The organism is Amycolatopsis sp. lyj-108 (assembly GCF_046549005.1).
Classification (GTDB): Bacteria; Actinomycetota; Actinomycetes; order Mycobacteriales; family Pseudonocardiaceae; genus Amycolatopsis.
Genome location: NZ_JAJPWQ010000007.1, coordinates 228648 through 284547 on the forward strand (window position 1 = coordinate 228648; position 55900 = coordinate 284547).

A 55900-nucleotide genomic window follows, 5' to 3' on the forward strand; every position below is an offset into this window, starting at 1 on the left:
ACATCCTGGACTTGGCGATCGCCTGCCCGGACCAACCCGGCACCAGCGGCTACCGCACCCTGCTGCATGTCACGATCGGCCTCGACGAGTTGAAATCCGGTCTCGGGACCGCCTGCTTGGACTTTGTCGGGACCATGACCGCCCACGAGGCCCGGCTCGCCGCCTGCGACTGCCTGATGCTGCCGGTCGTGATGAACGCCGCCGGAGAACCTCTCGACGTGGGACGGCTGCGACGGTTCGTCACCCCCGGCCAACGCCGCGCCTTGAACATCCGCGATGGCGGCTGCGCGTTCCCCGGCTGTCACCGGCAGCCGAAGAATTGTCACGCACACCACATTCATCACTGGGCAGACGGAGGCCCCACCGATCTCCGGAATCTCGTGCTGCTGTGCGGATTCCACCACCGCTTGATCCACCACGGTGATTGGGAAGTCCGGATGGCGGGCGATGGGTTACCGGAGTTCATCCCGCCCCAATACCGAGATCCGCTCCGACAACCCCGGCGCAACACCCTCCACCACATGTGACCCGAGGAGCCCGCCAGCCACACCGGCGACGGGCCCCTCGCCGTGCCCGGGCCAAGGGAGCGTGTTCTCAGGAGCGGATGCGGACTTGGAGAAAGCCCGCGAGCGCCACGCTGGAGATGGCGAGCCCCGAGCGAGGCCCACCTTTGCCCGCTTGAAGTACGTGAAGGACCCCTTCCTTGCGCCTAGGTACAGGAAGGGGTCCTTCACGGAACGACGATCCCGCATTCAACCGCAAGTAGGCACCTAAATGCGAAGGCCCCTAAGCCTGGTGCCGCCGCGCGAGCGCCTCCGAACCTTGAGCGAGCAGAGACACATCGGCACCGACCAGCACGAACGAAGCGCCGGCATCAAGGTAACGCTGAGCCTGCGCAGGGTCGAACGCGTTGACCCCCACTGGTTTCCCCTGAGCACGGACGGCCTCGAAGGTGCTCAGCACGGCTGCTGTGACGTCGGGGTGCGTCTGCTTCCCGAGCAGGCCCATCGAGGCGGCCAGATCGGACGGACCGACGAACACCCCGTCGACGCCGTCGACAGCGGCGATCTCGGCGGCTGCCGCGACACCTGCCGTCGACTCGATCTGGACGAACAGTGACGTGAACTCCTCGGCCTTCGCGAGGTAGTCCTCGACCCGGTTCCAGCGCGCCGACCGCGACAAAGCGCTGCCGACACCGCGTACGCCACGCGGCGGGTAGCGGACGGCCCGCACGACGGCCTCCGCCTCCTCCGCGCTGTCGACCATGGGCACCAGCAGGTTCTGCGCGCCCAGGTCGAGCAACTGTTTCAGCGCGACCGCGTCACCGGACGGGGCGCGCACCATCGGCGCGATGGGATACGCGGCGATCGTCTGCAGCAACGCTTGCACCGTTTCGAGCCCGGCGGGGGAGTGCTCGGTGTCGATGAGCAGCCAGTCGAGTCCGGAGCCCGCGCAGATCTCCGCGACGACCGGGCTGCCCGACGTGACCCACATGCCGATCCGCGGTCGCCCGGCCAACTGATCCCGGAACGGCGGGTCTAGACGAAGCGGCATGTGATCGCCCCCAGGTCCCGGTAGTCGGCGGTCACGGTGTCGCCGGGGTGCACCCACATCGGCCGCGTGAACGAGCCTGCCAGCACGATGTCGCCCGGATCCAGTTTGTCGCCGTGCTGCGCGAGTTTGTTCGCCAGCCAGGCGACGCCGTTCGCGGGATGGTTCAGCACCGCGGCGGCGACGCCGGATTCCTCGATGGTTTCGTTGCGGTACAACAGCGCCGAAACCCACCGCAGGTCGACGGCGTCCACGGCGACCGGGTTGCCGCCGTAGACCATCGCGCCCATGGCCGCGTTGTCGCTGATCGTGTCCACGATGGTCCGTCCCGCCATTTCGATGCGCGACGACAGGATCTCCAGCGCGGGCACGACGTACTCGGTCGCGCGCAGCACGTCGAACACCGTGGTGTCCGGTCCGGCGAGGGAATCACGCAGTACGAAGGCCAGCTCGACCTCGATGCGCACGTTCGAGAACCGGCTGTGCTCGATCACGGAACCGTTCTCGAACACCATGTCCGCGAAGATGGCGCCGTAGTCGGGTTCGGTGATCCCGGTGGCGGCCTGCATGACCTTCGACGTGAGCCCGATCTTTCGCCCGACCGGACGACGCCCCGCCGCGATGCCCCGCCGCCGCCATTCGTTCTGCACGGCGTACGAGTCCTCGACGGTCATGTCCGGATAGCGTGCCGTCAGCAGCGGGATCGTCTCCCGGGCCTCCTCCGCGGCCGCCAGTTCGTCGGCGATCGCGGTGATCGTTTCCTGTTCGAGCATGTTCCCGCCTCAGAGCTGGTTGCCGAGTTTGTACTCGCCCTGTTTCCAGGCCGGCAGTTCGCCTTCGTCGTCACCCTTGCGGGTGTAGGAGAAGCCGTCGGCGCCGATGGTGACTTCCAGTTCGGTTTCCTCGGTCCTCGCGGCCACCGGCTGCGGTTTGCCGTCGAGGTCGAGCACGAGGGAGGCGTCGGTGTACCAGGACGGGACCACCGGCGTGCCCCACCAGTCGCGGCGTTGGTTGTCGTGCACGTCCCAGGTGACGACCGGGTTGTCGGGATCACCGGTGTAGTAGTCCTGGGTGTAGATCTCGACGCGGTGCCCGTCCGGGTCGCGCAGGTACAGGTAGAACGCGTTCGAGACGCCGTGTCTGCCGGGGCCGCGTTCGATGTGGTCCGACATCCGCAGTGAGCCGAGTTTGTCGCAAATGGACAGAATGTTGTGCTTCTCGTGCGTGGCGAAGGCGACGTGGTGCATCCGCGGCCCGTCGCCGCCGGTCATCGCGGTGTCGTGCACGGTGGGCTTGCGGCGCATCCAAGCCGCGTACGTGACGCCCTGGTCGTCCTGGATGTCTTCGGTGACACGGAAGTTGAGGTCTTCCATGTGCTTGACCGCGAGCGGCACGTCCGGCGTGACCTGGTTGAAGTGGTCGAGCCGGACCAGCGCGCCCGGGACGTGCAGGTCGTAGCGCCAGCTGAGCCTGTCGACGTGCTGGACGTCGTGGAAGAACTCAAGCGGGAAGCCGAGCGGGTCCTGCACCCGCACCGAATCGCCGATGCCTGTGGTGAACCCGTTTTCGTTGCGCTCGACCCGGCAGCCCAGTTCCGTGTAGAACGCGACGGCCTTGTCCAGGTCCTCCGGCGACCGCACCCGATAGGAGAACGCCGCGACCGCGGCGACCGGACCCTCGCGCAGCACGAGGTTGTGATGGATGAACTCGTCGATCGTGCGGAGGCTGACCGTCGTGTCGTCCTCTTCGGTCACGGTCAGTCCGAGGACGTCGGCGTAGAAGGCGCGCGAACGCGCCAGATCGGTGACGACGAGTTCCATGTACGCGCAGCGCAGGACGTCCGGCGGCGGCGATTTGGGAGTGGGGATCGGCTTCATTGCGTCATCCTTTGTGGACGGGGACCGGGGTCAGCCCTTGCCGAAGGCGGGGTTGTGCACCTCGCCGAGATTGATGTGCACCGCCTGCTGGTCGGTGTAGAAGTCGATCGAGCGGTAACCGCCCTCGTGCCCCAGTCCGGACGCCTTGACCCCGCCGAAGGGGGTGCGCAGGTCACGGACGTTGTTCGAGTTGAGCCACACCATGCCCGCCTCGACGGACTGCGCGAAGTTGTGCGCCCGCTTGAGGTCGTTGGTCCAGACGTAGGCCGCGAGCCCGTATTTCGTGTTGTTCGCGAGCTCCAGCGCCTCTTCCTCGGTGTCGAACGGCGTGATCGCGACGACCGGGCCGAAGATCTCCTCCTGGAAGATCCGGGCGTCCGGTTTGACGTCGGCGAACACCGTGGGAGCCACGTAGTTCCCGGTCGGGAAGCCGTCGGGGCGGCCGCCGCCGGCGACCAGCCTGGCCTCGGCCTTCCCGATCTCGATGTACTTCATGACCTTTTCGTAGTGCTCGGGATGCACCAGCGCGCCGACCTCGGTCTCGGGCTCGCTCGGGTGGCCCACCACGACACGTTCGGCCTGCGCGGCGTAGCGCTCGACGAACTCGTCGTAGATCGCGCGCTCGACCAGGATCCGGCTGCCCGCCGTGCAGCGTTCGCCGTTGAGGGAGAACACGCCGAAGATCGTCGCGTCGATCGCGGTCTCCAGATCGGCGTCCGCGAAGACGATGGCCGGCGACTTGCCGCCCAGTTCCATCGACAGTCCTTTGAGGAACGGCGCCGCGTTCCCGAAGATCAGGCTGCCCGTGCGGCTCTCGCCGGTGAACGAGATGAGCGGGACGTCCGGGTGCTTCACCAGCGCGTCGCCCGCGTCTTCGCCGAAGCCGTTGACGAGGTTGAACACGCCCTGAGGCAGCCCGGCCTCCTCGAAGATCTCCGCCCACAGCGACGCGGAGAGCGGCGTGAATTCGGCGGGTTTGAGCACGACGGTGTTGCCGGTCGCCAGCGCGGGGGCGAGTTTCCACGACTCCAGCATGAACGGCGTGTTCCAGGGCGTGATCAGCCCGGCGACACCGATCGGCTTGCGGTTGACGTAGTTGACCTGGCGGCCGGGCACCTTGTAGGTGTCGTCGGCCTGCGCGACGATCAGATCCGCGAAGAACCGGAAGTTCTCCGCGGCCCGGCGGGCCTGCCCCAGCGCCTGCGAGATCGGCAGCCCCGAGTCGAAACTCTCCAGTGCCGCGAGCCGCTTGTCCCTCGACTCGACGAGATCCGCGATGCGGTTCAGCACGCGCGAACGCTCGCGCGGCAGCAGCTTCGGCCACGGGCCCTCGGTGAACGCCTTCCGCGCGGCGGCGACGGCGCGGTCGATGTCGGCCTTCTTGCCGGCGGCGGCCCGGACGTAGACCTCGTTGGTCACCGGGTCGAGTACGTCGAAAACGGCACCGTCGGCCGAGTCGGTGAGTTCGCCGCCGATGTAGTGCCGGATCCGCTCCGGGACGCCGTCCGGAATAGGCCGGGGAGTCGTGCTGGTCAAGATTCCTCCTCAGTCAGCGTTTCGCGCGCTCTCGCGCGTCCAAAAAGGCCTGCATGGTGGCCCAGCGGTGATTGCGCGCGGCGAATTCGATGTCGAGCGGGTCGGCTTTCTCGGAGATCAGCCGGAGGATCTGTTCGTGTTCCTCGACCGACCGGTGCGCGCGGTCGGGGACGAACGCGAAGGTCGAGTCGCGCAGTCCGGACAACCGTGTCCAGCCCTGGTGCACGAGCTCGAGGATCTGCGGATTGGGACAGCATTCGAACAGCAGCGAGTGGAACTGCTGGTTCAACGCGGTGAACTCGTGCGCGTCGAAGTGGTCCAGCAGCGCGATCATGCGCTCGTTCACCCGGCGGGCCCGCGCGATGTTCTCTTCGGACAGCTGCGGCGCGGACAGCGCGGTGGCGACCCCTTCGACCACGCCGAGGGTCTGCATCGCGTGGACGTACTCGTTCTGGTCCACCATCGCCACGCGTGCGCCGACGTTGCGCTCGAAGGTCACCAGCCGTTCGGCCTCCAGCCGCCGGATCGCCTCGCGCACCGGGACGACGCTCATGTCGAGCGCGCCGGCGATCTCCGCGAGGACGAGCCGGTAGCCGGGTCCGTACTCGTGCCGGGCGATCCGCTCACGCAGCCACTCGTAGGCGAGTTCGGACTTGCTGGTCGTCTTCACTGCTTCTTCTGCCATGCCTCATACCTTTCCCGCCACAACAGGTTCAGCGGGAAGAGCCCCTCGATCGGGCGGCCCTGGCCGACCTGCTCGGCGATCCACGCGTCTTCGTCCTCCTGGAGGAGCGTCGCGTCGACGACCTCCTCGGCCAGCGCCGGGGGGATGACGACCACGCCGTCGTCGTCGCCGACGATGATGTCGCCGGGCAGCACGGTGGCGCCGCCGCAGGCGACCGCGACGTCGGTGTCCCACGGCACGTGCTTGCGGCCGAGGACCGCCGGATGCGGGCCCTGCGAGAACACCGGGAGCCCGGTCGCGGCGACGGCTTCGAAGTCGCGGACCCCGCCGTCGGTGATCACCCCGGCCGCTCCGAGGTGGCGCGCCCGCAACGCCAGGATGTCCCCGAGCGTCCCGGAACCCTTGTCACCGCGGGCTTCGATGACGATCACCTCGCCGGCGCCGACCGAGTCGAAGAGGCGTTTCTGTGCGTTGTAGCCGCCACCGTGGGATTTGAACAGGTCCTCGCGGTTCGGGACGAAACGCAACGTCCTCGCCGTGCCGACGACCTTCGAACCGGGCAGATTGGGGTGCACGCCGTCGATCGCGACGTTGTTCAGCCCCCGTTTGCGCAGCTGGGCGGACAAGCCCGCGACAGGTGCGCGCAGCAGTTTGGCGCGCAGAGCTTCGCTGAGCGCCGGCGCTTCCTGTTCCGGTGACTCGTCTGCGGGAGCGCCCCAAGCCTCGGCGCGCTGCTTGTCGTCGACCTCGGGCAGGCTGCCGATGTCCGAAAAGGACCGGATCCCCTGGGTGACCGTGGTGTGCAGCCGACCGCTGCTGGCGGAGGTGCCGGGAACGTCCACTTCGACCACGACGACGTCACCGGGGGAGACCACCGTCGATCCCGCGGGAGTGCCGGTGAGGATGACGTCGCCCGGTTCGAGCGTGAAGTGCTGGGAGAGGTCGGAAACGAACTGCCGCAACGGGAACAGCAGTCCGGCCGTGGTGTCCTCCTGCACCAGGTCGCCGTTCACCCAGGTGCGGATGCGCAGCGACGAGGGATCGATGTCGCGCGCGTCGATGAGGCCGGGGCCGAGCGGGGTGTAGCCGTCACCGCCCTTGGACCGGACGTTGGAGCCCTTGTCCGCCGCACGCAGGTCGTAGAGGCCGAAGTCGTTCGCGGCGGTGACGGCAGCGACGTGCTCCCAGGCCTTGTCGGGCTTGACCCACCGGGCCGTGGAGCCGATGACCAGCGCGATCTCGCCCTCGAAGGCCAGCAGTTCGGTCCCCGCGGGACGTTCGACCGTGCCGCCTGACGTACCGATCGAACTCGACGGCTTGAAGAAGTACGACGGGGTCGCCGGACGCCGCCCGCGCTGCGCGGCGCGTGACGCGTAGCTGAGGTGGACGGCGATGATCTTGCCCGGCCGGGTGGCGTGCGGACCGGACGTGCGGCCGGAAGGCGCTGATGCCTCGTAAGTGCCCATGTTCCCCTGAATCCTCGACCCTTGCTTCGTATCTAATAACGTATATGATTCCGTGCCACAGTGGCAAGGCGGCCGACGACAAAGGAGTCCACGTGTCGAACCCAGTACAGGATGAACGCGCGCCCGGCCGGACCGCCCCGCCGTCGTCCGATCGACGTCGGGTCGCCTTCGCGACCGTCGTCGGCACCACGGTCGAGTGGTACGACTTCTTCGTTTACGCGTCCGCCGCCGGTCTCGTCTTCGGCAAGCTGTTCTTCTCCGGCCTCGGCGCGAACAGCACCCTCGTTTCCTTCGCCACGGTGGGCGTGAGCTTCCTGTTCCGCCCGCTCGGCGCCTTCCTCGCCGGGCACTTCGGCGACAAGTACGGCCGTCGCGTGGTCCTGGTGCTCACCCTGATCCTGATGGGCGTCGCGACCACGTTGATCGGCGTGCTCCCGACCTTCGACCAGATCGGTGTGGCCGCGCCGGTGCTGCTGATCCTGCTGCGGATCCTGCAGGGTGTTTCGGCGGGCGGTGAATGGGGCGGCGCCGTCCTGATGGCCGTCGAGCACGCGCCGCCGAAGCGCCGGGGACTTTTCGGTGCGTCGCCGCAGATCGGCGTCCCGCTCGGCCTGCTGCTGGCTTCCGGCGTCCTGGCGCTGACCAGTCTGCTCGTCCCCGGCCAGGCGTTCCTCGACTGGGGCTGGCGGATCCCGTTCCTGCTCAGCGTCGGGCTGATCCTGGTCGGCCACTACGTGCGGCGCCGCGTAGAGGAGAGCCCGGTCTTCCGTGAGATCGCCGAACGCCGCGAGCAGACCCGGACCCCGATCATCCAGCTGTTCCGCAAGCACTCCGTGCTCGTTCTGGTCGCCGCACTGGTGTTCGCGGGCAACAACGCCGTCGGCTACATGACCACCGGCGGCTACATCCAGAACTACGCGACCAATCCGAAGGGCCCGATCGGCCTCGACCGCGGGCCGGTGCTGTGGGCGGTGACCGCGTCGGCGGCGACCTGGCTGCTCTCGACGTGGGCGGCGGGCGCGGTCTCCGACCGAATCGGCAGGCGGCGCACGTATGTGCTGGGCTGGATCGCGCAGCTTGCCGGCGTCGCGGCGCTCTTTCCCTTGGTGGACACCGGGAACATCGTGTTGCTGGCGCTCGGGTTGATCATCCTCAGTGTCGGGCTCGGGTTCACCTACGGCCAGCAGGCGGCGTTCTACGCGGAGCTGTTCCCCGCCTCGATCCGGTTCTCTGGCGTTTCGATCTCCTACGCGCTCGGCGCGATCCTCGGTGGCGCTTTCGCGCCGACGATCGCCACCGCCCTGGTCGGCGCGACCGGAACGTCGGTGTCCGTGGCCGTCTACCTGGCCGGGATGACCGTCGTCGGCCTCATCGCCACCTTGCTGCTACGGGACCGGTCGGGGATCCCGCTCGGACCGGACCATGAGGCCGAGCAGTCGGTGAGCCCGCTCCGATTCGGTAAGTAATCACGCCGTCCGTGACGCTCACCCGCCGAGAGCGTCACGGACAGCCTTCGCCGCCGCTTTGAGCCGCTCCGCGAGCTCGGCGGGGGCCCGTGTGCTCGACAGATAGACGACGGCGAGTGCCGCCGGGTTGTGGCCGCGAAGGGGGAGCGGCACCGCCACCGAGCTGAGGTTCTCGATCACTTCGCCATGGCTGTCCGCGTAGCCGCGGGCGGCCACTTCCCGCACTTCCTCGGGCCACTCTTCCGACGGCAGCTGGGAAAGGATCGCGCGCCCGGGGGCGCCCGCGGTGAACGGATGCCTGGACCCCGGGCGCTGCGCGACGGACGCGACGGCGTGCCGGGGTTCCACGCTGACCAGGGTCACGCATTCCTCGCGGTCCATCACCGCCACGAAACACGTCATGCCGAGTTCGTTCGCGACCGCGGTCAATTCGGGTAGCGCGGCGGCCTGCAGGTCGTGCTTGATCCCCGCCGCGAGCGCGGCCAGACGTGTGCCGAGTTCGAATTTCCCCGCGGGCTCCCGCGTGAGAAGCCCGTGGTCTTCGAGCGTGCGGATGAGCCGGTACGCGATCGACCGATGAACGCCGAGGCGTTCGGCGATCTGGTCGACGCTGAGCGCTTCTTGGGCGTCGGCAAGGACTTCGAGCACGCGGATGCCTCGGCTGAGCGTCTGGGACGTGCTCGCGGTCTTGCGGGAGTCCGAAACCATCGTATACGATCCATTTCGATAGTTGAACTGTCTGTTCGATTATAGAACAGGAACCGACAGGGTGGTCACGATGTCACGCGAAACCAGCTTTTCGCCGGGTTCGAGCCTCTATCGGCCGCCCGCGCAGTTCTTCCGAGGCTGCCTCGGCCGCTTCGCGACGGGTGTCGCGGTGGTGACCTTCGACGCCGCGACGAAACGGCACGGCCTGACGGTGAACTCCTTCACCGCGGTCTCGATGGATCCGCCGCTCGTGCTCGTCTCGATCCAGCGCACCGTGAAAAGCCACGACCTGCTCGCGGGCCGCCCGTTCGCGGTCAACGTCTTGGGCGCGGAACAGGAGGCGCTCGCGATGAACTTCGCCGGCCGTCCGACTCCCGAAGGCGCGCCGGCGTGGGTCGAAGGCGGACACGCGCCGCGGCTCGGCGGCGTCCTCAGCTGGTTCGATTGCACGCCGTGGGCGGCCTACGACGGCGGCGACCACACTCTGTTCCTCGGTGAAGTGCAGGAGTTCGACTATCGCTCCGGCGACGCGCTCGGCTTCGTCAACGGGCAGTTCTCGACCATCCACGAATCCGCGCAAGGCCACGAATCCCTTTTCTGACAACGACGTCCACCCCGAGAAGGAGCACGACATGGGAGCCCGTACCGGTCAGCAGTACCTCGACAAGCTCAACGGGATGACGCCGGAGTTGTACGTCGACGGCGAGAAGGTGACCTCGAAGGTCGCCGAGCACCCGGCGTTCCGCAACAACGCGCTGACCTACGCGAAGCTGTTCGACCTCCAGCACGACCCGGCGCACCGTGACGTCCTGACCTACGAGTCGCCGACGACGGGGGAGCGCGTCGGAACGTCGTTCCTGGTGCCGCGCAACGAAGAGGACCTCAAGCGACGTCGCGCGGCCTTTTCCGTGTGGGCGCAGCACTCCAACGGTTTCCTCGGCCGCACCGGCGACTACATGAACTCGTCGCTCACCGCGCTGTCGACCGCGAAGAAGTTCTTCTCCCAGGCCGATCCCGTCTTCGGTGAGCGCATCGAGAAGTACTACGAGATGGCGCGCGAGAACGACCTCCTCGCGACGCACACCCTGATCCCGCCGCAGGTCAACCGTTCGGTGTCGGGGAGCCGGCAGGGCGGCGGCAACCTGTCGGCGAAGGTGGTCGAGGAGCGGGAGGACGGCATCGTCGTCCGCGGCGCCCGGATGCTCGCCACCATTGCTCCGATCGCGGATGAACTCCTGGTGTTCCCGTCGACAGTCCTGCGCGGCACCCCGGAGGACGCGCCGTACTCCTACGCTTTCGCCGTCCCGAACGACGCGCCCGGGCTGAAGTACTTCTGCCGCGCCGGACTCGACCACGGCCGGTCGCGTTTCGACGAGCCGCTCGCCTCGCGGTTCGAGGAGATGGACGCGGTCGTGGTGTTCGACGACGTCTTCGTCCCGAACGAGCGGGTGTTCCTGCTGGGGCATCCGGAACTGTGCAACGCCTGGTACTCCGAGACCGGCGCCGGCGCGCTCATGACCCACCAGGTCGTCACGCGCACGCTGGCCAAGACGGAGTTCTACCTCGGCCTCGCCAGTGAGATCGCCGCCGCGATCGGCATCGGCGGCTTCCAGCACATCCAGCAGGACCTGTCGGAGCTGATCTCCTACGTCGAAATCGAGAAAGCGGTGCTGCGCGCGGCGGAAGCCGACGGGAAACTGAGCGAGGACGGCGTCTTCCTGCCCAAATGGGAAGTCCTCAACGCCGCCCGGAACTGGTACCCCACCAAGGTCTCGCCGCGGCTGACCGAGATCATCCGCAAGTTCTCCGCGTCCGGCCTCATGGCGCTGCCGGGTGAAGCGGACTTCGAGGCCGAAGGCCGCCCCGACATCGACACGTACCTCCAGTCGGCCACGCTGCCCGCCAAGGACCGCGCGCGGCTGTTCAAGCTCGCGTTCGACGCGTCGGTCTCGAGCTTCGCCGGGCGTGAGTCGCTGTACGAGTACTTCTTCTTCGGCGACCCGGTGCGGATGGCGGGGGCGCAGGTGAACGCGTACCCGCGGGAGGCGCTGCAGGAACGGGTCCGGGAACTGCTGGCGCGGGACGAGTGACCTGAGCCGAAGGGCGCTTTCCCCGCATGCGACGCGGGGAAAGCGCCCTTCGCTGCGTCTGGGCCTGGATGGACGTCACCCGTGATTGGGCGCCGATCTCACGTGTCACGCGAGTTCCGGCTCTAATCACGCGAGTTCCGCCTTCAATCACGCGTGATCGCCATCCAGTCACGCGTGTCGTCCGTAAGATCACGCGACACGGGGAAAGTCCCCCTCGGCTCGTCGTGGACGAGACACGCCCGGGATCCAAGAACTTGATTCATTCCAGAAAATGGGCCAGACTGCGCTCGTGCCCACGACCCCGGAGTTCGAGCGGATGCTGCGCGGGGCCGCCCTGCGCGTGACGCGTCCGAGGGTGGCCGTGCTGACAGCCGTCCGCGACCACCCGCACGCCGACACCGATTCGATCATCGGTGCCGTGCGTTCCGAGCTGGGAGAGGTCTCTCACCAGGCCATCTACGACGTGTTGCGGGCACTGACCGCCGCAGGTCTCGTGCGGCGGATACAGCCGTCGGGATCCGTGGCACGCTATGAGTCCCGGGTCGGGGACAACCACCATCACGTCGTGTGCCGATCATGTGGTGCCATCGCCGACGTCGACTGCGCCGTCGGTCCCGCCCCCTGTTTGACCGCGTCGAACGATCAAGGCTTTCTGATCGAAGAGGCCGAGGTCATCTACTGGGGCCGGTGCCCCGACTGTGCGATCGAACCCCGTTCCTGAACCCCGCTAGTTCTTATTCCCGGAAGGATCCCCGTGTCTGACAGCCCGGACGCCGTCGTCGGCGAAATGAACGAAGAGAGCGCGGGCGGCTGCCCCGTCTCGTCGGGCCGCCGCAACCACCCCACCGAAGGCGCGGGCAACCGTGACTGGTGGCCGAACCAGCTCAACCTGAAGATCCTCCGGAAGCATTCCGCCGCTTCCGACCCGATGGACGCCGGGTTCGACTACGCCGCCGAGTTCAAGACCGTCGACCTCGACGAGCTCGCCAAGGACGTCGACGCCGTCCTCACGACTTCGCAGGACTGGTGGCCCGCGGACTTCGGCCACTACGGCGGCTTCATGATCCGCATGGCGTGGCACAGCGCGGGCACGTACCGGATCGAGGACGGCCGCGGTGGCGCCGGCGCGGGCATGCAGCGGTTCGCCCCGCTCAACAGCTGGCCGGACAACGGCAACCTGGACAAGGCCCGCCGTCTGCTCTGGCCGGTCAAGAAGAAGTACGGCCGCAAGATCTCGTGGGCCGACCTGATGATCTTCACCGGCAACCGCGCCCTGGAGACCATGGGCTTCAAGACCTTCGGCTTCGCCGGTGGCCGCGCGGACGTGTGGGAGCCGGACGAGGACGTGTACTGGGGTCCCGAGCGCACGTGGCTCGGCGACGAGCGCTACACCGGTGACCGTCAGCTCGAAGGCCCGCTGGCCGCCGTGCAGATGGGTCTCATCTACGTGAACCCGGAAGGCCCGAACGGCAACCCGGACCCGCTGGCCGCCGCCCGCGACATCCGCGAGACCTTCGGCCGCATGGCGATGAACGACGAGGAGACCGTCGCGCTGATCGCCGGCGGGCACACCTTCGGCAAGACCCACGGCGCGGCCGACCCGGACAAGTACGTCGGTGCCGAGCCCGAGGGTGCTTCGATCGAGGAGCAGGGCCTCGGCTGGAAGAACACCTTCGGCAGCGGCAAGGGCCGGGACGCGATCACCAGTGGCCTCGAGGTCACCTGGACGCCGACCCCGACCCAGTGGAGCAACTGGTTCTTCCACAACCTGTTCGAGTACGACTGGGAGCTGACCAAGAGCCCGGCGGGCGCCCACCAGTGGACGCCGAAGGACGGCAAGGCGAAGAACACCGTGCCGGACCCCGAGGACGGCAAGCTCAACCGCGCGCCCGGCATGCTCACCACCGACCTGGCGCTGCGTTTCGACCCGGTCTACGAGCAGATCTCGCGCCGGTTCTACGAGAACCCGGACCAGTTCGCGGACGCGTTCGCCCGCGCCTGGTTCAAGCTGACCCACCGCGACATGGGCCCGGTCCAGCGCTACCTCGGCCCGCTGGTGCCGCAGGAGACGCTGATCTGGCAGGACCCGGTGCCCGCCGTCGACCACGAGCTGATCGACGACGCGGACATCGCCTCCCTCAAGGAGAAGCTGCTCGCTTCGGGGCTGTCGGTCTCGGAGCTGGTCTCCACCGCGTGGGCGTCGGCCTCGACCTTCCGCGGCAGCGACAAGCGCGGTGGAGCGAACGGTGCCCGCATCCGTCTCGAGCCGCAGCGTGACTGGGAGGTCAACGACCCGCAGACGCTGGGGCAGGTCCTGCGGACCCTGGAAGGGGTCCAGGAGGCGTTCAACAGCGCCCAGAGCGGCGGCAAGAAGGTCTCGCTGGCCGACCTGATCGTGCTCGGTGGCGTCGCCGCCGTCGAGCAGGCCGCCAAGGACGGCGGCGTCGAGGTCGAGGTGCCGTTCACCCCGGGCCGCACCGACGCGACGCCGGAGCAGACCGACGTCGAGTCGTTCGCCCCGTTGGAGCCGACCGTCGACGGCTTCCGCAACTACCGCGGCAAGGGGCACCGTCTCCCGACGGAGTACCTGCTCCTCGACCGCGCGAACCTGCTGAACCTGAACGCGCCCGAGCTGACCGTCCTCGTCGGCGGCCTGCGTGTGCTCGGCGCCAACGCCCAGCAGTCCCCGCACGGCGTGTTCACCCAGAAGGTGGGGTCGCTGACCAACGACTTCTTCGTGAACCTGCTCGACATGGGCGTCCAGTGGACCGCCACGTCCGCTGACGCGGAGACCTTCGAGGGCCGTGACTCCTCGACCGGCGAGGTCAAGTGGACCGGCACCCGTGCCGACCTCGTGTTCGGGTCGAACTCCGAGCTTCGCGCGGTGGCGGAGGTCTACGCCAGCGACGACGCCAAGGAGAAGTTCGTCCGCGACTTCGTGTCGGCGTGGGACAAGGTCATGAACCTCGACCGCTACGACCTGGTCTGAGCCTGACCCGAGCGTCCGGGCCCGTCGCTTCCGCGGCGGGCCCGGGCGTTTTCATTGGTGCTGCATATCGGGCTCCGGGTAGTCGCCCGCCTTGCGTTCGAGCGCGGTCGTGAGGAGACCCAGCGCGATCATGCCGAGCCCGAGGCCGAGATGCAGCCAGTTGTCGGCGACGTTGAACGGCAGGAAGTTCCCCGGGCTGCTCTGCGGGATCACCAGCCCGATGATCCACAGCAGCAGATAGATCCCGCCGCCGACCATCAGGAAGACACGGGAAGCGGCGCGTTTGCTGGCGGCGAGCACGCCCACCACGCCGAACAGCAGATGCACCAGGTTGTGCAGGATCGACACGGCGAAGACACCGAACAAGCGGGCTTCGGAATGGTGCCCGGCGAATTTCAGCCCCTCGTAGCCGGTCGTGATGCCTGGGATGAAGCCGAGCACACCGACCGCGAGAAAGGCCACGCCGACGATCAGGGCGGCCACCTGCGGCGGATGCCGTCGGGTGCCGCGTGTCACGCCTTCTTGTTTCATACCGGCCGAGTACCCCGCGTTCTCCGGGGCAATCCTCCCACCGCGCGTCCGGCCACCAGGTCGGACAGACTGAGCGTCGGGTTTCGGAATGCGAGGAGGATCGGGTGCCGGAACTACTGGCCGCGGGCGGCTGGGGCCTACTTGCCGGGTCGGCGTTGCTGCTCGGCGCGGTGGCGGGCTTCCTGGTCCGGATCCCGGGCAAGGCCGTGGCCGGCGTGATGGCCTTCGGCAGCGGCGTGCTGATCTCCGCCGTCTCGTTCGAACTGATCGCCGAGGCGCATGAAAAGGGCGGTTTCCTGCCGACCGCGCGCGGCGCGCTCGGCGGTGCGCTGATCTACACCCTCGCCAACGTCGCTCTCGCCCGGCGAGGCGCCCGCCATCGCAAACGCTCGGGTGACCAGCAGCCGTCCGAAACCGAGCAAGCGGGTTCCGGGACCGCCATCGCGCTGGGTGCCCTGCTGGACGGCGTCCCCGAATCGATGGTGATCGGCACGAGCCTGCTCGGCGGCGGAAGCGTCAGTGTCGTGACCGTGGCCGCCGTGTTCATCAGCAACGTCCCGGAAGGACTGTCCAGCGCCGCGGGGATGAAGCGGGCGGGCCGGAGTCCCAGGTACGTTTTCCTCCTGTGGAGCGGTATCGCCGTGATCAGCGGTGTGGCGGCCATGCTCGGCTACGGCGTTCTCGGTGGTGCTTCCGGTGCCACCCTGGCAGTGATCACCGCGATCGCCGGCGGCGCGATCCTCGCCATGATCGCCGACACGATGATCCCCGAGGCCTTCGACGACGCGCAGCTGTGGACCGGGCTGATCACGGTCGCCGGTTTCCTCACCGCGTTCGGCCTTTCGCACGTCGGCGGCTGAGCGAGGGTGGCCCCGGACGTCACCGGGTTCAGACGTCGCCCGACGCCAGCAGGGTCAGCAGTTCGGCGTGCCCGGCCTGGGTGATCAGGCTGGCGGCGTCGAAGTAGATGCGCTCGTTGGTGATCCGGTCGTCGTCGAAGAAGAACACCGCGATGATCGGCACCCGGAACGCCTTGCCGGTGGGCGGGCGGCCGTAGAACTCGCCGAGGTTGGTGCCGAGCAGGTCGAATTCGACGATGACCGACTCGTCGGCGAAGTGGTACCGGACGTTGTCGTGCCGCTGGTCCGGGAAAGCCGTCCGGGTCATGCGGTAGTACGCCATGACCTCTTCGTCACCGTCGAAGATCTGCCCGGTCGCCATGATCTCGTAGTGCGGATGGCCGTTGAAGGTGCCCAGTGTGCGCTCGAACTCGTGGGCCACCTCGGTGTCCATATGCTCTTCGATGATCTTGTGGCGGCGTTCGCGCAGGTCTTCGCTGATCACTGGTCCTCCGGGGCGTTCCTGGTCGCGATCCGGAGCCTACCGCCCGCGGCCTCGTCGTCGGTTCCGTAGAGCAGGCTGCCGCACGAGCGCGAAAGGCAGGTCATGGCCTCGATCTTGTGCCCGGGGAAGTCGCCGATCTTCGCCGGGACGGGGGAGAGGGCGATCGAGCCGTCGGAGCGGAGGACACCCGCCGCGTACACGGCCGAGTCGAACGGGCCCTCGTCGCCGGGATCGGAGGCGGCCGAGACCAGGACGCGGTCGTCCGCGGTGATCTCGACGTCCGAGGTGTGCCGGACGTCGGTGGCCGGGTACGGGACCCGGAACGGGACTGATTTCGGCTTCTTGAAGGACAGCTTCGAGACGGAGAACTCCGAGGAGTAGAGCGTGGCGGGCCGGGCGTCCTGACCGCGGTCCGCCCAGATCGCGAACAATCGGTCATTCACCCTTTTCAGCGCGAAACCCTCGTAGTTGTCGTCCGGGTCGCCTTTGGGGACCTGGAAAGCGCCGAGCACTTTCAGTCGCCGGTCCTTCAGCTTGATGTGGAAGCCTTTTCCGTCGCTGGCGAGCGCGATGAATTCGCCTGCCCTTCCCGGCACCCCTTCGGCCGCCTCCAGATCGATCGGGAGTTCGCCCGGCCAGTCGATCGAGTCCACCTTGGACACCTTGCCGTGCTCGAGCCGAACCTGGACGGCCCGGTTCTCACCGGGTTTCTTGTTGTCCCGCAAGACGAGCGCGTCGACCCGGTCGTCGTCCCTGTCCAGGACGGCGATGCCGCTGGCACCGGAGGTCATCCCGGTGCCGATGGATTCCCAGCCATCGCCCGCGAGCGCCGTGGACGGCAGGAGCAGAGGGATGGCCAACGCCGGAAGAATCGCCAGGGAGGTGAATTTCATGCCGACAAACTAGTTCAGGAACGGGCCGGGAGAAAGGCCGGAATCGATGCACTCCATTCCGGCGCGGATCCGCGCCGGAATGGAGTGGTGGCTCAACTGCAGGAGAGGGCGCCGGCGCGGAGTGCGTGGCCGCCTTCGTTCCCGTCGTCCGCCCAGACCACCTGCTTGCTCCCTGACGCGCAGGCGGCCGCGATGGCGAAGCCTTCGTTGTTGTAGTCCGGCATCCCGCTCGGACGGTCGTAGGTGGCGGTCACGGCGAACTTGCCCTGCGCGCCGATGGCGAGCGTCGTCGAGGCGCCGCCGCAGTTGTCGTCGCAGACCGCCCACAGCTTGCCGGTCGAAGCTTCGTACTCGAGCTCCATGATGGAGTCGAGCCCGCTCGCGAAGCTCGCGACGCGGGTGTACTTCCCGCCCGCCTGGTCGAGCGCGTAGGCGTAGATCATCCCGTTGCTCTCGAGGCCGACGAGGTAGAGGCCGGTGCCGTGACCGGGATAGCTGGCCGGGTTGTACGGCGCCTTCGTGCGCTCGTCCACGAATCCCTTCGCGGTGAGAGCGCTGTCCGGGACCCACGAGACGGCTTCGAGGCCGTCGTTGGCCGAAACCTTCGGCAGATCCGCGGTCAGATCCCATTCGGCCTTGGCGGTGAGGGTCTTGGCCGAGCCGGAGACGTCGTACCGGAGCACCTTGAGCGCGCTCGTCTTGCTGTTGTCGCCGTCCCGTTCGGTGGCCGCGACCACGCCGTCCGGGGTGGCCACGACCGCTTCGGCATCGGGATCGCCCTTGCCGCTGCGGTAGCGCAGCGCCTTGCCCGACGACCAGCCGTTGGCGGTGTCCGGCTGCCACTTCGTACCGTTGCGCACGAGGCGGTACAGCGTGCCGGGCCCGTTCTTGACCGCCCAGAGGACGTCGGGTCCGCCGAAGGACAGGCCGCTCATGTTGCCGCCGAGGACGTTCGAGCCGTCGGCGTTCGCGACGGCGGAAGCGCCCGGCCATGCGCTGCTCGCCGCGGTGCTCGCGGTGGCGGTCGTGGCGGGCAGCGCCAGCAGGGCCGCGGCGACGGCGGTCACGGCGGCGGGTCGGATCCGACGAGATGATCGGGGCATTCGCGCTCCTTCGGGGCGGACGAAGTGGGTCGCGGCGTGTCGTCACAAGTTAAGTAAGTTTCCTTACGAACACAAGATATCGCCAAGTTCTCACCAAATGAAGCAACGGTGGATTTACAAAAGATGACCGCTTGTCAAACCGGGTGTACATCACCTACAGTTTTGTAAACCAGCCAATGGAGGAGGGTGCGATGAGCGAGATGACGGGCACGATGCCGGCGGGCTCGACCGAACGGTGGACCGACCGCAAGCGATACCTGTGGCTGATCGGCCTGGTCGTCCCCTCGCTCGCGTTCCTGGCCATCGGGCTGCACGCGGCCACCGGCTGGGGTGTGTGGTTCTGGATCGGGCCGATCGTGATCCTGGTGATCGTGCCGCTGATCGACCTGCTGGCCGGGCTGGACCGCAGCAATCCGCCCGACGACGTCATCGAGCGGTTGGAGCGGGACCGCTACTACCGGTGGATCACCTTCGCGTTCCTGCCGATCCAGTACGCGGGTTTCGTGGTCGCGTTCTGGCTGATCGCCCGCGGTGACCTGTCCGTCGTGGACAAGATCGGCCTGGCGATCTCGATCGGTTGCATCGGTGGCATCGGCATCAACACCGCGCACGAACTGGGGCACAAGAAGGAAAGCCACGAACGCTGGCTGTCGAAGATCGCGCTGGCGCAGAGCTTCTACGGCCACTTCTACATCGAGCACAACCGCGGCCACCACGTCCGCGTGGCGACTCCGGAGGATCCGGCCAGCAGCCGGGTGGGGGAGAGCTTCTACCGGTTCTGGCCGCGCACGGTGTTCGGCTCGCTGAAATCGGCCTGGGGCCTGGAGCGCAAGCGGTACGCCCGGCGCGACCGGCATCCGTTCCGGATCGGCAACGACGTGCTCAACGCCTGGCTGATGTCGGCCGTGCTGTGGGCGGTGATGACCGTGTGGCTGGGCCCGGGAATCCTGCCGTACCTGGTGATCCAGGCCGTGATCGGCTTCTCGCTCCTGGAGGTCGTGAACTACATGGAGCACTACGGCATGCGTCGGCAGCAGGTCGGCCCGCCGAACCGGCGACGCTACGAACGGGTGGATCCCAGTCACAGCTGGAATTCCAACAACATCGCGACGAACGTCCTGCTCTACCACCTGCAGCGGCACAGCGACCACCACGCCAACCCGACCCGCCGCTACCAGACGCTGCGCGATTTCGCGGAATCGCCGGTCTTGCCGACGGGCTACGCCGGAATGATCGTGCTGGCGCTGGTCCCGCCGGTGTGGCGACGCGTGATGGATCCGCGTGTGCTCGCGCATTTCGACGGCGACATCTCCCGCGCCAACATCCAGCCGTCGAAACGGGCCAAGATCCTGGCGCGCCACGGAACGCGCGTCACCGCGCCGTCCCGCGTCGTCACCGACACGCATGGCGACGCGACCGAAGGCGGGATGTGCCCCGGCTGCGGCTATGTCTACGACGAGAAACTCGGCGACCCGCGGGAAGGTTTCCCCGCCGGAACGCCGTGGTCGGCGATCCCCGATTCGTGGTGCTGCCCGGACTGCGGGGTGCGGGAGAAGGTCGATTTCGTGGCACCGGGAAGGGTCGGAGCATGATGAAGATCGAGGCGGACCGCGCGAAATGCGACGGGCTGGGCATGTGCGAGGCGATGGCGCCCGACTTCTTCGAGGTCGGCGACGACGGCACGGTCGTCGTGCTCGACGAACGGCCCGGTGAGGAATACCGGCAGGACCTGTCGGCCGCCGTCGACGCCTGCCCTGTCCTCGCCCTGAAACTGCGGGACTGATCATGGCGCTGGTCGTCGTGGGAGCGTCACTGGCCGGACTGCGCGCGGTCGAGGCCGCGCGCCGGGACGGGTACCGCGGACGGATCGTGCTGATCGGCGCGGAAGACCACCCGCCGTACGACCGGCTCCCGCTGTCGAAAGCCTTCCTCGACGCGGAAGGCCCCGGGCGGATCGAGCCGTTCCACGGTGCGGCCGCGCTGCGTGACGAATTCGGCGTCGAACTGATGCTCGGCGCCCCCGCGGACGGGCTCGACACCACCGCTCGCGAGGTGTCGGTGGCGGGGACGACGGTTCCCTACGACGCGCTGGTGATCGCGACCGGCGCCACCGCGCGGCGGCTGCCCGGAAGCGAGGGAATCGCCGGGGTCCACACGCTGAGGACCGCCGAGGACGCCCTGGCCGTCCGGTCCGCGCTCGACCGCGGGGCGCGCACGGTCGTGATCGGGGCCGGTTTCATCGGCTCGGAAGTCGCCGCCGCGGCCAGGAAACGCGGGCTGCCCGCGACGATCGTCGAGGCGCTCGATGTCCCGCTCACCCAGTCCGTCGGGGCCGAGGCGGGCACCGTCTGCGCTTCACTGCACCGGGAGGCGGGTACGGAACTGCGGCTGTCCACGATGGTCACCGGCCTGGAATCCGACGGCGGCGTGGTGACCGGCGTCCGGCTCGCGACCGGCGAGGTGCTGCCCGCGGACCTGGTGGTCGCCGGCATCGGCGTCGTCCCGGCCACCGGCTGGCTCGCCGGGAGCGGCGTCCCGCTGCACGAGCGCGACGGCGGCGTGGTGTGCGATGCCACGCTCGCGACCGGCGTCCTCGGCGTGTACGCAGCCGGAGACGTCGCACACGCCGCGAATCCGTTGTTCGACGGTGAACTGATGCGGCTGGAACACTGGACGAACGCCGCGGAGCAGGGAGCCGCGGCCGCTCGTCACGCGCTCGCCCCGGAGTCGGCGCGTGCGCTGGCACCGGTGCCGTACTTCTGGTCGGACTGGTACGACCACCGGATCCAATTCGTCGGCACGCCACGCGCGGACGAGGTGGTCACCGCCGTTCCGGCTTCCGGCGGGTTCACCGCGCTGTACCGGCGCGGGGACCGGATCGTCGGCGCGCTGACGATCGACCGGCCGCGCGAGATCATGAAGTACCGGCGCCACATCGCCGGGCGGGCGCCGTGGCCGGAGGCGCTGGCGTTCGCCGCGGAAACGGCGGCTTAGAAGGTGTGTCCTGAACGGAGTTCGACGACCTGGGTGAGGACCGCGCGCCCTGAAAGGCACAGCCTAGAATGACGATCATGAGTGAGGCACCGGTCACGGGGGGTCCGTACCGTCAACCGATCGTCGCGTCGGCGATCGAGTTGACCGTGCGCTCCGGCTGGTCCTCGGTGACGATGAGCAAACTCGCGGAGATCGTCGGCGTCAGCCGCCAGACCGTCTACAACGAACTCGGCTCGAAGTCCCAGCTGGCCGAAGCGATGATTTCGCACGAACTCGGCCGGTTCCTCATGGTCGTCCGGGACGCATTCGAACGCCACCCCGACGACCTCGTCGAGGCGATCCACGACGCCGTGCGCGGCGTCCTCGAACTCGCCGACGACAACCTCCTGCTGCGAGCCATCGTCTCGGCCACGCACGGCGCCGACACCGAGTTGCTGCCGCTGCTGACGTCGCGGGCCGGGAGCCTGCTGAGCGAAGCGACCGTCATGCTGCGCGGCCGTGTTCGCGCCTACGGCCCGCCGCTGGATGCGGAACAGCTGGATGTGGCGATCGACGTCGTGGTCCGGACCGTGCTGAGCCACATCATGCAGCCGTCGGACACCCCGGCTCGTACGGCCGACGCGCTGGCTTGGATGGCGTCGCGCGTGCTCGGCACGACGACGACCCGCTCGCTGCGGCATCCTTCGCAGGGCTAGGCCCGCGGTTTTCGCTGGGCGCGTGGTCACTCGTGACCGCGCGGAAACTGTCGGTCCCGTATGCGAAGCTCCACCGATGATCGTCGTATTCGATGCCGAACTCTGGGTCTGGGACGCCCGCCGCGAGGAGACCTGGACCTTCGTGAGCCTGCCCGAGGACATCTCCGAGGAGATCCGCGAAATCACCGACGGCCCCCGCCGCGGGTTCGGGGCGGTCCGCGTCCAAGTCGGTATCGGCGGCAGCAAATGGAAGACGTCGATTTTCCCGGACTCCAAACGTGGCGCCTACGTGCTGCCGGTCAAGAAGGCGGTCCGCAAGGCCGAAGGGATCGAGGAGGGAGATATAGCGAAGGTGACCGTCGAGCTGATCGACCTCTGACCGTCAAAGCAGGCGTTCACCGAGCGGGGTCGTCTGGTAGAGGACGCCGCGGCCGGAGCGTTCGCGGGTGACCAGTCCGCTGTCCCGCAGGACCTTGAGGTGCTGGGAGACGGCGCTCGGTGTCACGCCGAAAGCCCGGGCCAGGTCGGTCGTGGTCGCGGGGGAGGACAGCGCCGAAAGGAGACCGGCCCGCATCCGGCCCAGAAGGCGCACGGTGCCTGCCCCCGGTGATCGGGTTCCGGCTGCCCACAACGCGGCGGTTCCTCGCGCCGGGTAGCGGATCGTGGTCTGGGTCGAGGTGTTGTTCTTGATCAGGACATAAGGCGAGCCGAGGACGACAGGCATCAGCACGAGACCGCCTGGCCCTCGCGCGACGGCCCTGTGCCGATTCCGCCAGCGTTCGCCGGCCAGCGTCACCCGGTCGGAGTGCCAGCGCAGGTCCGGGTGCAGATCCGCGAACAACCGCTCGGCGCCGCCCGTGGTCAGCTGCCGGGCGCGGTATCCGACGTCGGCTTCCAGCGCCGCCCGGATCCGCGGCCAGTGCGGCGCGACGAGGCGGTCGTGGGCTTCGCGCAGTTCCTCGGCGATCTCCCGGAGGCCGGCGGTGGGGTCGTCGGCGAGGGCCGCGGCGGCGTGGGGAAGCTTTTCGCCGAAGACCCGGTCGAGACTGGCTCTCACCTGGGCTTCGGGGGTTCGCCGCAGCGCGTCGAGGTCGTTTTCGAGGGAATCTCCCGAGTCCCGCGGAGCGGGGACGAGGAATTCCGGCCAGCTGAGCCTGCCGGTCACGAGCAGCGGCCAGGTCCGCGAAAGAGCGAGAGGTTCGCGATCGAGTTCCTCCCGCGCCCACCGCGACCAGGGCTGATTGACCGTGTTCCGGTCGAGTCCGGCGATTTGCAGCAGGCAGGCGACGGTTTCGGACAGCGGCGAGATCGCGAACCGGGTCGCGGCCAGTTCGGCGACGCCGAGTTCGATGGTCATCGGCATCGCCAGAGTATGTAGTCCCGGGCTAAATGGTGTCTCCGGAACGCGGGACGTCGCCACGATCCGACCATGCCCGACTTACCCCGCGCGTACCGGCGACTGTGGTGGGCCACCGGGATCGACAGTCTCGGCAATGGCGTCTTCACGGCGGCGCTGCCGTTGCTGGCCGTGACGGTCACCCGCGACCCGAGGGAGGTCGCCCTGGTCTCGGCTGCGACGTACCTGCCTTGGCTTCTGCTGTCGCTCATCGCCGGATCCGTCGTCGACAGGGTCGATCTGACCACGCTCATGTGGCGGACGCAGGCACTCCAAGCCCTGATCGTCGGCGTGCTCACGGCACTCGTCGTGGCCGGGGCGATCACTGTGCCAGTGCTCGTTCTTCTCGCGTTCGCGCTGGGCTCTTGCGACGTCTTCTACGACAACGCCGCGCAAACGACGCTTCCGGATCTCGTCCCGGAAGACCTGCTGCACCAGGCGAACGGCAGGCAGCAGGTGGCGATGACCGTCGGAAGGCAGTTCCTGGGGCCGCCTCTCGGGAGCCTGTTCTTCGCGCTCGCCTTGGCCCTCCCGTTCGCGGTCGACGCCGCGTCGTTCGTCGTCGCCGCCACACTTCTGGCCAGGCTGCCCGGACGGCGCGGACACGCGAAAAGCGCGAAGGTCCTCGACGGACTTCGCTGGCTGAGGAAACACCGTTTGTTCCGCACGCTTGCTTTGCTGCTCGGCATCAACACGTTCTGCGGTCAGCTCGGGAACGCGACACTCGTGTTGTTCGTGACCGACGTGCTGCATCTCGGCGCGGGAGTGTTCGGTCTGCTGCTCGCCGGCGCGGCACTCGGCGGCATCGCGGGCGGGCTGGTGATCGCGCGGCTGGTCGCCTGGCTCGGCGACCTCCGTGCGCTCCTGGTCTCTCTTGTCGTGAACGCCGTCGTCTTCGTCGGTATGGGGTTCAGCCCGAACGTCGCCGTGCTCGGCGGGCTCTTGGCGGTGAGCGGTTTCGTGACGACGATCTGGAACGTCGTCACGGTCAGCGTCCGCCAGCGGGCGGTACCCGCTTCGCTGCTCGGTCGTGTCAACAGCGTCTACCGGCTTCTCGGCTGGGGCTTGATGCCGCTCGGCGCGTTGGCCGGCGGACTGCTCGCGCACAGGTTCGGGCTTCGGGTTCCCTACCCTGTCGCGGGAGTCGTGCGAGGCCTCGCGCTCGTCGTCGCGCTTCCGGTGCTGATCCCCGCGATGCGCGACGCTACTCCTCGGTGAGCTCTGCCGGCTGATCCGCGGCATCCTGGTTGCCACGTTCGGCCAGCCGCCGGAGCTCGTCCAGGTCGCCGCGTTCATTCCCGGCCGGTCTTCGCCAGCTTCGACGGCCACCAGATCTTCCGTCCGACGTCCACCGACAGAGCCGGTACCAGCAGCGAGCGCACCAGAAGCGTATCGAGCAGAACACCGAACGCGACGATGAAAGCCAGCTGTGCCAGGAAAAGAATGGGCAGGACGGCCAACGCGGCGAAGGTCGCGGCGAGGACGACACCCGCGGACGTGATCACGCCGCCGGTGACACGCAGGCCGCGCAGCGTCCCGTCCCGGGTGCCGATTCTGCCCGCCTCCTCGCGGACCCTGGTCATCAGGAAGATGTTGTAGTCGATCCCCAGCGCCACAAGGAAGACGAAGCCGAACAGCGGGACGACCGGGTCGGCGCCGGGGAAGTCGAAGACGTGGTTGAACACCAGCGCCGAGACACCCATCGTCGCGGCGAACGACAGCACCACCGTGCCGATCAGCAGCAGCGGCGCGAGCAGCGATCGCAGCAGCAGGGCGAGTACGAGGAAGATCACGACCAGGACGATCGGGATGATCAGCAACCGGTCGTGCTCCGAGGTCTCCCTGGTGTCGAGCAGGGTCGCCGTCGGCCCGCCGACCTTGGTTCCGTCGACGGGGTGCACGGCTTCACGGATCCGTTGGACCGTCGCGACGGCCGCGTCGGAGTCGGGCGGGTCGGCCAGTACCGCGTCGATCTTCGCGAGCGCGCCCGCTTCACCGCTTTGACGGACGTCCGAGACGCCGGGGACACGCGCCAGCTCGGTCACCGCCTTGGCTTGTCCGGCAGGGGCGATGATCACGGTCGGAGAGCCGGAGCCGCCGGGGAAGTAGCGGGAAAGGACTTCCTGTCCCGCCACGGAATCGACCGGCGTGAGGAAGACGTCGGACTGCGCTGTGCCGGAAGCCTTGAGCTGCGGGAGGAACGCGCCGCCCGCGAGGAGGACGACGGTCGTGACGATCCAGATCGTGCGCGGCGCGCGGGAGATCCAGCCCGCGACGCGTCCCCAAAGTCCGCCGGTCTCTTCCTTCGGCGGGGCGGCCGCCGGCCGGAAGGGCCAGAAGGCGTTACGCCCGCACAAGGCAAGGACGGCGGGCAGGAACGTGATGGTCGTCAGGAAGGCCGCGCCGATGCCGATGGCGGCGACCGGGCCGAGTCCCTTGTTGGAGTTCAGGTCGCTGAACAGCAGGCAAAGGACACCGAGGATCACGGTCCCGGCGGAGGCCGCGATCGGCTCGATGGTCGAGAGCCAGGCCGTGCGGAGCGCGGAGCGGGCGTCGTCGGTCGTCCTGAGTTCTTCGCGATAGCGCGAGATCATCAGGAGCGCGTAGTCGGTGGCGGCGCCGAAGACGAGGATGAACAGGATGCCCTGACTCTGCCCGTTCAACGCCAGCACGTCGTGATCCGCGAGCAGGTACACCGCGAGGCTCGCCGTTCCCAGCGCGAACACCGCGGACAGCAGGACGAGCAGGGGCAACAGCGGGCTTCGGTAGACGATGATCAGGATGAGCGCGACCACCGCGCCCGCGACCAGGAGTAGCAGCCCGTCGATCCCGCCGAACGCCTCCTTGAGATCGGCGACCTGTGCGGCCGGGCCGGTCACCAGCACTTTCAGCCCATCCGGGGTGTCACGGGCGAGCGCGTCACGCAGTGCCTCGACCCCGTCCCCGGGGTCGGTCGTGGCGTCGAGGAGCACGACGACCTGCGCACCCGCGTTGCTCTGCGGCGCCGGGACGAGCCGTGCGTTCGACGTCCGGTCGGCGAGGAACCGCTTGTCGCCCTCGGTCAGGCCCGACGGCCGTTCGGCGACGACGATCGCCGGGATGAGGGCGGCACTGGAGAACTGCTTCTGGAGTTCACCGACCTCGGTCGCTTCGGCCGAAGCGGGCAGGAAGCTGCTGCTGTCGTTCTCCGTGACCTGGCTCAGCTTGCCGGCGTACGGGCCGCTGAATCCGCCGAAGATCAGCCAGGCCACCGCGACGAGGGCGGGGAGCAGCCAGCGCAGACGTGACCGCGTGCGGGCGGGGTGTTCGACTTCGGAGATCATGAGCGGATGGCTCCCGTGGCGGTACTACTTCGACGAGTGAATAGTTCGACCATCGAAATAGTAGAGTGGTCACCCGGACGGGGCAGCGTGAGGGGAGGTTTCGGACATGACCAAGGGCGCTGAAGACGCTGAGGAGGTCACGGACGCCCTGCTCGTCCTCCTGCTGAGGCAGCTGACCGTCGAATCGGACCGGTTCGCCGAGATGTTCGGTGAGGCGCACGGCCTGCACCGGACCGACCTCAACGCGCTCGCGGTGATCATGGACGCGGCCAGGATGGGGGACCCGATGAGCCCGAGCAGGCTCGCGAGCGCGTTGCATCTGAGCGCGTCGGCGACGACGTCGGTGCTGGATCGGCTGGAGCGGGCCGGGCACCTCTACCGGGACCGGAGCGCGACCGACCGTCGCAAGGTCGAGCTGCGGATGCACGACAAGGCGCGGGAGATCGGCGCCGAGTTCTTTCTGCCCCTCGGTGAGCGCTTCTCCGCTGCATGGAGCGACCTTGGGGACGATGAGCGGCGGACGGTCGCCCGGTTCCTCCGGAGCAGTATCGCCGCGACCGTGGAGGTGCGAGCACGCCTGGCACCGTGAACACTCGGGGCATGCGATGTGTGGTGCTCGGTGCGACGGGATATGTCGGCGGACGGTTGGTGCCGCAACTGCTCGAAGCGGGCCACGAGGTCCGCGTGGTGGCTCGCTCGCCGGAGAAGGTCGCCGAAGAGCCGTGGCGTGACCGGGTCGAGGTCGAACGCGGCGACGTCACCGAGCCGGCCTCGATCGAGACGGCGCTGGCCGACGGCGAGGTCGTCTACTACCTTGTGCATTCCCTGGCGCAAAAGGACTTCGTCGCGATCGACCGCGAGGCGGCGAAGACGGTCGCCGAGGCCGCGAAGAAGGCGGGCGCGCGGCGGCTGGTGTACCTGGGCGGCATCGTGCCGGACGACGAGGAGTTGTCGCCGCATCTGGCTTCCCGTGCCGAAGTCGGCAGGGTCCTGCTGGACTCCGGCGTGCCCGCCGTCGTCCTGCAGGCCGCGGTGATCATCGGCTCGGGCTCGGCGAGTTTCGAGATGCTGCGCTACCTGACCGAACGCCTTCCCGCGATGATCACCCCGCGGTGGGTGCACAACCGCATCCAGCCGATCGCGATCCGGGACGTGCTGCACTACCTCGTGCATGCTGCTGACCTGCCGCCGGAAGTGAACGGCGCGTTCGACATCGGCGGCCCCGACGTCCTGACCTATTTGGACATGATGCGCCGCTACGCAGTCGTCGCGGGTCTGCCAAGGCGGGCCGTCGTGCCCGTTCCGGTGCTGACTCCGTGGCTTTCCGCGCAGTGGGTCAACCTGGTCACGCCCGTGCCGAAGTCGATCGCCGTACCGTTGATCGAATCGCTGGTGCACGAAGTGGTCTGTCACGACCACGCCATCGCCGAGCACATCCCCGACCCGGAAGCGGGGCTGACCCATTACGAACACGCCGTCGAACTGGCGCTGACCCGGATCCGGAACGCCGACGTGCCGACTCGCTGGTCGGACGCGTCGACCGCGCCGTCGGACCCCCTGCCGAGTGATCCGGAGTGGGCGGGCGGCACGGTCTACGAGGACAAGCGCGAGCAGCGGACGGACGCCTCACCGGAGGCGTTGTGGGACGTCATCGAGTCGATCGGCGGGGAACACGGCTGGTACTCGTTCCCGCTGGCCTGGTCGGTCCGCGGCTGGGCGGACCGGCTCGTCGGCGGAGTCGGGTTGCGGCGCGGAAGGCGGGATCCGCGACGGCTGCACCTCGGCGAGGCACTGGACTGGTGGCGCGTCGAATACCTCGACCGGCCGCGCCTGTTGAGGCTGCGGGCGGAGATGAAGCTCCCGGGCCGCGCCTGGCTCGAACTCGGCGTCGAGTCCGATGAGGATGGTGGGACGATCTACCGGCAGCGGGCGGTGTTCGAGCCGCACGGGCTCGCCGGGCACGCGTACTGGAAGGGGATCGCGCCGTTCCACGGCGTGGTCTTCGGCGGCATGGTCCGCAACATCACCGGCGCCGCGCAGAAAGCGGCCGGTGTACTCGAAGGCTGAAGGAGACTTTCCCCTCGTTACACGCGGTGAAGGGCCCTTTCGCTGCATCGCATGCGGTGAAAGCGCCCTTCGCGGCTATGACCGCGGCGGCGCCGTGCTGGACCGGACGACGAGCTCCGTCGGCACGCTGATCGCGCCCGCCGCGGCGCCGTCGGAGATCTCGGCGAGCAGCGCGGCGACGGCCCGGTTCCCGACCTCGTCGAACGACTGCCGGACGGTGGTGAGCGGCGGCCAGAAGTGGGCGGCCTCGTCCATGTCGTCGAAGCCGACCACGCTCACGTCGCCAGGGACGGACCGGCCCTTTTCGTGCATCGCCCGCAGCAGGCCGAGCGCCATCTGGTCGTTCGCGACGAAGACGGCGGTGACCGCGGGATCGCCCGCCAGCCGGACGCCGTGTTCGTACCCGGACCGCGGAGACCAGTCGCCGGTGAGCGGTGACGGCACTTCCCGGCCCTCCGCCTCGAGCGTCTCCTGCCACGACTTCCGGCGGCGTTCGGCCGCGTAGGACTCGGGCGGGCCGGCGACGTGCCATACGGTCTCGTGCCCGAGATCGAGCAGATGCCGGGTCGCGGCGATGGCGCCGGACGCCTGATCGAAGTCGACGACCGGATGGTCGCGCCTGCCGCCCGCGTCGATGACGACGACCGGAAGTCCGTGGGGCAGCTCGATTTCGCTCTGGTCCAGCTCGTGCTGCTCGATGAGGATGATGACGCCGTCGACGGCCTGTTCGTCGAGTCTGCTGAAGGCGCCCGACACCTCGCCCTGGGACGGCCTGGTCACCGGCATGAGGATGATCGAGAACCCTTCGCCGGCGGCCGCGGACGCGACCGCGTCGAGGGTGCGGCTGTTGCCGAAGGTCGCGAGCGCCGAGATGATCACGCCGATACTGCGGAACCGGCCGTTGCGCAGCGCGCGGGCCGCGCTGTTGGGCCGGTAGCCCACCCTGCGCATCGCCGCGAGCACACGTTCTCGGGTCGCCTCGTCGACGTTCGTCCTGCCGTTCGCGACCCGGGAGACGGTCTGGCCGGACACGCCGGCTTCCCTGGCGACGTCGGCCATCGACGGTCCGCGGCCGTTCCTGGACATGTTCACGTCAACACGATAGCCTCCGCCGGTCTGATGTTGACGTAAACATCTCGCGAGCCGCGCTTTCGCTCGGAGAATCCGGAGGGACGATGACGTCCACAGCGGTCGCGCCCGCACCGGCGCCGCCCCGCCGTGCGCGCACCGCGCGACGAGCCCGTCGCCACTGGCGAGGCTGGCTTTTCGTCGCCCCGTTCATGCTGGTGTTCGCGCTGACGTTCCTGGCGCCGATCGTGTACGCGTTCGTCCTGAGCCTCTTCCGCGACCAGGCGTTCTTCGGCGGGACGACGTTCGTCGGGGTGGACAACTACGCGCAGGTGCTCGCCGACCCGAAGTTCTGGGACTCCTTCCAGCGGGTGCTGGCGTTCCTCGCCGTGCAGGTGCCGATCATGCTGGTGCTCGCGCTGATCGCGGCACTCGCCATCGACAGTGCCCGCCTGCACGCGTCCGGCTTCTTCCGGGTCGTGATCTTCCTGCCCTACGCCGTACCCGCCGTGGTCGCCGCGCTGATGTGGGGCTTCATCTACGGCGACCACTTCGGACTGGCGGCCGACCTGAACCACCTGCTCGGCCGCGACGTGGTGAAACCGTTGTCGGACAACTGGATGCTCGCGTCCATCGGCAACGTCGTCACGTGGGAGTTCGTCGGCTACAACATGCTGATCTTCTACTCCGCGCTGAAGGTGATCCCGAAGGAACAGTTCGAGGCCGCGGCGATCGACGGCGCCGACGCGTTCCGCACCATCCTGAGCGTGAAGCTGCCCGCGCTGCGCGGGGCGATCGTCATCGCCACGATCTTCTCGATCATCGGCAGCTTCCAGCTCTTCAACGAGCCGAACATCATGCGCACCCTGGCGCCCAACGTGATCGGCACCTTCTACACGCCGAACATGTACGCCTACAACCTTTCCTTCGGCGCGCAGCAGTACAACTACTCCGCCACCGTCGCGATCGTGATGGGCGTGATCACCGCGATCATCGCCTACGTCGTGCAGCTGCGCGGTTCCCGGAAGGGGATGTGATGGCCACGTTCTCGGTGACGCGGCCCCGGAAGTCACGCGTCCTCACCGCCGTCATGGTGTTGTACCTGATCTACACGCTCGTGCCGCTGGTGTGGCTGGTGATCAACGCGACCAAGACGCAGTCCGCCCTGTTCACCACCTCGGGACTGTCGTTCGGCGGACCGTTCGCGCTGTTCGAGAACATCGGCGAGACCTTCACCTACGACAACGGGATCTTCCTGCGCTGGCTGGGGAACACGCTGCTCTACGTCGTGGTCGGCGCCGGGGGAGCGACCATCCTCGCCACCGCCGCGGGCTACGGGCTGGCCAAGTACCGCTTCCCCGGTCGCCGCGCGGTGTTCGCGGTCGTGCTCGGCGCGGTCGCCGTCCCCGGTACGGCGCTCGCGGTGCCGACCTTCCTGATGTTCAGCGAACTCGGCCTCACCAACACGCCGCTGGCGATCATCATCCCGTCGCTCATCAGCCCGTTCGGCCTGTACCTGATCTGGGTGTACGCCTCCGAAGCGATCCCCGACGAGCTGCTGGAGGCGGCGCGGATCGACGGCGCGGGGGAGATCCGGATCTTCCTCACCGTGACGCTGCGCCAGCTCGCGCCCGGGATCGTCACGGTGGCGCTGTTCACCGTGGTGTCCACCTGGAACAACTACTTTCTGCCGTTGATCATGCTCAGCGAACCGAAGTGGTATCCGCTCACCGTCGGGCTCAACCAGTGGAGCGCGCAGGCCTCCGGCGCCGGTGCCCAGCCGGTGTACCACCTGGTGCTGACCGGCTCGCTGCTCACCATCGTCCCGCTCGTCATCGCCTTCCTGCTCATGCAGCGCTATTGGCAGTCCGGCCTGAGCGCGGGCAGCGTCAAGCAATGAACACCGTCCCGAAAGGACACTCGATGTCGCGAATCCGTAGACGCGTCAAGGTCGCCGTCGCCGTCACCTTGGCCGCGGCACTGGCCGTCGGTTGTTCGTCCGGTGCGGCCGGCCCGACCGCCGGGAACCAGGACTCGGTCGACGCCGCGCTCAAAGCGGGCGGCACGATCACCTACTGGAGCTGGACGCCGTCGGCGAAGGACCAGGTCGCCGCGTTCGAGAAGGAGTTCCCGAACGTCAAGGTCAACTACGTCAACGCCGGTACCAACAAGGAGCAGTACACCAAGCTGCAGAACGCGATCAAGGCGGGCTCCGGGGCACCGGACGTCGCCCAGATCGAGTACTACGCATTGCCGCAGTTCGCGCTGACCGAGTCGCTGGCCAATCTGGATCAGTACGGCTTCGGTGCCTTCGAAAAGGACTACGCGCCCTCGACCTGGTCGAGTGTCCGGGTGAATAACGGCCTATACGGCCTGCCGCAGGATTCCGGCCCGATGGCGCTCTTCTACAACAAAGAAGTCTTCGACGCCCACGGTATCGCCGTGCCGAAGACCTGGGACGAGTACGTCGCCGCGGCCAAGAAGCTGCACGCGGCCGACCCCGGCAAGTACCTCACCTCCGACACCGGCGACCCCGGCTTCGCCACCAGCATGATCTGGCAGGCGGGCGGGAAGCCGTTCACCGCAGACGGGCGGAACGTCAAGGTCGACCTGGCCGACGCGGGCACCAAGAAGTGGACCGCCACCTGGAACCAGCTGGTCGAGGGCAAGCTGCTCGCCCCGATCAAGGAGTGGTCCGACGACTGGTTCCGCGCGCTCGGCGACGGCACCATCGCCTCGCTGGTCACCGGCGCCTGGATGCCGGGCAACTTCAAGTCCTCGGTCCCCGGCGGCGCCGGGAAGTGGGCGGTGGCACCGATGCCGACGTACGACGGTCAGCCGGTCACCGCGGAGAACGGCGGCAGCACGCAGTCGGTGCTGAAGCAGAGCGGCAACCCGGCGTTGGCGGCGGCCTTCGTCCGCTGGCTCAACCACGGCAACGGGGTCAAACCGTTCATCGCCAGCGGCGGATTCCCGGCGACCACGGCCGACCTGAACTCGCCCGCGTTCCTCGACCAGGCGGATCCCTACTTCGGCGGGCAGAAGATCAACCAGGTGCTCAACGACGCGTCGAAGAGCGTCGCGAAGGGCTGGACGTACTTGCCGTACCAGACCTACGCCAACAGCGTCTTCAGTGACACCGTCGGCAAGGCCTACCTCAACGGCAGCTCGCTCGACGCCGGACTGAACGCCTGGCAACAGGCGATCGTGGACTACGGCAACCAGCAGGGCTTCACCGTCAGCGCGGGGTGAGGCGTGGGCATCCAGATCGAAGCCGACGTTTCCGAGGTGATCGGTGCGGTGCCGCGGCGGCTGTTCGGCTCGTTCGTCGAGCATATGGGCCGTTCCGTCCACACGGGAATCTTCGAGCCAGGGCACTCCACTTCGGACGATCGCGGATTCCGGGGTGACGTCCTCGGCCTGGTCCGTGAACTGGGGCCGTCGGTCGTCCGATATCCCGGCGGGAACTTCGTTTCCGCGTACCGCTGGGAAGACGGCGTCGGGCCGGCGGAACGGCGTCCCGTCCGGCTGGATCCCGCGTGGCACAGTGTCGAGTCGAACCGCTTCGGCCTGCACGAATTCGCCGCGTGGGCCGAAGCCGCGGACGTCGAGGTGATGTACGCGGTCAACCTCGGCACCCGTGGTATCCAAGAAGCCGCAGACGTTCTCGAGTACTGCAATCACCCGGGCGGCACGGAACTGAGCGAACGGCGGCGCGCGAACGGCGCCGACCGGCCGTTCGGGTTCCGGCTGTGGTGCCTCGGCAACGAGATGGACGGGCCGTGGCAGGTCGGGCACAAGACCGCCGAAGAGTACGGCCGCCTCGCCGCGGAGACGGCCCGGCTCATGCGGATGATCGACCCGGGTGTCGAACTCGTCGTCGCGGGGAGTTCGAGCCGTGAGATGCCGACGTTCGGGCACTGGGAACGTACCGTCCTGGAGCACACAGCGGCGCTCGTCGACCACCTCTCACTGCACGCCTACTACCAGGAGCACGACGGCGACGTCGCGAGCTACCTGGCCAGCGCCGCCGCTCTCGACGGCTTCGTCCGCACCACCGCCGGGATCATCGACGACGTCCTCGCGAAGGCCGGGCTGGACAAGAAGATCGGCATCAGCGTCGACGAGTGGAACGTCTGGGACCAGCGCCACTGGAACGACGTCGAACAGCACGAACTGGCCGCCGGCGGCTGGCGGGAACACCCTCGGATCATCGAGCAGGACTACACCGTCACCGACGCGGTGGTCGTCGGCTCGCTGCTCGGGTCCTTGCTGCGCAACGTCGACCGGGTCACGATGGCCAACCAGGCGCAACTGGTGAACGTCATCGCGCCGATCCGCACCGAACCCGGCGGTCTGGCGTGGCGGCAGACGACCTTCCACCCGTTCAGCCTGATGTCGTCGCTCGCCAAGGGGAACAGCCTGCGGCTCACGGTGACGGGCGAGACCGTCCACACGGGACTGCACGGCCGGGTGGACGTCGTCGACGCCGCGGCGACCTTCGACGAGAACGGTCGTTGCGCGGTGTTCCTCACCAACCGGTCGACCGAGTCCGCCACCGAAGTGCGGTTGCGCGTCCGCGGCGCCCGGCTGGCGCTCGACGGGACCTGGACCGTCGCCGTCCCGGACGGGCACCACCGGCACGTCACGAATTCCGTTCACACAGCACCAGTCCGGCCCGTCCCGTTGCCCGGGGTGAGGGCCGAGCACGACCTGGAAGGAACCACCATCACCGCCACGCTTCCGCCCCTTTCCTGGACCGCGCTCCGGCTGGCCACGGTGGTGGTCCGCGATGTCTGAGTTCGGCATCGGGGAAACCGACTTCCTGCTCGACGGCAAGCCGTTCCAGATCATTTCCGGGGCACTGCACTACTTCCGCGTGCACCCGGACCTGTGGGCCGACCGCATCGACAAGGCTCGCCGGATGGGTCTCAACACCATCGAGACCTACGTCGCCTGGAACGCGCACTCGCCGGAACAGGGCGAGTTCGACGTCTCCGGCGGCCTCGACCTCGACCGGTTCCTCCGGCTGATCGCCGACGCCGGGATGTACGCCATCGTCCGGCCGGGGCCGTACATCTGCGCGGAGTGGGACAACGGCGGCCTCCCGACCTGGCTGCTGCGCGACACCGAACTCCGGGTCCGCGAGTTCGAACCGCGCTACCTCGCCGCCGTCCGCGGCTATCTGGACGATGTGTTCCGCGTCGTCGCGCCGCATCAGATCGATCGCGGCGGGCCCGTCCTGCTCGTCCAGGTCGAGAACGAGTACGGCGCTTTCGGCGGCGACAAGCGTTATCTGGCCGCGCTGACCCACTACACCCGCGCCGCCGGCATCACCGTTCCCCTGACCACGGTGGACCAGCCCACCCACGAGATGCTGGCGAACGGCGGTCTCGACGGGGTGCTCCACCGGACGGCGTCGTTCGGTTCGCAGAGCACCGCGCGGCTGAAGACCCTGCGCGAGCACCAGCCGACCGGTCCCTTGATGTGCAGTGAGTTCTGGAACGGCTGGTTCGACCACTGGGGCGCGCACCACCACACCACCACGGTCGCCGAGTCCGCGGCGGATCTCGACGCGCTGCTCGCGGCGGGCGCCTCGGTCAACCTGTACATGTTCCACGGCGGCACCAACTTCGGGCTCACCAACGGTGCCAACGACAAGGGCGTCTACCAGCCGCTGGTCACCTCCTACGACTACGACGCGCCGCTCGACGAAGCGGGCGACCCGACGCCGAAGTACCACGCGTTCCGCGAGGTCATCGCTCGGTACCACAAGGTTCCGGACGCCGTTCCGCCCGAGGCCCGGCCGGCGCCGACGCCGGTCGGGGCGCTGCGCGACCCCGCCTGGCTGCTCGATTCGCCGCGTCGCTGGGGAACCGCGCAGGTCCACGAGAGCCTGCCCACCTTCGACGAACTGACCCCGACCCCGCGTCTGGCGTTCCTGCGGACGACCATCGACTCCGAAGGGCCGAGTGTCCTGACCTTCGGCGAGGTGCGCGACCGGGCGACGGTGTTCTTCGACGGCGACCGTGTCGGCACCCTGCTTCGCGAGCATCGGGACCGCGCGATCCGCTTGCCTCGTGCGCGCGGCGAACTCCTCGTGCTGGTGGAAGACCAGGGGAGGGTCAACTACGGGGAGCGGATCGGCGAGGCCAAGGGGATCGTCGGCGGCGCGCGTCTGCACGGTGAACCGCTGACCGGCTGGGAGGTCATCCCGATCGACGTGGCCGCGTTGCCGGATCTCCTTCCGGAGGTCTCCACGTACGAGAGCCCGGCGGGACCGTTGTCCGGTCCGGTGATGGTCCGGGGCGGCTTCGAACTCGACGAACCCGCGGACCTCTTCCTCGACACGGCGCACTGGGGCAAGGGCCTGGTCTGGATCAACGGCTTCCTGCTCGGCCGCTACTGGCGCCGAGGTCCACAAAGGACGTTGTACGTGCCGCGGCCGGTGGTCCGGTCCGGGACCAACGATCTCGTGGTGCTGGAGCTGGACACGATGCTCGAAACCGAGGCGCGGTTCGTGCCCCGGCCGCTCCTGGGGCACACCGAAGCCTGATCGGCAAACGGATCCGAACGAAGGGCAGTTCACCGATGAGCCGCAGAACCACGTTCCGCCGTCTGTTCACCGTCCTCTGTGTACCGTTGACCGCGGCCGGGCTGACCGTCGCGACGGCCTCGGCCGCCGACTCGGTGACAGTCCGGCCCGATCCCACCTACCGCCATCAGGCCTTCGAGGGCTGGGGCGCGAGCCTCGCGTGGATGGCCGAGGCCACCGGGCGCTATCCGGATCCGATCCGCACGAAACTGGCCGACATGGTGTTCGGCGAGGACGGGTTGAACTTCACCATCGCCCGGTTCAACATCGGCGGCGGGAACGCGCCGGACGTCCCACCCTATCTGCGTCCGGGCGGCGCCATCCCCGGCTGGTGGAGGGCGCCCGCGGGGACGACCCGCGCGGACAAGGACTGGTGGACCCCGGGCGATCCCGCGGAGTTCGATCCCGCCGCCGACCCGAGCCAGCGCTGGTGGGTGGACCGGATCAAGAACCGGGTCACGCGCTGGGAGGCGTTCAGCAACTCGCCGCCGTACTTCCACACGGTGTCGGGGTACGTCTCCGGCGGGTTCAACGCCACCGACGAGCAGCTGCGGACCGAGAAGACGGGCGACTTCACCGCCTACCTGGCAAAGGTCGCCAAGACCCTCGAACGCGCGCACGGCATCAAGTTCGCGTCGGTCAACCCGCTGAACGAGCCCAACACGAACTACTGGAAGACCACACTGGGGCCGGACGGGAACCCGACCGGCGGCAGGCAGGAAGGCGCGCACATCGGGCCGTCGGTCCAGTCGCGGCTGATCCCCGAGATGGCGAAGGCACTGGCCGCGACCGGTTCACGGGCGATCGTCTCCGCTCCCGACGAGACCAATCCGGACATCTTCGCCGCGGACTGGAACGGCTGGTCGCCCGAAGCACGCGCGGCCGCCGGACGGCTCAACGTGCACACCTACGGCACCGGGAACCGGCCGATCCCGCGGGATCTGGCCAAAGGCGCGGCGAAACCGCTGTGGATGAGCGAGGTCGGCGGGAGCTGGAAGGACGGCCAGGACTTCACGAGTATGGATCCCGGCCTCGGTCTCGCCCGGCAGATCACCGGCGACCTGCGTGAACTGGAGCCGAGCGCGTGGATCGGCTGGCAGCCGATCGAGGACCACAACGCGATGAAGCCGGGCGGCGAGCGGCCGGAGGGGATGAACTGGGGCGAGATCCAGATCCCGTTCGACTGCCCGGCGAACGCCACCCTGGCGAACTGTCCGATCAGGACGAACACGAAGTACCACACGATGCGGAACTTCACCCATTTCATCAAGCCGGGTGACCGCGTGATCGGGGTGAACGACCCGTCCAGCACCGCCGCGCTGCGCGGCGAGAACCTGGCGACGGTGGTCCATGTCAACGCGGGGGACACCGAGCGGGACGTCACCCTGGACTTGTCCGGCTTCGCCCGGATCCAGCCCGGTGCGAAGGTGACCCCGGTGGTGACCGACGTCGGTGGCGCGCTCCGGAAGGGCGAAGCGGTGAAGGTGTCGGGCCAGAAGGCGACCTTGCGGGTGCCTGCCCGGTCGGTGACCAGTTTCGTGGTCGACGGTGTCGGTTCGGTCGCCTCCGGGACCGGGCTCGGCTCCGGGAAGGCGTTCTCGTTCACCGGCGTGCAGAGCGGGAAGTCGCTGAGCGCCGAGAACGGTTCGCTCGTGCAGCGCACGACGGACGTCTCGGCCGCCGCCCAGCGTTGGACACTGGCCGATCGCACCGGCCGGTACGGCAACCGGGATCAGTTCACGATCTCGAACGCCGGGAGCGGACAGGTGCTCAGTACGGCCGGTGGCGCGGTGACGCTGGTTCCGGCGGGCACGGACGGACCGGCTTCGCGCTGGACGTTGTCGAGCACCGGTGACGGGACCTGGGCGTTCGTCAACGTCGCGACGGGCAGCCTGCTCGACGTGACCGGCGAATCCCGTGAGGACGGTGCGCGGATCGGGACCTACCAGCCCACCAACGGCCCGAACCAGCGGTGGCAGGCTGTGGCGCGTTAGAAGCTCGTGAGTGGCGTTCCGGTTTACAACCCCAATCGCCACTCACGACCACCTGGACCGAACGGCTCCCGGCCGTCCCGAGTACCACTCACGACCACCTGCGCCACGCCGGCGGTTTCGCGTGACTGGTCGGACGACACGCGTGCGGCCATGAGCCGGCGGTACCGCTACTTACAGCGCCGGATACGCGTTCTTCAGGAGTTCCTGGAACTGCGCCGAGAACCAGTGCCCGGAAAGCGGCGCGTCGGGCAGCGCGCCGGAGAGGTTGTTCTGGTTCCGCGGGTTACCGGTGTACGTCGGATCGCACATCCGGTCGAACCCCTTACCCTCGGTGTTCGGGATCTCCTTGCTGGCACCGTCGGACTCGCCCGGCGGCTTGATCCAGACGTAGGCGTCGATCCCGGCTTCCGGAGCGGCCTTCGGGCGCTCGCCCAGCCCGGCGCCGGATTGGTTGCACCAGTTGCCCAGATGGATGCGCCGATCGGTCCGGCCGCCGTTCACGTAGGCGTCGACCGTGGTGGACGGCCCGGCACCGGTCGGCCGCGCGGTGCCGCCCCAGCCGTTGCGGGAAGTGTCGATGAGCATGCCGACGTCCGCCGAGAACCCGGCCCGGACCGCTTCCTGCCGGAACGCCTGTGCATAGGAGAGTTCGTCGACGTAGCGGTTCCAGTCGATCCACTTCGACGTCCGCACCGAAGTGCCGCCGACACTGTCGTTCACGGTGAAGTACGGCTCCTTGAGCGCACCGTAGTTCGCGGTGTTCGCGATGAAGCCGTGCACGTTGGCCGTCGTGCTCCCGGAGGTCCGTGCGGCCTCGGCCATGAGCGCGGCGGACGGGCCGAGGTTGTCGTCCCAGCCGAGCCAGCCGTGGTGCCCGGCGTCGATGTAGTTGTAGACGTTGGCGACCGGACCGAGTTTCGCCAGCGCGTAGCCGACGCCCTTGACGTAGTTCCCGTTGGCCTTCATGACGTCGCACTGGGGCGTGACCGTCGGGCGGGGCGTCACGTTGGTGACCAGGTTCGGCAGTGAGTCGATTTCGACCACGTTCACGATCCGCAACGTCGAGTACTTCGGATCGGCGACGATCGTGGCGATCGGGTCGATGTACTCGGTCTGGTACCGCGCGAGTTCGTCCGCCTTGAGTTCGCCGTTCGAAGCGAGCGCGGCACAGTCACGGCCGGGCAGGTTGTAGATCACCAGCTGGACGACCAACGGTGCCCCGGCGGCCTGCCGGAGTGCTTCGTCGAGATGACCACGCAGCCCGCGGCTCGTGCTCGTGCCCGCGATGGCGGCGATCCGGTCGAGCCAGACGCCGGTCGGCTGGTTCGCGATCCGGGCCCCGCCCGGTTCCGCGGCGGCCTTCGCCGACCAATCCGGGTTCACGTACACCCCGGCGCCGGCATAGGGGTTGTCCACCTTGGGGCCGCCGGGACCCGGCGTGGTGGTCGTGGTGGTGGGCGGGGTCGTGGTGGTGGGGACGGTGGAACCGGTGCAGGTGGTGCCGTTCAAGGTGAAGACCGCGGGTTTCCCGTTGGTGCCTGAGTAGCTCCCGTTGAACCCGGGGGAGACGGTGGCGCCGGTACCGATCGAACCGTTCCACCCCGCGTCCTTGACCGTCACGCGCGTACCTTGCTGGCCGAAGGTCCCGTTCCAGCCCTGTTGCACCCGCTGGTCGCCGGGGAAGTCCCAGCTCAGCGTCCAGCCGCCGCTGATCGGGTCGCCGAGATTGGTCACGGTCACGGTCGCCCCGAAACCGGTGTCCCATTGGTTGGTGATCGTGTAGTCGACCTTGCAGCCCGGCGCCGCTTCGGCACTCGAGCCCAGCACCACCGGTACAGCCACCATCGCGAGTACCGCGCTGATGGCCAGTGGTGCCGAAACACCCTTTCTGCGGAATCTCATACGTCGCCTCCTTGCGACCGGAATCCGAATTATGGGAGCGCTCCCATCGAGGACCGTAAAGGGACGGATCGGTCGTGGCAAGGTCGATGGGACCGAGGTATGGGATCGCTCCCATAAAGCTACGAAAGAACTGGGCCACCCGGTGGAAGGCTCCGTCTGATGGCCGCGAAGCCTTCACCCGGACAGCGGGATCGGGCTTCGGGAGTTCGGGCCCGGCCGTATGGGATCGTGAGCCGATGAGGATCTTGCTCGTGGAAGACGAGCGGCGGCTGGCCGAATCGCTGCGCGCCGGGCTGAGCGCCGAAGGCTACGCCGTTGACGTCGCGCACAACGGCCGCGACGCGCTTTGGTACGCCGCCGAGCATCCCTACGCCGCGATGATCCTCGACATCATGCTGCCCGGCCTCAACGGCTACCGCGTCTGCCGGAGGCTCCGCGAACGAGGTGACAACACCCCGATCCTCATGCTGACCGCGAAGGACGGGGAGGACGACGAGATCGAGGCGCTGGACACCGGCGCCGACGACTTCCTCCCGAAGCCGTTCTCGTACGGTGTCCTGCTCTCCCGGCTGCGGGCGCTGATCCGGCGCGGGGGAGCGACCCGGCCGGGCACGCTGCGGCTCGGCGACCTCGAACTCGACCAGGCCAGTCACAGCTGCCGTCGCGGCGCGGCCGAGATCCCGTTGACCACCAAGGAGTTCGCGCTGCTGGCGTATCTCATGAAACGGCAGGGCGAAGTGGTCACCAAGGCGGAACTGCTGGAGAACCTCTGGGATTTCGCGGCGTCGGCGACCGCGAACCTCGTGGAGGTCCACATGAGCGCGCTGCGGCGCAAGATCGATCTGCCGTTCGGGGTGGAGACGATCCGGACGGTGCGCGGCGCCGGCTACCACGTGGTGGGCTCCAGTGCGTAAGTTCTTGCGGACCACCCGGTTCCGGGTCGCGCTGACCGCTTTCCTGGCGTCGCTCATCGCTCTGTCGGTCGTTTCGGCGTGGCTCGTGCTCGATGCCCAGAACCGGCTGGGCAACGGCGCCGCGCAGGTGGCGAGGGAGCGCGCGGCCGCGATCGTCCAGGTACTGAACACCGGCGCCGCCCCGGCCGATCTGCGGCTCCACGTGCGGGCTTCGATCTACGAGGTGACCACCCGGACCGGCGAGCGGGTCGCGTCTTGTCCCGGCCTGCGATCCGGGGGGATCGTCCCGGACGGGGGCATCCTGTACAGAGACAGTGTCCAGGACCTCAAGCCTGGCGACGTCGACCTCGCCAGCCAGGAATCCATCGGCTGCGCGAGTGCGCTCGGGGAAGATCCAGAGGGGAACGGACTCCGGCTGCACGTGGCGGCCATCCCGAGCGGAGACAGTAAGTACCGGGTGTTCGGCGCGGCCATCGTGGACGAGTCCGGACAGGCGGCGCTCGATTCGGTGCGCGTGACGCTGCTGGCCGGTGTCCCGGTGATCGCACTGCTGATCGGGGTGATCGCGTGGCTCGCGGTACGCCGGTCGCTGCGGCCGGTCGAGGCGATCCGCTCGGAGGTCGCGGAGATCGGCGCGCACGATCTCTCCCGACGGGTCCCGGCCCCGGACAGTGCCGACGAGATCGCGAAGCTCGCGGAAACGATGAACACGATGCTCGCCCGCCTGGACACGGCGGTCACCAGGCAGAGCCGGTTCACCTCCGACGCGTCGCACGAACTGCGCACCCCGCTGGCGTCCCTGCGGACCCAGCTGGAGGTGCTGCTCGCGCATCCGGACCGGCTGGACTGGCGCGACGCCTGCCGGAACGCGCTCCTCGACGTCACCCGGCTGCAGGACCTCGTCGGCGATCTCGTCCTGCTCGGCAAGCTGGACAACGCGGCGCCGGAACGGCTCACGCCGGTGCGTCTGTCCGAAGTGGTCGAATCCTGTCTATCCGGACGGCAGGGTGTGCGCGCGGTGATCGAGGGAGATCCGACGGTCCTGGGTGACCGCGGCAGGCTGGAACGGTTGCTGCGCAACCTGGTGGACAACGCGCAACGCCACACCCGCACCGGCGTCGAGGTGACGGCGTCCACAATGGACGGTTTCGGGGTACTGGCGGTCACCGACGACGGTCCCGGCATCCCCACCGGCGACCGCGAGCGGGTGTTCGACCGGTTCGTGCGACTGGACGACGGTCGTGCGCGCGACGACGGTGGCGCCGGACTCGGGCTGGCGATCGTCGCCGAGATCGGCCGAGCGCACGGCGGCACCGTCGAGGTCGCCGACCACGACGGCGGAGCCCGCCTCGTCGTCCGCCTGCCGTCGGCGGAAGCGCGAAGCTGAAGACGTCTTCAGTTTCCTTAAGCTTCCGTTCAGCGTTCACGCCCGAACCTTCGGGTCATGTTCGCTCCCTCGCGTCACTCCTGGTGGCGGCCGCTCGGCCACGCCGACTACCTGGCCTCGTCGTGGTTCCCCGGCCTCACCGGCGTGCGCGCGCTCGCCGCCGTTGCCGTCGTGTTCTTCCACTACGGCGGTCCCGTCGTCGACCGCCTGCAGGGCTGGATCGCCGTGCAGTTGTTCTTCGTGCTGTCCGGATTCCTCATCACGACACTGGCATTGAGGGAGGAAGACCGTGACGGCCGGATCTCGCTGCGCGGGTTCTTCGTCCGCCGGGTCTTCCGGATCATGCCGGTGTACTTCCTGCTCCTGGCGATGACCACGCTCGCGGTGATCATCGGCGGCACGTATCAGAGCAGCAGGCTCGCCGACGCGATGCCGTACTACCTTCTCTTCGGCAACGAACTCGTCGACTACAACACGCCCTACCCGACGTCGTGGTCGCTGGGGGTGGAGGAGAAGTTCTACCTCGTATGGCCCGCGCTGCTGGTGCTCACGTCGTTCGCGCGGAGCGGGAAGACGGCGCTGCGCCTGCTGCTGGGCGCGTCGGTCGTCCTCGGTGTGGTGCTCTTCGCGCTTCCGCTGGCCCCGTCACACACCTGGGCGAGCCTTTCGGTGCACTACTGCTCGCTGATCATCGGCTGTCTGCTGGCGATGACGCTCCACCATCCGCGCGGGTTCGCCCTGTTCCGGCCGCTGACCAGGCCGGCCGTCGCCACGGCGATCGGGTGCGGGTTCGTCGTCCTGCAGTTCTCCGTCGGCCCGCTGGCGAAGGCACTCGGCGGACACTGGCAATTCGTGGTCCCGGTCTACGCGGCGGGCTCGGCCTTGCTGCTCGTGGCCGTCGTTTCGCCGGGTCCGGTCCGGAAACTGCTTTCGAGCAGGCCGATGACCTACGTCGGCGATCGTTCCTACGCGCTCTACCTCGCCCAGACGGGTGCGGCCGGGGTCACGGGCTGGCTGCTGCCCAGCGGGCTCGCCAAGGCCGCGGCGACCACCGGTGTCGCGTTGCTGTTCGCGTGCGCGCTGCGCCGCTGGGTCGAACAGCCCGCCATCGCCTACGGCCGGAAAGTGGCCGAACGCCGCGCGCCCGCCGTGCCTCCGGTGGAGGCCGCGGCGGGCGCGAAGTGAACGGGTCCGGCGTCAGTGGTGCGCGGCCACCGCGGTGGCCCCGGCGCTCTTCTTGACGAACAGCGAACCGACGAACGCGGCCAGTCCGACACAACCGGCGACCATGAACGTGATGCGGATACCGCCGGCGTCGGGGCTGGCCGCCCCGGCCGTGGTCGTGCTCGCCGTGGCCACCGCGATGAACATGGCGGTGCCGAGCGCGCCGGCGAGCTGCTGAAGGGTGGCGAGGATCGCGCTGCCGTGTGAATAGAGGTGCTCGGGCAGCGAACCGAGGGATTCGGTCATCAGCGGCGTCATCATGAGGCCGAGCCCGCCCATCAGGAGGACGTGGATGGCGATGACCGCGACCAGCGGCGATCCCGGGCCGAGCAGGGCGAACAGCCACAGCGAGACCGCCATCGCGGCGGCGCCGGGGATGACCAGTGGCCGTGGGCCGAAGCGGTCGTACAGCGCGCCGACCGGGCGGCCGAGCAGCCCGAGGGCCAGGCCGCCGGGAAGCACCGCGAGCCCGCTGACGAACGTGCTGGTGTGCAGGACGGTCTGCAGGTACAGCGGCAGCAGGATCGCCGCGGCGCCGAGCAGGCACATGAACAGCAGCGCCGTCAGTACGAGCGCGACGACGAAACTGCGGTGGGTGAACGGGCGCAGGTCCAGCAGCGCGCGATCTTCCTTCTGCAGGCGCAACTGGCGCCAGGTGAACACCACGAGTGCCACGGCGCCGACGGCGATCGGCACCCACGGCGGCACCGGCTGATGCCCGCCCGCGGACTCGCCGGACACCGACAGGCCGTACAGGACGCCACCGAAACCGATGGCGGACAGGATCACCGAGAGCACGTCCAGCGGCACCTTGCGGGTGTCGCTCTCCAACCTCAGCTGCATCATGCCGACCACCAGGGCGGCGATCGAGAGCGGCAGCACGATCCAGAACATCCAGCGCCAGCCGAGCGAGGAGAGCACGGCACCGCCGATGGTCGGGCCGATGGCAGGGGCGACCGCGATGACGATCGTGATCGTGCCCATCGTGGCGCCGCGTTTCTCCACCGGCACCAGGCGCATCACCGTGGTCATCAGCAGCGGCAGCATCACCGCGGCACCGCAGGCCTGGATGACGCGGCCGGTCAGCAGGAGCGCGAAGCCCGGGGCGAGCGCGCTGACCAGCGTGCCGGTGCTGAACAGGATCAGCGACGCGAGGAACACCTGGCGCGGGGTGAACCGTTCGAGCAGGAACCCGGTGGTCGGGATGACGACCGCCATGGTGAGCAGGAAGCCGCTCGTCAGCCACTGGACGGTGGTGGTCGGGACCTTGAGGTCGACGGTCAGGTCACGCAGCGCGACGCTCAGGATGGTCTCGTTGAGGATCATCACGAACGCGGAAAGGACCAGGACCCCGATCAGGAGCCCGGCTTTCGCCGGTGCCCTTTCCTGGTCGTGGGCGGTTTCGGGCAGGGTCTCGGTCATCAGTGAAGGGCTCCTGGAAGGGCGCAAGTCCGCGTTGGCCGCCTTCGGCGCCGGCAACGGTGACAGCGAAGGCGAGGCTTGTCTGCCGTCCAGTCTGCCTGGGCCGGTCGGTGCGTGTCACGTCGATTTCCGTAGTGAGTACGGTCACTGCGCCCGAAGACAGCACGAGAGCGGAAGGATTCGCCGTTCCACCAGGATAAAATCGGTCCGTGACCACAGCGATCACGGCGGATCGATGGCAGTCGGTGCGGCGCGCCTATCGGGTGACGGGGGCGCGTTTCGCGGAACTGGTGGCCCGCGTTCCGGATCCGGACGCGATGGTCACCGCGGACTGGACGGCGGCCGACACGGTGGCCCACGTCGCGATGATCGCGAAGATGTACACGTCACTCGCGCGCCCGGACAGCACCCCGTTCTTGGACGCCCGCGGGCAGGGCCAGGTCGAAAAGACCACTGTGGACACCGTTTCCGTGCTGAACACCCTGGTGTTACGGGATTTTCCCGAACGCGACATCGGAGTGCTGGTGACGGGACTGCTCGCTGACATCGACGAAGTGCTGCGGATGACCGAGGACGCCGATCCGGCGACCCCGCTGGACTGGCTCGGGGACTCTAAGGTGCCGCTGGCGGGAGTCCTCGCGCACCTGGTCAACGAACTGCAGATCCACGGCTGGGACATCGCCAAGGCGCTGAAGCTGCCGTGGACGATGCCACCGGGTGACGCGGCGCTGTTCTTCGACCTCTTCATGGTGGGCGTGCTGACCCACGACACCGGCCACCTTCTCGACACCGACGAACCGCCGCGGGACAGACGGATCGCCGTGGCGTTCCGGTCGGCGTACACGTCCCCGGTCGTGCTGGTGCTGCATCGGGGGCTGGTCACGGTGGAGCGGCCCGGCGGGCCGGTCGACGTGCGGATCTCGTTCGACCCGCCGACGCTGAACCTGATGCTGTTCCACCGGGTCGGCAAGGCGCGTGCCGCGCTGACGCGGAAGATCGTCGTGAGTGGCCCGCGGCCGTGGCTGCTGCCCGCCTTCTTGCGGGTGGTCCGGCTGCCGTAGGGGCACCTCGCGCCCGGCACAGCGCGGGAAGGGGGCCTTCGCACCTTCCCCAAGTACATGAAGGACCCCTTCCTTGCGCCTAGGTACAGGAAGGGGTCCTTCATGTACTTCATAGGCGGCCCTCGCGGACCGCCACCGCACGAGAACCTGCCTAGAGCGTCAGCGACCAGGTGTCGAGCACCCCTGTGTCACCGGGTCCGTAGTCGGTGACACGGAGTTGCCACTTCCCGCCGGCCGGGGACGACGCGCCGGGCACCGAGAACGTCCGGGCACCGTTCCACGCGGTGCACGCCGAACCGCCGCTGTACTTGAGCGGATAGGCCTTGCCGTTCGGATCCAGGAGCGTCACCCCGAGGTCCTCGGCGCAGGTGTGCCGGATCGTCACCGAAATCCCGAGCGACGCCGCGGCCTGCCCGGTGAGAGTCGAGGTCACTGGGCTGAACACCTGCCGGTAGTCCTGAATCGCGAAGTCGGTGCCGTTGCTCAGCGTCCGGCCACCGGTGCCGGGCTGCGTCTTGACGGACACGACCCCGCTCGACGGCGACACGTTCCCCGCGGCGTCGCGGGCCTTCACGGTGAAACCGTACGAGGCGTCCGGGCTGAGGCCGGTCACGGTGACACTGGTTCCCGTCGCGGACGTCGCCAGTGTCGAACCGTTGTAGACGTCGTAACCGGCGACACCGACGTTGTCCGTGGCGGCATCCCAGGCGAGCGAGACACTGTCCGACGTCGTGCCGGTGGATCGCGCGTTGCCCGGCGCGCTCGGCGCTGTGGTGTCGCCGCCGCCGGTCACCAGGGTGAGGTTCCACTTGTTCAGCGCCTCGATCACCGGTTGGAAGATCGACATGTCCCCGTCGCTGGGATTCTCCACGCATTTCGACGGGCCACCGTCGTGCAGGCCGACCGCCTTGGTGCCGAGCAGCCAGCCACCACCCGAGTCGCCACCGAGCGAACAGGCCGTCGTCCAGGTCAGGTCCTCGATGATCAGCCCGCCGCCGTAGTCGACGGCCTTGTGCGTGTACTTCACCTCGCCGCATTTCCACTTCGAGGTGTTGCCGGAATGGCAGACCCGGTCGCCGACCATGGCCTCGGCCGAGCCGGTGACGGTGATGGCGGGTTCGCCCCACGTGTTGACGGCGGCGGAGAGTTCCCAGCCGGATTGCGTCACTGCGACCACGCCCATGTCGCCTTCGCGGGCGTTGACACTGCGCGTCCCGCCGACGTTCGAGGTGCCGATCCGGTTCTGCTGGCTCTGCGCGCCGAAGGCGGCCTGGTCGCGGTCGTTCGTGCAGTGCCCGGCGGTGAGAAAGTGCTTGGCGCCGGAGGAATCCGTCGCGCCGAAGCCGACCGAACAGTAAGTCTCGCCACCCGGCCACCACGGGTTCCCGGTCTGGATCGTGCCGGCCTGCTGCCGCGGCGAAGACCCGGTCTCGGTGATCCGCACGCCGAGTTCCCGTGCCAGGGAAAGGAAACTCTCGGTCTCGGCGGTCTTGCGGGAACTGTCGACCGAGACGCCGACCTCGTTGTTCCGGACGTCGACACCCCAGCCGAACACACCGGGGACACCGTCACCGATGAGGGCACGGACGGCATCGTCGGTCCGGTCCAGGTCGGCTTTGGACCGGGCAACCAGTCGCGTTTCGGCCCCGGCGGCCTGGGCCGCGTCGGCGTCCGCCATGTTCGTGACGGCCAAGGTCAGCTTGCCCGTGGCCGCGTCGAACCACTGCCCGGCGGACCGGGCGCGCAGTCCGGTGGGGAGCGAAGCGGCCAGCCGGTGGGCCTCGTCCTGCGCGGCCAGCTGGGATTTCGCCTGGGGCACGGTCAGGCCGAACGCGGCGGCCACCCCGTTCACCTCGGCGTCGGGATGGAGGGGAGCCGGTGGTGAAGCGGCCTGTGCCATCGGCGTGAATCCCGCCGCGGCCAGTGCCATGACACTGAGGCAGGAAAGCATTCTGCGGTGCCGTCGCATGCGCACTCCTCGAATCGAAAAGTAGGTGCGCCGACGGTAATTCCATTACCTCGCGGAATTGTAGGCCCGCGAGTCGTTAACAATTAAGAGTCCCAGTCCCACTCGAAGCCGAACCTGCCGGGGCCGAAATTCAGCGCGATGCCGTGCACGGCATCGGCGCACGGCAGGACTTCCGTCCACTCCGCGGGCTGTCCGTCCTGTTCGGAATAGCGGCGGCATCGGGCCGGGAGCACGCCGGGGGAGAATCGGATCTCGAGTACGTATTCCCGTGCGGGGAGCCGGAATTTGCGTTCGTAGTTCGTCGCGTGCGGGAACGGCGCACTGTTCACCAGCGTATGCTCGGTGATGACGGTTTCGCCTTTCGCGAGCGGCCGTTCGAAGAGCAGTTCCATCACGAGAAGGCCGTCTTCGGGCCGGTGCACGCTCCGGCCGGGGTGGCAGCCCCTCAACGAGGTCACCTCGGGCAACGGCCGGTCGTGTTCGTCGATGTGGACGATCACCACCCACCGGTCCGGGCCGTCGGCCTCGGCACGGAGTACCTGCCGCGACCGGAACGCGAGTTCTTCCCGGCCTGGGCCGACGGAGACGACGTCGTGCTGGCTGATCCTCGTCAGCCGTTCGTCCCACCGGGTGTCGACCTCGCTGACGGCCGCGTCGATCCGCGTCCGGTCCGGCCAGTACCGGCCGATCTCCGGCAGTCCGTCGGCGCGGGCGGGCCACCGGCCCCGTGCCCGCGGCGGGCCGAGCAGCGCGGTCAAGCTCCCGGGCTCCACTTCCAGTACCTGTTCGAGGTGACGGAGTCCGAGTACCGAATCCCGGCGTTCTGGGCGGCTTCGCCCGGACTGCCAGTAGCTGAGCGTCGCCGCCGTGATCGAGACGCCGCGAGCGCGTAGGTGGTCGCGCAGGCGTTCCAGGCTGAGGCCGCGCGCCCGGATCGCCTCGCGCAGCGCGTCGGCGAAGGGCCCGTCGCGGAGCAACCGCTCTAGCCCGGGCCGGGGATCAGCTCCGCCGGACGTCACGCGAGGAGCATAGATCCGTACCGCGGCGAAGTGAACGGGGCGAGACCCTGACCAGGCCGTTAACCATTAACAGGCGCGTCGAACCGGCGTCGTGAGTCTTCGATGTGGCCGAGGAACCGGTGGGTCCAGTCGCACATCCCGTCGACCGTCGCGCGCAGGCCGTGCCCGGCCTCGGTGAGGGTGTAGTCGACGCGTGGCGGGACGGTCGGATGCACCGTCCGCTCGATCAGTCCGTTGCGCTCCAGCATGCGCAGGTTCTGGGTGAGCATCTTGTGGCTGATGCCTTCGATGTCGTTGCGCAGTTCGGTGAACCGGCGGGTGCGGTCGCCGACCGTCTCGATGATCAGGAGCGCCCACTTGTTGGCGACGTCGGCGAAGATCTCCCGCGCCAGCGAGTCCGCCCGCATCAGGTCCGCGTCGTCCGTCGTGCCGCTGAGCTGCTTGGTCACCATGAGGTTCCCCAGTCACGAAAAAGTGCGTTCTTCCAGGTCGTCGCACACTCTCCTACAGTTCCTGGGTAACCACAAGTGACCACGAGGAGTACTGATGAGCATCACCCTGGTGAATCCCGCGGGGCTGCCGGAAATCCCCGCCTACCGGCAGGTGTCGATCGCGACCGGGTCGAAGCTGGTCTTCATCGCGGGGCAGGTCTCCTGGGACGCCGACGGTGCTGTTGTCGGCGAAGGTGACCTCGCCGCTCAAGTCGAACAGTGCTACCTGAACATCGGGACCGCGCTCGCCGCGGCCGGCGCCACCTTCGACGACGTCGCGAAACTGACCGTCTATGTCGTCGACTGGACGCCGGACAAACTCGGCCAGTTCCTCGAAGGCGTGGACAGGGCCGCCGCCAAACTGGGCGGCACCCCGGTCCCGCCGGGCACGCTGATCGGGGTCGCGGCCCTCGACGTACCCGAACATCTCGTCGAAGTCGAGGCGACCGCGGTCATCGACTGACGCTCACCGGCCACGCGCGGCACGCCAGATCGGGCTGTCGACGTAGTGGTTGTCGTACTGCTTCGAGGACGCGGCGATCTCCGAAGGGTCGGCCTCGCCACGCGCGACCCGGTCGAGGAGCCGGTAGTAGTCGAATCGGGCCATGCCCGGCGTGAAGGTCACCAGAACGTCGGCGTCCGAGCCGTCGGCGGGCCCGAACGCGTGCGGCACCTTCGGCGGCACGGCGAGGAAGTCGCCCTTTTCCAGCGTGTGCAGGGTTTCCTCGACGAGGACCTGGAGTTTTCCTTCGAGCACGAAGAAGAACTCGGTCGCGCGAGTGTGGAAGTGGGCCGGGGTGCCGAAGACGCCGTCCTTCAAGGTCGCGCGGTTCGCGGTGAAGCCCCCGTCGGTGGTGTCCGAGTCGGCCAGCAGCGTGATCTCGCTGCCCGGCGCGTCGCTGACGATCTCGGCGTCTGCGGCCCGGAGGAGGATGGGGTCGAACATGGTGGCGTCTCCTTGGTTTTCCCTGTTCAGCAGGCTCGCTGACAGGAACAGCTTCTCGCGGTGCCAGGCCTTGATCAACGCGGAAACGGGGATCGATCGATAATGTGGAGGTTATCGGTCGCGGTGTGTCGTGAGTGGTGAGGGTGTCCACGGGACGCTTGCCGCGGTCTATTGCCCTCACTACTTCAAGAAAGCAGCGCGGCGGGCCCGGGTGTGTCGTGAGTGGCGATTCGGGTTAGAGCCAAGGGTGTCTTAGGTACCTACGTGGGTTCCGGCTGCGGTTGATCCCCAGGCCCGGTCCGGTGACCGCCACGTTCGCCCCACAAGCACCAGCAGTCACAACGGTGGCGCGTGATGGCCCTTCGCGAGTACCTGAAGGTCTCAAAGGGGCCCTTCACGGCATAAGGGTTCGACGCCGGGCCCATCGGAAGCGCTGAAGCAGCCGCCCGCTCACCCTCGCGTCTCGTGAGTGGTCAGGATCGCAAGTCCGTGAAGGCCTCCTTCCCAACTCTGAGGGTAGGAAAGGAGCCCCTCACTACATGCAGGGCTGAGCTCAGCCCTGCATGAAGCGACCTTCACGCCTTCCCCGAGTACATGAAGGACCCCATCCCTGCGCCTAGGTACAGGAAGGGGTCCTTCATGTACTCCAAACCAGGCACCACGCAAGAAGCGCCACAGGGCACGCAGTAGATACCTAAGAGAAGGCTCGCCAGAACCCGAATCGTCACTCACGACCGGTCAGGCGGCGAAGACCTGCGAATCGTCGGCGAACGCCTTGAACTCCAAGGCGTTGCCCGCCGGGTCCAGCAGGAACATCGTCCACTGTTCCCCGGTCTGGCCCTCGAACCGCACGTAGGGCTCGATGACGAACGAGGTGTCCGCAGCGCGCAGCCGGTCCGCCAGTTTCCGGAATTCCGGCACGGTGAGGATCAGGCCGAAGTGGGGGACGGGCACGTCGTGACCGTCGACGGGGTTGTGGATCTGACGCGGCCGCTCCGGTGCGAGGTGCGTGACGAACTGGTGGCCGTGGAGGTTCCAGTCGATCCAGGTGTCGGAGCTGCGGCCTTGATCGAGGCCGAGGACATCGCCGTAGAAGGTGCGCGCGGCGGCGAGGTCGTCGACAGGCATGGCGAGGTGGAAGCGCGGGATGGGGGAGTCGAGGACGGTCATATCCAGGGGATCCTTTCCGGCGGACGAACACTTGTCGTAATGTTAACATTAGGACAAGGCGCGGCGAGCCGCTACTATCGGCCGTTCCAGTGGGAGGGATGAGGATGAGCGAACCCGGCAGGGTGGTGCCGGCGCGTCGCCGCGGGCTGGCGGACGAGGTGGCCGACAGAGTCCGGGACGCCATCTTCGACGGCGCCTATCCGCCTGGCGCGCAGTTGCGCGAGGTCGAACTTTCGGCGGCGCTCGGCGTCAGTCGCGGTCCGGTGCGCGAAGCGCTGCTCAAACTCGAGCGTGAGGGGCTGGTTCGCAGCGAATGGCATCGCGGCGCGATCGTCACCACGCTGTCCGATGTGGACGTCGCCGAACTCGACAGCCTGCGGTCGGCCCTGGAGCAGTTGGCGGTTCAGTTGGTCGTCGCGAGGGCGTCGGACGCGGACCTGGCCGCGCTCGACGACGTCGTCGAGCGGATGGACCGGGCGCGCGACGAGTACGAGATGGTCCGCTGCGACATCGACTTCCACGACGCGGTCTACGCGGCGTCCGGGCATCGGCGGCTCGTCGAGGCGTGGCAGGCGATCCGGTCCCAGGTGTACCTGTTCCTGCTGACCCGGATCGGCGTGAGCTCCGACGGCTACCTCGCGAGCATCCCGGCCGAGCACCGTCGGCTGGCGTCCGCTCTTCGTGCCCGCGACGGCGAGAAGGCGCTCGAACTGTTCGCCGTCCACCGCGGAGAGGCCTTCGACGTGCTGACGGGGAAGTGACCGTGCTCAACGTTCGCCTGAACGACCTGGCCGTGGAGGCGCTCGGCCCCTCGGTCGCCGCGATACCGCGTGACCGGCTGGCGTCGGGCCTGCGGGAGATGATCGCCGACGGGGTCGTTCTGACCGGTGAAGTGATCACTCTCGGCGGGATTCCCGGCTGGGCCGGGTGGCCGCCGGGAAGGCAGGCCGACCTGACCGGCTGGGAGTGCTTCGTCAGCAGCTTCCATCTCGAAGACCATCTGCCGATCGAGGTGGGAAGCCTGCCCGACGGTGAACCGGTGATCTCCGAAGCGGACCAAGTTCTGATGTTGCGTCACGGCTTGGGGTTCGCGCTCGAGATCGCCAGTGCCGCGCCGGTCCCCGTCCGGTGCGTCGTCGGCGCCAATCGCACGAACGGCACCTTCCGGTTCCATCGTGCCCGGCCAGGGGAGACCTGGCTCCACGAGGATCTCGACGGCTATCGTTTCGAAAAGATGATCACCGTCGATCGCGGCCCCGCGACCCTGGGTGGGACCCCCTGGTGAACGATACGGTGCCGAGGCGGACGAAATGGCGTTCAAGGTCTTGACGGCAAGGTTGGCCAAGGCTTAACTCAAGCCCTGAAATAAGACGTGTCCCGGGTCACAGGCTCCGGGCGCGGCTTGGCCACTCACCCCGAGGACCATCGATGCGAATCGGAAAGATCGCTCCCGCGCTCGTCCTGGCGCTGGCGGCCGCCGCCACGACGGCATGCGGCGGCGGCGACACGTCGTCCAGTGCTCCCAAGGAGCTCGTGTACTGGGCGTCCAACCAGGGCACCAGTCTCGACAACGACAAGGCAGTCCTGCAGCCCGAACTCGACAAGTTCGAGAAGGCCTCCGGGATCAAGGTCAAGCTCGAAGTCGTCCCGTGGACGGATCTGCTCAACCGGATCCTCGCCGCCACCACCTCCGGCAAGGGGCCGGACGTGCTCAACATCGGCAACACCTGGTCGGCCTCGCTGCAGGCGACCGGGGCGTTCCTGCCGTTCGACGACGCCGCGCTGGAGAAGGTCGGCGGCAAGGCGCGGTTCCTCGGTCCGTCGCTGGCGGCCACCGGGGCGAGCGGTCAGCCGCCGGTCGGCGTACCGCTCTACGGCCAGGCGTACGGCCTGTATTACAACAAGAAGCTCTTCGCCGAGGCCGGGATCACCAAGCCGCCCGCCACCTGGGAGGAACTCGTCGAGGACGGCAAGAAGCTCACCAAACCCGACAAGGGCCAGTGGGGGCTCTCGCTCCAGGCGGGTCAGGTCACCGAGAACAGCCACCACGCCGCGATCCTCGGCGCCCAGCAGGGCGCGCAGTTCTTCACTTCGGAGGGCAAACCGCAGCTGGCTTCGGATCCGTCGGTCGCGGCGGTGCAGCAGTTCGTCGACCTGATGCAGAAGGACAAGATCGTCAATCCCGCCAACGCCGAGTACGCCGACACCGCCAAGTCTCTCAAGGATCTGTCGGACGGCAAAGCCGCGATGTTCATGAACCAGGCCTCCGCGGGTTCCTTCAAGAACATCGGGATGGACATGGCGAACCTCGGTGTCGCGCCGATCCCGCTGCCCGCCGCCGCGCCGCCGAACGGCCGGAAGGTGACCAGCTTCGTCGCGGGCATCAACATGACGGTCTTCAAGAACACCAAGAACCCCGATGCCGCACTGGACTTCGTGAAGTTCATGGTCTCGGCGCAGGAACAGGCGTTGCTCAACAAGACCTACGGTTCGCTGCCGACCGTCCAGGACGCCTACAGCGACGCGGCGTTCCAGACCGAGGACGTCAAGGTCTTCCAGAACGTGCTCGCGAACTCGGCCGAGCCGATGCCGCAGGTTCCGCAGGAGTCCCAGTTCGAGACCCTGATCGGCACCGCGATGAAGGCGATGTTCGCCGACGTCGCCGCGGGCGAACCCGTGGACGGAGCCAAGATCCGGGACCAGCTGAACCAGGCGGACCAGCAGATCGCGGCCGGTGGTTGATGCCGACCGCGCTCGACAACGCCCCGGCCGTGAAGGCGGCCGGGGCGCCCGGACCCCATCGCGTCCGGCGCAAACGGAGCCGGGTCGCGCTGCCGTATCTGCTCCTGCTCCCCGCGATCCTGCTCGAACTGCTCGTTCACGTGATCCCGATGATCGCCGGGCTCGTGATGAGCTTCTTCAAGCTGACGCAGTTCTCCATCCGGGACTTCACGTCCGCCCCGGCGGCGGGACTGGACAACTACAAGTTCGTCCTCGACTTCAACTCCGCGGCGGGGAAGTCGCTGCTCGGTTCGTTCTGGATCAGCGTCCTCTACACCGTCCTCTCGGTCGGGTTCTGCTGGCTCTTCGGCACCTCGGCAGCCGTGCTGATGCAGAAGAACTTCCGCGGACGTGGCTTGCTCCGGACGCTGTTCCTGGTGCCGTACGCGCTGCCGATGTACGCCGCCGTGATCACCTGGTCGTTCATGTTCCAGAAGGACACCGGCCTGGTGAACGACCTGCTGGGCACGGATTCGTTCTGGCTCATCGGGGACAACAGTTTCTGGTCGCTGGTGGTCGTGTCGGTCTGGCGGAACTGGCCGTTCGCCTTCCTGATCGTGATGGCCGGGCTGCAGAACATCCCCGGCGAACTGTACGAAGCGGCGGCCATCGACGGCGCCGGCTGGTGGCGCCAGTTCCAGGCGATCACCCAGCCGATGCTGCGGCCGGTCAACCAGGTGCTGTTGCTGGTGTTGTTCCTGTGGACCTTCAACGACTTCAACACGCCGTATGTCCTTTTCGGAGCGTCCGCGCCGAAGGAGGCGTCGCTGATCTCGATCCACATCTACCAGAGTTCCTTCGTGACCTGGAACTTCGGCCTCGGCTCGGCGATGTCGGTGCTGTTGCTGTTGTTCCTGCTGATCGTCAGCACCGTCTACTTGGGACTGAGCGCGCGGAGGAGGAACGCCGTTGTCTGAGCCTCGCTGGGTCCCTTGGGCCCGTCGATTCGTCCTCGGCTTCCTCGCCTTGTTCACCCTCGTGCCGTTGTACGCGATGGTTTCGTCGTCGCTGAAACCGCTCGGGGACGTGCAAGGCAAGTGGGAGTGGCTTCCGACGACGTTGACCATCCAGCCGTTCTTCGACATCTGGGAGACGATCCCGCTCGCCGAGTACTTCGTGAACAGCCTGGTCATCTCCGGCTCGGCGGCGATCCTCTCGGTGGTGATCGCGATCTTCGCTGCCTACGCGTTGAGCCGATTCCGGTTCCGGGGCAAGAACTTCTTCAAGATGACCGTGCTGTCCA

Annotated in this window: 52 protein-coding genes (2 of these 52 only partly in view); 31 read left to right on the forward strand and 21 right to left on the reverse strand. The window is 68.1% G+C overall.

Annotated elements, in window-relative coordinates:
• Window positions 1–527, forward strand: the end of a protein-coding gene (locus tag ACLJO0_RS25575; RefSeq protein ID WP_410580919.1) for a DUF222 domain-containing protein. 727 nt of this gene lie to the left of the window's left edge; only the last 527 of its 1254 coding nucleotides appear in the window; its start codon lies off the left edge, out of view; the stop codon is at window positions 525–527.
• Window positions 528–786: 259 nt separating this feature from the next.
• On the opposite strand, the gene ACLJO0_RS25580 is transcribed toward ACLJO0_RS25575, so the two are convergent.
• The 6 genes from ACLJO0_RS25580 to ACLJO0_RS25605 are packed head-to-tail and all read right to left on the reverse strand — an operon-like array spanning window position 787 to window position 7115.
• The gene (locus ACLJO0_RS25580; protein WP_410580920.1) at window positions 787–1554 is read right to left on the reverse strand and encodes an HpcH/HpaI aldolase family protein; all 768 of its coding nucleotides are present in this window, start codon (window positions 1552–1554) and stop codon (window positions 787–789) included.
• Complete coding sequence (gene hpaH / locus ACLJO0_RS25585) at window positions 1539–2324, reverse strand: 2-oxo-hept-4-ene-1,7-dioate hydratase (protein WP_410580922.1); 786 nt, start codon at window positions 2322–2324, stop codon at window positions 1539–1541. The genes ACLJO0_RS25580 and hpaH overlap by 16 nt, the downstream gene beginning before the upstream one ends.
• Window positions 2325–2333: 9 nt before the next feature.
• On the reverse strand, window positions 2334–3428 hold the full coding sequence (gene hpaD, locus ACLJO0_RS25590) for a 3,4-dihydroxyphenylacetate 2,3-dioxygenase (RefSeq protein WP_410580924.1): 1095 nt from the start codon (window positions 3426–3428) through the stop codon (window positions 2334–2336).
• A 30-nt stretch (window positions 3429–3458) separates the two neighbouring features.
• Window positions 3459–4964: a 5-carboxymethyl-2-hydroxymuconate semialdehyde dehydrogenase gene (gene hpaE / locus ACLJO0_RS25595; RefSeq protein WP_410580926.1), complete on the reverse strand. Its 1506-nt coding sequence runs from the start codon at window positions 4962–4964 to the stop codon at window positions 3459–3461.
• A gap of 13 nt (window positions 4965–4977) precedes the next feature.
• A complete protein-coding gene (locus ACLJO0_RS25600) occupies window positions 4978–5649 on the reverse strand; it encodes a GntR family transcriptional regulator (RefSeq protein WP_125795520.1) in 672 nt (223 codons plus the stop codon).
• Window positions 5631–7115 (reverse strand): fumarylacetoacetate hydrolase family protein, encoded by a 1485-nt coding sequence (locus ACLJO0_RS25605; protein ID WP_410580929.1) that lies wholly within the window; start codon window positions 7113–7115, stop codon window positions 5631–5633. Before ACLJO0_RS25605 ends, ACLJO0_RS25600 begins: the two co-directional genes overlap by 19 nt.
• 92 nt (window positions 7116–7207) lie before the next feature.
• Between ACLJO0_RS25605 and ACLJO0_RS25610 the strand changes: the two genes are divergently transcribed.
• On the forward strand, window positions 7208–8581 hold the full coding sequence (locus ACLJO0_RS25610) for an MFS transporter (protein WP_410580931.1): 1374 nt from the start codon (window positions 7208–7210) through the stop codon (window positions 8579–8581).
• 18 nt (window positions 8582–8599) lie between these two features.
• Here the strand turns inward: ACLJO0_RS25610 and ACLJO0_RS25615 are convergent, their stop codons facing one another.
• On the reverse strand, window positions 8600–9289 hold the full coding sequence (locus ACLJO0_RS25615; RefSeq protein WP_125795523.1) for an IclR family transcriptional regulator: 690 nt from the start codon (window positions 9287–9289) through the stop codon (window positions 8600–8602).
• Between the two features lie 70 nt (window positions 9290–9359).
• Here ACLJO0_RS25615 and ACLJO0_RS25620 point away from each other — a divergent pair, with 70 nt between their 5' ends.
• From ACLJO0_RS25620 to katG, 4 genes are all read left to right on the forward strand, one after another.
• Window positions 9360–9890 carry a flavin reductase family protein gene (locus ACLJO0_RS25620; RefSeq protein ID WP_410580933.1) on the forward strand — a complete coding sequence of 177 codons (531 nt, stop codon included), beginning with the start codon at window positions 9360–9362 and terminating at the stop codon, window positions 9888–9890.
• Window positions 9891–9921: 31 nt separating this feature from the next.
• On the forward strand, window positions 9922–11379 hold the full coding sequence (hpaB, locus tag ACLJO0_RS25625; protein WP_410580934.1) for a 4-hydroxyphenylacetate 3-monooxygenase, oxygenase component: 1458 nt from the start codon (window positions 9922–9924) through the stop codon (window positions 11377–11379).
• A gap of 289 nt (window positions 11380–11668) precedes the next feature.
• Window positions 11669–12100: a Fur family transcriptional regulator gene (locus ACLJO0_RS25630; RefSeq protein WP_199746796.1), complete on the forward strand. Its 432-nt coding sequence runs from the start codon at window positions 11669–11671 to the stop codon at window positions 12098–12100.
• A 33-nt stretch (window positions 12101–12133) separates the two neighbouring features.
• Complete coding sequence (gene katG / locus ACLJO0_RS25635) at window positions 12134–14368, forward strand: catalase/peroxidase HPI (RefSeq protein ID WP_410580937.1); 2235 nt, start codon at window positions 12134–12136, stop codon at window positions 14366–14368.
• Between the two features lie 51 nt (window positions 14369–14419).
• Here katG and ACLJO0_RS25640 read toward each other — a convergent pair whose 3' ends face one another.
• Complete coding sequence (locus tag ACLJO0_RS25640) at window positions 14420–14899, reverse strand: DUF4383 domain-containing protein (RefSeq protein WP_410580939.1); 480 nt, start codon at window positions 14897–14899, stop codon at window positions 14420–14422.
• Between the two features lie 104 nt (window positions 14900–15003).
• On the opposite strand from ACLJO0_RS25640, the gene ACLJO0_RS25645 reads away from it, so the two are divergent.
• Window positions 15004–15759, forward strand: coding sequence for a ZIP family metal transporter (locus ACLJO0_RS25645; protein ID WP_410580940.1), 756 nt, complete (start codon window positions 15004–15006; stop codon window positions 15757–15759).
• A gap of 28 nt (window positions 15760–15787) precedes the next feature.
• Here the strand turns inward: ACLJO0_RS25645 and ACLJO0_RS25650 are convergent, their stop codons facing one another.
• From ACLJO0_RS25650 to ACLJO0_RS25660, 3 genes are all read right to left on the reverse strand, one after another.
• Complete coding sequence (locus tag ACLJO0_RS25650; RefSeq protein WP_410580942.1) at window positions 15788–16243, reverse strand: ester cyclase; 456 nt, start codon at window positions 16241–16243, stop codon at window positions 15788–15790.
• Entirely contained in the window at window positions 16240–17136 is an 897-nt protein-coding gene (locus ACLJO0_RS25655) for a hypothetical protein (protein ID WP_410580944.1), read from the reverse strand. Before ACLJO0_RS25655 ends, ACLJO0_RS25650 begins: the two co-directional genes overlap by 4 nt.
• A gap of 92 nt (window positions 17137–17228) precedes the next feature.
• Entirely contained in the window at window positions 17229–18239 is a 1011-nt protein-coding gene (locus tag ACLJO0_RS25660; protein WP_410580946.1) for a hypothetical protein, read from the reverse strand.
• Window positions 18240–18430: 191 nt separating this feature from the next.
• On the opposite strand from ACLJO0_RS25660, the gene ACLJO0_RS25665 reads away from it, so the two are divergent.
• From ACLJO0_RS25665 to ACLJO0_RS25685, 5 genes are all read left to right on the forward strand, one after another.
• Window positions 18431–19831: a fatty acid desaturase gene (locus tag ACLJO0_RS25665; RefSeq protein ID WP_410580948.1), complete on the forward strand. Its 1401-nt coding sequence runs from the start codon at window positions 18431–18433 to the stop codon at window positions 19829–19831.
• Complete coding sequence (locus tag ACLJO0_RS25670) at window positions 19828–20022, forward strand: ferredoxin (RefSeq protein WP_125782839.1); 195 nt, start codon at window positions 19828–19830, stop codon at window positions 20020–20022. Before ACLJO0_RS25665 ends, ACLJO0_RS25670 begins: the two co-directional genes overlap by 4 nt.
• A 2-nt stretch (window positions 20023–20024) precedes the next feature.
• Complete coding sequence (locus tag ACLJO0_RS25675) at window positions 20025–21233, forward strand: NAD(P)/FAD-dependent oxidoreductase (RefSeq protein WP_410580950.1); 1209 nt, start codon at window positions 20025–20027, stop codon at window positions 21231–21233.
• A 68-nt stretch (window positions 21234–21301) separates the two neighbouring features.
• Entirely contained in the window at window positions 21302–21928 is a 627-nt protein-coding gene (locus tag ACLJO0_RS25680) for a TetR family transcriptional regulator (protein ID WP_410580952.1), read from the forward strand.
• Between the two features lie 76 nt (window positions 21929–22004).
• Entirely contained in the window at window positions 22005–22307 is a 303-nt protein-coding gene (locus ACLJO0_RS25685; protein ID WP_410580954.1) for a DUF1905 domain-containing protein, read from the forward strand.
• Window positions 22308–22310: 3 nt separating this feature from the next.
• On the opposite strand, the gene ACLJO0_RS25690 is transcribed toward ACLJO0_RS25685, so the two are convergent.
• Complete coding sequence (locus tag ACLJO0_RS25690; RefSeq protein WP_410580956.1) at window positions 22311–23291, reverse strand: DUF5937 family protein; 981 nt, start codon at window positions 23289–23291, stop codon at window positions 22311–22313.
• 66 nt (window positions 23292–23357) lie between these two features.
• On the opposite strand from ACLJO0_RS25690, the gene ACLJO0_RS25695 reads away from it, so the two are divergent.
• Window positions 23358–24542: an MFS transporter gene (locus ACLJO0_RS25695; protein ID WP_410580958.1), complete on the forward strand. Its 1185-nt coding sequence runs from the start codon at window positions 23358–23360 to the stop codon at window positions 24540–24542.
• Between the two features lie 74 nt (window positions 24543–24616).
• Here ACLJO0_RS25695 and ACLJO0_RS25700 read toward each other — a convergent pair whose 3' ends face one another.
• A complete protein-coding gene (locus ACLJO0_RS25700) occupies window positions 24617–26647 on the reverse strand; it encodes an MMPL family transporter (RefSeq protein WP_410580960.1) in 2031 nt (676 codons plus the stop codon).
• Window positions 26648–26753: 106 nt separating this feature from the next.
• Here ACLJO0_RS25700 and ACLJO0_RS25705 point away from each other — a divergent pair, with 106 nt between their 5' ends.
• On the forward strand, window positions 26754–27236 hold the full coding sequence (locus ACLJO0_RS25705) for a MarR family winged helix-turn-helix transcriptional regulator (RefSeq protein ID WP_410580962.1): 483 nt from the start codon (window positions 26754–26756) through the stop codon (window positions 27234–27236).
• Between the two features lie 11 nt (window positions 27237–27247).
• Window positions 27248–28714, forward strand: a complete 1467-nt coding sequence (locus ACLJO0_RS25710) for an SDR family oxidoreductase (protein WP_410580964.1) — start codon at window positions 27248–27250, stop codon at window positions 28712–28714.
• Between the two features lie 75 nt (window positions 28715–28789).
• On the opposite strand, the gene ACLJO0_RS25715 is transcribed toward ACLJO0_RS25710, so the two are convergent.
• A complete protein-coding gene (locus ACLJO0_RS25715) occupies window positions 28790–29800 on the reverse strand; it encodes a LacI family DNA-binding transcriptional regulator (protein ID WP_410581251.1) in 1011 nt (336 codons plus the stop codon).
• Between the two features lie 89 nt (window positions 29801–29889).
• Between ACLJO0_RS25715 and ACLJO0_RS25720 the strand changes: the two genes are divergently transcribed.
• Genes ACLJO0_RS25720 through ACLJO0_RS25745 form a run of 6 tightly spaced genes read left to right on the forward strand, consistent with a single transcriptional unit; the run spans window position 29890 to window position 38371 of the window.
• The gene (locus tag ACLJO0_RS25720; protein WP_410580966.1) at window positions 29890–30819 is read left to right on the forward strand and encodes a carbohydrate ABC transporter permease; all 930 of its coding nucleotides are present in this window, start codon (window positions 29890–29892) and stop codon (window positions 30817–30819) included.
• Window positions 30819–31682: a carbohydrate ABC transporter permease gene (locus ACLJO0_RS25725; RefSeq protein WP_410580968.1), complete on the forward strand. Its 864-nt coding sequence runs from the start codon at window positions 30819–30821 to the stop codon at window positions 31680–31682. The genes ACLJO0_RS25720 and ACLJO0_RS25725 overlap by 1 nt, the downstream gene beginning before the upstream one ends.
• A gap of 23 nt (window positions 31683–31705) precedes the next feature.
• Entirely contained in the window at window positions 31706–33034 is a 1329-nt protein-coding gene (locus tag ACLJO0_RS25730; protein ID WP_410580970.1) for an ABC transporter substrate-binding protein, read from the forward strand.
• 3 nt (window positions 33035–33037) lie between these two features.
• Window positions 33038–34582, forward strand: a complete 1545-nt coding sequence (locus tag ACLJO0_RS25735; RefSeq protein WP_410580972.1) for an alpha-N-arabinofuranosidase — start codon at window positions 33038–33040, stop codon at window positions 34580–34582.
• Window positions 34575–36338, forward strand: a complete 1764-nt coding sequence (locus tag ACLJO0_RS25740) for a glycoside hydrolase family 35 protein (RefSeq protein ID WP_410580974.1) — start codon at window positions 34575–34577, stop codon at window positions 36336–36338. The genes ACLJO0_RS25735 and ACLJO0_RS25740 overlap by 8 nt, the downstream gene beginning before the upstream one ends.
• A gap of 35 nt (window positions 36339–36373) precedes the next feature.
• Window positions 36374–38371, forward strand: coding sequence for an RICIN domain-containing protein (locus ACLJO0_RS25745; RefSeq protein WP_410580976.1), 1998 nt, complete (start codon window positions 36374–36376; stop codon window positions 38369–38371).
• A 171-nt stretch (window positions 38372–38542) separates the two neighbouring features.
• On the opposite strand, the gene ACLJO0_RS25750 is transcribed toward ACLJO0_RS25745, so the two are convergent.
• On the reverse strand, window positions 38543–40273 hold the full coding sequence (locus ACLJO0_RS25750) for a glycoside hydrolase family 6 protein (RefSeq protein ID WP_410580977.1): 1731 nt from the start codon (window positions 40271–40273) through the stop codon (window positions 38543–38545).
• 236 nt (window positions 40274–40509) lie between these two features.
• On the opposite strand from ACLJO0_RS25750, the gene ACLJO0_RS25755 reads away from it, so the two are divergent.
• From ACLJO0_RS25755 to ACLJO0_RS25765, 3 genes are read left to right on the forward strand one after another with little or no spacing between them, the layout of a single operon-like run.
• The gene (locus ACLJO0_RS25755) at window positions 40510–41187 is read left to right on the forward strand and encodes a response regulator transcription factor (protein WP_410580978.1); all 678 of its coding nucleotides are present in this window, start codon (window positions 40510–40512) and stop codon (window positions 41185–41187) included.
• Entirely contained in the window at window positions 41180–42574 is a 1395-nt protein-coding gene (locus ACLJO0_RS25760) for an ATP-binding protein (RefSeq protein WP_410580980.1), read from the forward strand. Before ACLJO0_RS25755 ends, ACLJO0_RS25760 begins: the two co-directional genes overlap by 8 nt.
• Before the next feature lie 57 nt (window positions 42575–42631).
• Window positions 42632–43759 carry an acyltransferase family protein gene (locus tag ACLJO0_RS25765; protein ID WP_410580981.1) on the forward strand — a complete coding sequence of 376 codons (1128 nt, stop codon included), beginning with the start codon at window positions 42632–42634 and terminating at the stop codon, window positions 43757–43759.
• A gap of 12 nt (window positions 43760–43771) precedes the next feature.
• Here the strand turns inward: ACLJO0_RS25765 and ACLJO0_RS25770 are convergent, their stop codons facing one another.
• The gene (locus tag ACLJO0_RS25770) at window positions 43772–45220 is read right to left on the reverse strand and encodes a DHA2 family efflux MFS transporter permease subunit (protein WP_410580982.1); all 1449 of its coding nucleotides are present in this window, start codon (window positions 45218–45220) and stop codon (window positions 43772–43774) included.
• A 209-nt stretch (window positions 45221–45429) separates the two neighbouring features.
• Between ACLJO0_RS25770 and ACLJO0_RS25775 the strand changes: the two genes are divergently transcribed.
• Window positions 45430–46281 (forward strand): maleylpyruvate isomerase N-terminal domain-containing protein, encoded by an 852-nt coding sequence (locus ACLJO0_RS25775; RefSeq protein WP_410580983.1) that lies wholly within the window; start codon window positions 45430–45432, stop codon window positions 46279–46281.
• Window positions 46282–46432: 151 nt separating this feature from the next.
• On the opposite strand, the gene ACLJO0_RS25780 is transcribed toward ACLJO0_RS25775, so the two are convergent.
• The 3 genes from ACLJO0_RS25780 to ACLJO0_RS25790 all read right to left on the reverse strand — a co-directional run bounded on the left by ACLJO0_RS25780 (window position 46433) and on the right by ACLJO0_RS25790 (window position 49721).
• Window positions 46433–48250 carry a proprotein convertase P-domain-containing protein gene (locus tag ACLJO0_RS25780; protein WP_410580985.1) on the reverse strand — a complete coding sequence of 606 codons (1818 nt, stop codon included), beginning with the start codon at window positions 48248–48250 and terminating at the stop codon, window positions 46433–46435.
• A gap of 83 nt (window positions 48251–48333) precedes the next feature.
• Window positions 48334–49269 (reverse strand): helix-turn-helix domain-containing protein, encoded by a 936-nt coding sequence (locus tag ACLJO0_RS25785; RefSeq protein ID WP_410580987.1) that lies wholly within the window; start codon window positions 49267–49269, stop codon window positions 48334–48336.
• A 59-nt stretch (window positions 49270–49328) separates the two neighbouring features.
• The gene (locus tag ACLJO0_RS25790) at window positions 49329–49721 is read right to left on the reverse strand and encodes a winged helix-turn-helix transcriptional regulator (protein WP_410580988.1); all 393 of its coding nucleotides are present in this window, start codon (window positions 49719–49721) and stop codon (window positions 49329–49331) included.
• Window positions 49722–49815: 94 nt separating this feature from the next.
• Here ACLJO0_RS25790 and ACLJO0_RS25795 point away from each other — a divergent pair, with 94 nt between their 5' ends.
• Window positions 49816–50223 (forward strand): RidA family protein, encoded by a 408-nt coding sequence (locus tag ACLJO0_RS25795; RefSeq protein ID WP_410580990.1) that lies wholly within the window; start codon window positions 49816–49818, stop codon window positions 50221–50223.
• Window positions 50224–50226: 3 nt separating this feature from the next.
• Here the strand turns inward: ACLJO0_RS25795 and ACLJO0_RS25800 are convergent, their stop codons facing one another.
• Together ACLJO0_RS25800 and ACLJO0_RS25805 are read right to left on the reverse strand one after the other, a co-directional pair.
• Window positions 50227–50706 carry a cupin domain-containing protein gene (locus ACLJO0_RS25800; protein WP_125795553.1) on the reverse strand — a complete coding sequence of 160 codons (480 nt, stop codon included), beginning with the start codon at window positions 50704–50706 and terminating at the stop codon, window positions 50227–50229.
• 738 nt (window positions 50707–51444) lie between these two features.
• Window positions 51445–51876: a VOC family protein gene (locus ACLJO0_RS25805; protein ID WP_410580991.1), complete on the reverse strand. Its 432-nt coding sequence runs from the start codon at window positions 51874–51876 to the stop codon at window positions 51445–51447.
• Between the two features lie 104 nt (window positions 51877–51980).
• Between ACLJO0_RS25805 and ACLJO0_RS25810 the strand changes: the two genes are divergently transcribed.
• The 5 genes from ACLJO0_RS25810 to ACLJO0_RS25830 all read left to right on the forward strand — a co-directional run.
• Entirely contained in the window at window positions 51981–52637 is a 657-nt protein-coding gene (locus tag ACLJO0_RS25810) for a GntR family transcriptional regulator (protein WP_410580992.1), read from the forward strand.
• 2 nt (window positions 52638–52639) lie between these two features.
• The gene (locus ACLJO0_RS25815) at window positions 52640–53161 is read left to right on the forward strand and encodes a hypothetical protein (RefSeq protein WP_410580993.1); all 522 of its coding nucleotides are present in this window, start codon (window positions 52640–52642) and stop codon (window positions 53159–53161) included.
• A gap of 143 nt (window positions 53162–53304) precedes the next feature.
• Window positions 53305–54618 (forward strand): ABC transporter substrate-binding protein, encoded by a 1314-nt coding sequence (locus tag ACLJO0_RS25820; protein WP_410580994.1) that lies wholly within the window; start codon window positions 53305–53307, stop codon window positions 54616–54618.
• The gene (locus ACLJO0_RS25825) at window positions 54618–55574 is read left to right on the forward strand and encodes a carbohydrate ABC transporter permease (protein WP_410580995.1); all 957 of its coding nucleotides are present in this window, start codon (window positions 54618–54620) and stop codon (window positions 55572–55574) included. The genes ACLJO0_RS25820 and ACLJO0_RS25825 overlap by 1 nt, the downstream gene beginning before the upstream one ends.
• A protein-coding gene (locus ACLJO0_RS25830) for a carbohydrate ABC transporter permease (protein ID WP_396564935.1) crosses the window boundary here: on the forward strand, window positions 55567–55900 show its 5' portion. Its footprint extends 506 nt past the window's final position; only the first 334 of its 840 coding nucleotides appear in the window; it begins with the start codon at window positions 55567–55569; its stop codon lies off the right edge, out of view. The genes ACLJO0_RS25825 and ACLJO0_RS25830 overlap by 8 nt, the downstream gene beginning before the upstream one ends.

What these genes read in the sequence shown, in the direction of transcription:
- ACLJO0_RS25790 (WP_410580988.1), bottom strand. Translation starts at nt 49,721, where the DNA reads ATGGTGACCAAGCAGCTCAGCGGCACGACGGACGACGCGGACCTGATG.
- ACLJO0_RS25680 (WP_410580952.1), top strand. Translation starts at nt 21,302, where the DNA reads ATGACGATCATGAGTGAGGCACCGGTCACGGGGGGTCCGTACCGTCAA.
- ACLJO0_RS25670 (WP_125782839.1), top strand. Translation starts at nt 19,828, where the DNA reads ATGATGAAGATCGAGGCGGACCGCGCGAAATGCGACGGGCTGGGCATG.
- ACLJO0_RS25655 (WP_410580944.1), bottom strand. Translation starts at nt 17,136, where the DNA reads ATGAAATTCACCTCCCTGGCGATTCTTCCGGCGTTGGCCATCCCTCTG.
- hpaD (WP_410580924.1), bottom strand. Translation starts at nt 3,428, where the DNA reads ATGAAGCCGATCCCCACTCCCAAATCGCCGCCGCCGGACGTCCTGCGC.
- hpaH (WP_410580922.1), bottom strand. Translation starts at nt 2,324, where the DNA reads ATGCTCGAACAGGAAACGATCACCGCGATCGCCGACGAACTGGCGGCC.
- ACLJO0_RS25725 (WP_410580968.1), top strand. Translation starts at nt 30,819, where the DNA reads ATGGCCACGTTCTCGGTGACGCGGCCCCGGAAGTCACGCGTCCTCACC.
- ACLJO0_RS25665 (WP_410580948.1), top strand. Translation starts at nt 18,431, where the DNA reads ATGAGCGAGATGACGGGCACGATGCCGGCGGGCTCGACCGAACGGTGG.
- ACLJO0_RS25800 (WP_125795553.1), bottom strand. Translation starts at nt 50,706, where the DNA reads ATGTTCGACCCCATCCTCCTCCGGGCCGCAGACGCCGAGATCGTCAGC.
- ACLJO0_RS25770 (WP_410580982.1), bottom strand. Translation starts at nt 45,220, where the DNA reads ATGACCGAGACCCTGCCCGAAACCGCCCACGACCAGGAAAGGGCACCG.
- ACLJO0_RS25605 (WP_410580929.1), bottom strand. Translation starts at nt 7,115, where the DNA reads ATGGGCACTTACGAGGCATCAGCGCCTTCCGGCCGCACGTCCGGTCCG.
- ACLJO0_RS25740 (WP_410580974.1), top strand. Translation starts at nt 34,575, where the DNA reads ATGTCTGAGTTCGGCATCGGGGAAACCGACTTCCTGCTCGACGGCAAG.
- ACLJO0_RS25745 (WP_410580976.1), top strand. Translation starts at nt 36,374, where the DNA reads ATGAGCCGCAGAACCACGTTCCGCCGTCTGTTCACCGTCCTCTGTGTA.
- ACLJO0_RS25700 (WP_410580960.1), bottom strand. Translation starts at nt 26,647, where the DNA reads ATGATCTCCGAAGTCGAACACCCCGCCCGCACGCGGTCACGTCTGCGC.
- ACLJO0_RS25780 (WP_410580985.1), bottom strand. Translation starts at nt 48,250, where the DNA reads ATGCGACGGCACCGCAGAATGCTTTCCTGCCTCAGTGTCATGGCACTG.
- ACLJO0_RS25720 (WP_410580966.1), top strand. Translation starts at nt 29,890, where the DNA reads ATGACGTCCACAGCGGTCGCGCCCGCACCGGCGCCGCCCCGCCGTGCG.
- ACLJO0_RS25710 (WP_410580964.1), top strand. Translation starts at nt 27,248, where the DNA reads ATGCGATGTGTGGTGCTCGGTGCGACGGGATATGTCGGCGGACGGTTG.
- ACLJO0_RS25640 (WP_410580939.1), bottom strand. Translation starts at nt 14,899, where the DNA reads ATGAAACAAGAAGGCGTGACACGCGGCACCCGACGGCATCCGCCGCAG.
- ACLJO0_RS25685 (WP_410580954.1), top strand. Translation starts at nt 22,005, where the DNA reads ATGATCGTCGTATTCGATGCCGAACTCTGGGTCTGGGACGCCCGCCGC.
- ACLJO0_RS25675 (WP_410580950.1), top strand. Translation starts at nt 20,025, where the DNA reads ATGGCGCTGGTCGTCGTGGGAGCGTCACTGGCCGGACTGCGCGCGGTC.
- ACLJO0_RS25795 (WP_410580990.1), top strand. Translation starts at nt 49,816, where the DNA reads ATGAGCATCACCCTGGTGAATCCCGCGGGGCTGCCGGAAATCCCCGCC.
- ACLJO0_RS25820 (WP_410580994.1), top strand. Translation starts at nt 53,305, where the DNA reads ATGCGAATCGGAAAGATCGCTCCCGCGCTCGTCCTGGCGCTGGCGGCC.
- ACLJO0_RS25755 (WP_410580978.1), top strand. Translation starts at nt 40,510, where the DNA reads ATGAGGATCTTGCTCGTGGAAGACGAGCGGCGGCTGGCCGAATCGCTG.
- ACLJO0_RS25715 (WP_410581251.1), bottom strand. Translation starts at nt 29,800, where the DNA reads ATGTCCAGGAACGGCCGCGGACCGTCGATGGCCGACGTCGCCAGGGAA.
- hpaB (WP_410580934.1), top strand. Translation starts at nt 9,922, where the DNA reads ATGGGAGCCCGTACCGGTCAGCAGTACCTCGACAAGCTCAACGGGATG.
- ACLJO0_RS25810 (WP_410580992.1), top strand. Translation starts at nt 51,981, where the DNA reads ATGAGCGAACCCGGCAGGGTGGTGCCGGCGCGTCGCCGCGGGCTGGCG.
- ACLJO0_RS25695 (WP_410580958.1), top strand. Translation starts at nt 23,358, where the DNA reads ATGCCCGACTTACCCCGCGCGTACCGGCGACTGTGGTGGGCCACCGGG.
- ACLJO0_RS25660 (WP_410580946.1), bottom strand. Translation starts at nt 18,239, where the DNA reads ATGCCCCGATCATCTCGTCGGATCCGACCCGCCGCCGTGACCGCCGTC.
- ACLJO0_RS25690 (WP_410580956.1), bottom strand. Translation starts at nt 23,291, where the DNA reads ATGCCGATGACCATCGAACTCGGCGTCGCCGAACTGGCCGCGACCCGG.
- ACLJO0_RS25615 (WP_125795523.1), bottom strand. Translation starts at nt 9,289, where the DNA reads ATGGTTTCGGACTCCCGCAAGACCGCGAGCACGTCCCAGACGCTCAGC.
- ACLJO0_RS25620 (WP_410580933.1), top strand. Translation starts at nt 9,360, where the DNA reads ATGTCACGCGAAACCAGCTTTTCGCCGGGTTCGAGCCTCTATCGGCCG.
- ACLJO0_RS25600 (WP_125795520.1), bottom strand. Translation starts at nt 5,649, where the DNA reads ATGGCAGAAGAAGCAGTGAAGACGACCAGCAAGTCCGAACTCGCCTAC.
- ACLJO0_RS25750 (WP_410580977.1), bottom strand. Translation starts at nt 40,273, where the DNA reads ATGAGATTCCGCAGAAAGGGTGTTTCGGCACCACTGGCCATCAGCGCG.
- ACLJO0_RS25730 (WP_410580970.1), top strand. Translation starts at nt 31,706, where the DNA reads ATGTCGCGAATCCGTAGACGCGTCAAGGTCGCCGTCGCCGTCACCTTG.
- ACLJO0_RS25580 (WP_410580920.1), bottom strand. Translation starts at nt 1,554, where the DNA reads ATGCCGCTTCGTCTAGACCCGCCGTTCCGGGATCAGTTGGCCGGGCGA.
- ACLJO0_RS25825 (WP_410580995.1), top strand. Translation starts at nt 54,618, where the DNA reads ATGCCGACCGCGCTCGACAACGCCCCGGCCGTGAAGGCGGCCGGGGCG.
- ACLJO0_RS25705 (WP_410580962.1), top strand. Translation starts at nt 26,754, where the DNA reads ATGACCAAGGGCGCTGAAGACGCTGAGGAGGTCACGGACGCCCTGCTC.
- ACLJO0_RS25805 (WP_410580991.1), bottom strand. Translation starts at nt 51,876, where the DNA reads ATGACCGTCCTCGACTCCCCCATCCCGCGCTTCCACCTCGCCATGCCT.
- ACLJO0_RS25765 (WP_410580981.1), top strand. Translation starts at nt 42,632, where the DNA reads ATGTTCGCTCCCTCGCGTCACTCCTGGTGGCGGCCGCTCGGCCACGCC.